Source organism: Staphylococcus caledonicus, from assembly GCF_016238465.1.
Taxonomy (GTDB): Bacteria; Bacillota; Bacilli; order Staphylococcales; family Staphylococcaceae; genus Staphylococcus; species Staphylococcus caledonicus.
Map to the genome: position 1 here is coordinate 1 of NZ_JABTXV010000004.1, position 57,671 is coordinate 57,671.

59 protein-coding genes and 1 tRNA gene (1 of these 60 running past the window's edge) are annotated in these 57,671 nt (G+C 36.4%); 16 read left to right on the forward strand and 44 right to left on the reverse strand.

All coding sequences use genetic code 11. The features are described from left to right. Positions 1 to 89: 89 nt before the first annotated feature. Together HS848_RS10295 and HS848_RS10300 are read right to left on the reverse strand one after the other, a co-directional pair. On the reverse strand, positions 90 to 575 hold the full coding sequence (locus HS848_RS10295) for a hypothetical protein (protein WP_198612250.1): 486 nt from the start codon (positions 573 to 575) through the stop codon (positions 90 to 92). A gap of 248 nt (positions 576 to 823) precedes the next feature. Beyond that, on the reverse strand, positions 824 to 1,039 hold the full coding sequence (locus HS848_RS10300; protein ID WP_198612251.1) for a zinc ribbon domain-containing protein: 216 nt from the start codon (positions 1,037 to 1,039) through the stop codon (positions 824 to 826). 642 nt (positions 1,040 to 1,681) lie between these two features. Between HS848_RS10300 and HS848_RS10305 the strand changes: the two genes are divergently transcribed. From HS848_RS10305 to HS848_RS10320, 4 genes are all read left to right on the forward strand, one after another. After that, on the forward strand, positions 1,682 to 3,241 hold the full coding sequence (locus tag HS848_RS10305) for a PTS mannitol transporter subunit IICB (protein WP_198612252.1): 1,560 nt from the start codon (positions 1,682 to 1,684) through the stop codon (positions 3,239 to 3,241). Between the two features lie 104 nt (positions 3,242 to 3,345). Continuing rightward, the gene (locus tag HS848_RS10310; RefSeq protein WP_198612253.1) at positions 3,346 to 5,385 is read left to right on the forward strand and encodes a BglG family transcription antiterminator; all 2,040 of its coding nucleotides are present in this window, start codon (positions 3,346 to 3,348) and stop codon (positions 5,383 to 5,385) included. Positions 5,386 to 5,396: 11 nt separating this feature from the next. Next, positions 5,397 to 5,831, forward strand: coding sequence for a PTS sugar transporter subunit IIA (locus tag HS848_RS10315; protein ID WP_103166426.1), 435 nt, complete (start codon positions 5,397 to 5,399; stop codon positions 5,829 to 5,831). Beyond that, positions 5,831 to 6,934, forward strand: a complete 1,104-nt coding sequence (locus HS848_RS10320) for a mannitol-1-phosphate 5-dehydrogenase (RefSeq protein WP_198612254.1) — start codon at positions 5,831 to 5,833, stop codon at positions 6,932 to 6,934. Before HS848_RS10315 ends, HS848_RS10320 begins: the two co-directional genes overlap by 1 nt. 108 nt (positions 6,935 to 7,042) lie before the next feature. On the opposite strand, the gene HS848_RS10325 is transcribed toward HS848_RS10320, so the two are convergent. The 11 genes from HS848_RS10325 to HS848_RS10370 all read right to left on the reverse strand — a co-directional run bounded on the left by HS848_RS10325 (position 7,043) and on the right by HS848_RS10370 (position 17,080). After that, a complete protein-coding gene (locus HS848_RS10325) occupies positions 7,043 to 8,353 on the reverse strand; it encodes a dihydrolipoamide acetyltransferase family protein (protein WP_198612255.1) in 1,311 nt (436 codons plus the stop codon). 18 nt (positions 8,354 to 8,371) lie between these two features. After that, positions 8,372 to 9,412: an alpha-ketoacid dehydrogenase subunit beta gene (locus tag HS848_RS10330; RefSeq protein WP_198612256.1), complete on the reverse strand. Its 1,041-nt coding sequence runs from the start codon at positions 9,410 to 9,412 to the stop codon at positions 8,372 to 8,374. A 15-nt stretch (positions 9,413 to 9,427) separates the two neighbouring features. Further along, complete coding sequence (locus HS848_RS10335; protein ID WP_198612257.1) at positions 9,428 to 10,375, reverse strand: thiamine pyrophosphate-dependent dehydrogenase E1 component subunit alpha; 948 nt, start codon at positions 10,373 to 10,375, stop codon at positions 9,428 to 9,430. A gap of 36 nt (positions 10,376 to 10,411) precedes the next feature. Next, the gene (gene lpdA / locus HS848_RS10340) at positions 10,412 to 11,764 is read right to left on the reverse strand and encodes a dihydrolipoyl dehydrogenase (protein ID WP_198612258.1); all 1,353 of its coding nucleotides are present in this window, start codon (positions 11,762 to 11,764) and stop codon (positions 10,412 to 10,414) included. 223 nt (positions 11,765 to 11,987) lie between these two features. After that, complete coding sequence (gene arsB, locus HS848_RS10345; RefSeq protein WP_198612342.1) at positions 11,988 to 13,280, reverse strand: arsenite efflux transporter membrane subunit ArsB; 1,293 nt, start codon at positions 13,278 to 13,280, stop codon at positions 11,988 to 11,990. Further along, complete coding sequence (locus tag HS848_RS10350) at positions 13,280 to 13,594, reverse strand: ArsR/SmtB family transcription factor (protein ID WP_198612259.1); 315 nt, start codon at positions 13,592 to 13,594, stop codon at positions 13,280 to 13,282. Before HS848_RS10350 ends, arsB begins: the two co-directional genes overlap by 1 nt. Positions 13,595 to 13,719: 125 nt before the next feature. Beyond that, a complete protein-coding gene (locus tag HS848_RS10355; protein WP_198612260.1) occupies positions 13,720 to 14,109 on the reverse strand; it encodes a carboxymuconolactone decarboxylase family protein in 390 nt (129 codons plus the stop codon). A gap of 74 nt (positions 14,110 to 14,183) precedes the next feature. Further along, positions 14,184 to 15,380, reverse strand: coding sequence for a 3M3SH-releasing C-S lyase (locus HS848_RS10360; RefSeq protein WP_198612261.1), 1,197 nt, complete (start codon positions 15,378 to 15,380; stop codon positions 14,184 to 14,186). Between the two features lie 129 nt (positions 15,381 to 15,509). Continuing rightward, positions 15,510 to 16,043 (reverse strand): trypsin-like serine protease, encoded by a 534-nt coding sequence (locus HS848_RS12760; protein WP_232806169.1) that lies wholly within the window; start codon positions 16,041 to 16,043, stop codon positions 15,510 to 15,512. Next, on the reverse strand, positions 16,012 to 16,344 hold the full coding sequence (locus tag HS848_RS12765) for a hypothetical protein (protein WP_232806170.1): 333 nt from the start codon (positions 16,342 to 16,344) through the stop codon (positions 16,012 to 16,014). The genes HS848_RS12760 and HS848_RS12765 overlap by 32 nt, the downstream gene beginning before the upstream one ends. Positions 16,345 to 16,567: 223 nt before the next feature. Continuing rightward, positions 16,568 to 17,080, reverse strand: coding sequence for a DUF308 domain-containing protein (locus HS848_RS10370; RefSeq protein ID WP_198612262.1), 513 nt, complete (start codon positions 17,078 to 17,080; stop codon positions 16,568 to 16,570). 170 nt (positions 17,081 to 17,250) lie between these two features. On the opposite strand from HS848_RS10370, the gene HS848_RS10375 reads away from it, so the two are divergent. Together HS848_RS10375 and HS848_RS10380 are read left to right on the forward strand one after the other, a co-directional pair. Then, a complete protein-coding gene (locus HS848_RS10375; RefSeq protein ID WP_198612263.1) occupies positions 17,251 to 17,931 on the forward strand; it encodes a type 1 glutamine amidotransferase domain-containing protein in 681 nt (226 codons plus the stop codon). A gap of 591 nt (positions 17,932 to 18,522) precedes the next feature. Then, positions 18,523 to 19,545 carry a hypothetical protein gene (locus HS848_RS10380; RefSeq protein WP_232806171.1) on the forward strand — a complete coding sequence of 341 codons (1,023 nt, stop codon included), beginning with the start codon at positions 18,523 to 18,525 and terminating at the stop codon, positions 19,543 to 19,545. A gap of 113 nt (positions 19,546 to 19,658) precedes the next feature. Here the strand turns inward: HS848_RS10380 and HS848_RS10385 are convergent, their stop codons facing one another. Then, positions 19,659 to 20,597, reverse strand: a complete 939-nt coding sequence (locus HS848_RS10385) for an ABC transporter substrate-binding protein (protein ID WP_198612264.1) — start codon at positions 20,595 to 20,597, stop codon at positions 19,659 to 19,661. Between the two features lie 100 nt (positions 20,598 to 20,697). Between HS848_RS10385 and HS848_RS10390 the strand changes: the two genes are divergently transcribed. Continuing rightward, positions 20,698 to 21,402: an alpha/beta hydrolase gene (locus HS848_RS10390; RefSeq protein WP_198612265.1), complete on the forward strand. Its 705-nt coding sequence runs from the start codon at positions 20,698 to 20,700 to the stop codon at positions 21,400 to 21,402. A gap of 66 nt (positions 21,403 to 21,468) precedes the next feature. Here HS848_RS10390 and HS848_RS10395 read toward each other — a convergent pair whose 3' ends face one another. Next, positions 21,469 to 22,326: an ABC transporter substrate-binding protein gene (locus HS848_RS10395; RefSeq protein ID WP_198612266.1), complete on the reverse strand. Its 858-nt coding sequence runs from the start codon at positions 22,324 to 22,326 to the stop codon at positions 21,469 to 21,471. Between the two features lie 168 nt (positions 22,327 to 22,494). Further along, entirely contained in the window at positions 22,495 to 22,743 is a 249-nt protein-coding gene (locus tag HS848_RS10400) for a DUF3923 family protein (RefSeq protein ID WP_198612267.1), read from the reverse strand. A 195-nt stretch (positions 22,744 to 22,938) separates the two neighbouring features. Between HS848_RS10400 and HS848_RS10405 the strand changes: the two genes are divergently transcribed. After that, entirely contained in the window at positions 22,939 to 23,649 is a 711-nt protein-coding gene (locus HS848_RS10405; protein WP_198612268.1) for an SDR family NAD(P)-dependent oxidoreductase, read from the forward strand. 104 nt (positions 23,650 to 23,753) lie between these two features. On the opposite strand, the gene HS848_RS10410 is transcribed toward HS848_RS10405, so the two are convergent. Together HS848_RS10410 and HS848_RS10415 are read right to left on the reverse strand one after the other, a co-directional pair. Then, on the reverse strand, positions 23,754 to 24,827 hold the full coding sequence (locus HS848_RS10410; RefSeq protein ID WP_103167366.1) for an NAD(P)-dependent alcohol dehydrogenase: 1,074 nt from the start codon (positions 24,825 to 24,827) through the stop codon (positions 23,754 to 23,756). Positions 24,828 to 25,268: 441 nt separating this feature from the next. Then, entirely contained in the window at positions 25,269 to 26,681 is a 1,413-nt protein-coding gene (locus tag HS848_RS10415; protein ID WP_198612269.1) for an NAD-dependent succinate-semialdehyde dehydrogenase, read from the reverse strand. Positions 26,682 to 26,899: 218 nt separating this feature from the next. Here HS848_RS10415 and HS848_RS10420 point away from each other — a divergent pair, with 218 nt between their 5' ends. After that, the gene (locus HS848_RS10420; protein ID WP_198612270.1) at positions 26,900 to 27,322 is read left to right on the forward strand and encodes a hypothetical protein; all 423 of its coding nucleotides are present in this window, start codon (positions 26,900 to 26,902) and stop codon (positions 27,320 to 27,322) included. A gap of 236 nt (positions 27,323 to 27,558) precedes the next feature. Here the strand turns inward: HS848_RS10420 and HS848_RS10425 are convergent, their stop codons facing one another. The 6 genes from HS848_RS10425 to HS848_RS10450 all read right to left on the reverse strand — a co-directional run bounded on the left by HS848_RS10425 (position 27,559) and on the right by HS848_RS10450 (position 34,985). Continuing rightward, a complete protein-coding gene (locus HS848_RS10425; RefSeq protein ID WP_198612271.1) occupies positions 27,559 to 29,262 on the reverse strand; it encodes an ABC-ATPase domain-containing protein in 1,704 nt (567 codons plus the stop codon). A 172-nt stretch (positions 29,263 to 29,434) separates the two neighbouring features. Continuing rightward, on the reverse strand, positions 29,435 to 30,217 hold the full coding sequence (locus HS848_RS10430) for a glucose 1-dehydrogenase (protein WP_198612272.1): 783 nt from the start codon (positions 30,215 to 30,217) through the stop codon (positions 29,435 to 29,437). Positions 30,218 to 30,232: 15 nt separating this feature from the next. Next, positions 30,233 to 31,495: an MFS transporter gene (locus tag HS848_RS10435; protein WP_332871298.1), complete on the reverse strand. Its 1,263-nt coding sequence runs from the start codon at positions 31,493 to 31,495 to the stop codon at positions 30,233 to 30,235. A gap of 39 nt (positions 31,496 to 31,534) precedes the next feature. Beyond that, positions 31,535 to 33,142 (reverse strand): xylulokinase, encoded by a 1,608-nt coding sequence (locus HS848_RS10440; RefSeq protein WP_198612273.1) that lies wholly within the window; start codon positions 33,140 to 33,142, stop codon positions 31,535 to 31,537. A 176-nt stretch (positions 33,143 to 33,318) separates the two neighbouring features. Continuing rightward, on the reverse strand, positions 33,319 to 34,353 hold the full coding sequence (locus HS848_RS10445) for an SDR family NAD(P)-dependent oxidoreductase (protein ID WP_198612274.1): 1,035 nt from the start codon (positions 34,351 to 34,353) through the stop codon (positions 33,319 to 33,321). A 122-nt stretch (positions 34,354 to 34,475) separates the two neighbouring features. Continuing rightward, positions 34,476 to 34,985 carry a YfiT family bacillithiol transferase gene (locus tag HS848_RS10450; protein WP_198612275.1) on the reverse strand — a complete coding sequence of 170 codons (510 nt, stop codon included), beginning with the start codon at positions 34,983 to 34,985 and terminating at the stop codon, positions 34,476 to 34,478. A 301-nt stretch (positions 34,986 to 35,286) separates the two neighbouring features. Between HS848_RS10450 and HS848_RS10455 the strand changes: the two genes are divergently transcribed. Then, complete coding sequence (locus tag HS848_RS10455; protein ID WP_198612276.1) at positions 35,287 to 35,616, forward strand: alpha/beta fold hydrolase; 330 nt, start codon at positions 35,287 to 35,289, stop codon at positions 35,614 to 35,616. Beyond that, a complete protein-coding gene (locus HS848_RS10460; RefSeq protein WP_198612277.1) occupies positions 35,576 to 36,106 on the forward strand; it encodes an alpha/beta fold hydrolase in 531 nt (176 codons plus the stop codon). The genes HS848_RS10455 and HS848_RS10460 overlap by 41 nt, the downstream gene beginning before the upstream one ends. 463 nt (positions 36,107 to 36,569) lie before the next feature. Here HS848_RS10460 and HS848_RS10465 read toward each other — a convergent pair whose 3' ends face one another. Together HS848_RS10465 and HS848_RS10470 are read right to left on the reverse strand one after the other, a co-directional pair. Beyond that, positions 36,570 to 37,814 (reverse strand): ArgE/DapE family deacylase, encoded by a 1,245-nt coding sequence (locus HS848_RS10465; protein ID WP_198612278.1) that lies wholly within the window; start codon positions 37,812 to 37,814, stop codon positions 36,570 to 36,572. A gap of 38 nt (positions 37,815 to 37,852) precedes the next feature. After that, a complete protein-coding gene (locus HS848_RS10470; protein WP_198612279.1) occupies positions 37,853 to 39,283 on the reverse strand; it encodes an MDR family MFS transporter in 1,431 nt (476 codons plus the stop codon). Between the two features lie 434 nt (positions 39,284 to 39,717). On the opposite strand from HS848_RS10470, the gene HS848_RS10475 reads away from it, so the two are divergent. Further along, complete coding sequence (locus HS848_RS10475; RefSeq protein ID WP_198612280.1) at positions 39,718 to 41,319, forward strand: MutS-related protein; 1,602 nt, start codon at positions 39,718 to 39,720, stop codon at positions 41,317 to 41,319. A 99-nt stretch (positions 41,320 to 41,418) separates the two neighbouring features. Here the strand turns inward: HS848_RS10475 and HS848_RS10480 are convergent, their stop codons facing one another. The 5 genes from HS848_RS10480 to panB form a co-directional block, all read right to left on the reverse strand. Then, positions 41,419 to 42,000, reverse strand: coding sequence for a DUF805 domain-containing protein (locus tag HS848_RS10480; protein WP_198612281.1), 582 nt, complete (start codon positions 41,998 to 42,000; stop codon positions 41,419 to 41,421). 516 nt (positions 42,001 to 42,516) lie between these two features. Continuing rightward, positions 42,517 to 43,386, reverse strand: a complete 870-nt coding sequence (locus tag HS848_RS10485; RefSeq protein ID WP_198612282.1) for a hypothetical protein — start codon at positions 43,384 to 43,386, stop codon at positions 42,517 to 42,519. A 421-nt stretch (positions 43,387 to 43,807) separates the two neighbouring features. Further along, positions 43,808 to 44,191, reverse strand: coding sequence for an aspartate 1-decarboxylase (panD, locus tag HS848_RS10490; RefSeq protein WP_198612283.1), 384 nt, complete (start codon positions 44,189 to 44,191; stop codon positions 43,808 to 43,810). Beyond that, positions 44,191 to 45,048 carry a pantoate--beta-alanine ligase gene (gene panC, locus HS848_RS10495; protein WP_198612284.1) on the reverse strand — a complete coding sequence of 286 codons (858 nt, stop codon included), beginning with the start codon at positions 45,046 to 45,048 and terminating at the stop codon, positions 44,191 to 44,193. The genes panD and panC overlap by 1 nt, the downstream gene beginning before the upstream one ends. After that, the gene (gene panB / locus HS848_RS10500; protein WP_198612285.1) at positions 45,032 to 45,859 is read right to left on the reverse strand and encodes a 3-methyl-2-oxobutanoate hydroxymethyltransferase; all 828 of its coding nucleotides are present in this window, start codon (positions 45,857 to 45,859) and stop codon (positions 45,032 to 45,034) included. The genes panC and panB overlap by 17 nt, the downstream gene beginning before the upstream one ends. 81 nt (positions 45,860 to 45,940) lie before the next feature. Here panB and HS848_RS10505 point away from each other — a divergent pair, with 81 nt between their 5' ends. Together HS848_RS10505 and HS848_RS10510 are read left to right on the forward strand one after the other, a co-directional pair. Then, the gene (locus HS848_RS10505) at positions 45,941 to 46,792 is read left to right on the forward strand and encodes an oxidoreductase (RefSeq protein ID WP_198612286.1); all 852 of its coding nucleotides are present in this window, start codon (positions 45,941 to 45,943) and stop codon (positions 46,790 to 46,792) included. A gap of 108 nt (positions 46,793 to 46,900) precedes the next feature. Next, positions 46,901 to 46,990: transfer RNA gene (locus tag HS848_RS10510), tRNA-OTHER, on the forward strand. Between the two features lie 183 nt (positions 46,991 to 47,173). On the opposite strand, the gene HS848_RS10515 is transcribed toward HS848_RS10510, so the two are convergent. From HS848_RS10515 to HS848_RS10530, 4 genes are all read right to left on the reverse strand, one after another. After that, positions 47,174 to 47,464: a hypothetical protein gene (locus HS848_RS10515; protein ID WP_107507324.1), complete on the reverse strand. Its 291-nt coding sequence runs from the start codon at positions 47,462 to 47,464 to the stop codon at positions 47,174 to 47,176. 240 nt (positions 47,465 to 47,704) lie between these two features. After that, entirely contained in the window at positions 47,705 to 48,235 is a 531-nt protein-coding gene (locus HS848_RS10520) for a VOC family protein (RefSeq protein ID WP_198612287.1), read from the reverse strand. A 36-nt stretch (positions 48,236 to 48,271) separates the two neighbouring features. Then, entirely contained in the window at positions 48,272 to 48,937 is a 666-nt protein-coding gene (locus HS848_RS10525; RefSeq protein WP_198612288.1) for an MBL fold metallo-hydrolase, read from the reverse strand. Positions 48,938 to 49,031: 94 nt separating this feature from the next. Beyond that, positions 49,032 to 49,652 (reverse strand): nitroreductase family protein, encoded by a 621-nt coding sequence (locus tag HS848_RS10530; protein ID WP_107507323.1) that lies wholly within the window; start codon positions 49,650 to 49,652, stop codon positions 49,032 to 49,034. 106 nt (positions 49,653 to 49,758) lie between these two features. On the opposite strand from HS848_RS10530, the gene HS848_RS10535 reads away from it, so the two are divergent. Together HS848_RS10535 and HS848_RS10540 are read left to right on the forward strand one after the other, a co-directional pair. Next, positions 49,759 to 50,124 carry a MerR family transcriptional regulator gene (locus HS848_RS10535; protein WP_198612289.1) on the forward strand — a complete coding sequence of 122 codons (366 nt, stop codon included), beginning with the start codon at positions 49,759 to 49,761 and terminating at the stop codon, positions 50,122 to 50,124. 186 nt (positions 50,125 to 50,310) lie between these two features. After that, complete coding sequence (locus HS848_RS10540; RefSeq protein WP_198612290.1) at positions 50,311 to 51,690, forward strand: amino acid permease; 1,380 nt, start codon at positions 50,311 to 50,313, stop codon at positions 51,688 to 51,690. Between the two features lie 73 nt (positions 51,691 to 51,763). On the opposite strand, the gene HS848_RS10545 is transcribed toward HS848_RS10540, so the two are convergent. The 9 genes from HS848_RS10545 to HS848_RS10585 all read right to left on the reverse strand — a co-directional run. Further along, entirely contained in the window at positions 51,764 to 52,426 is a 663-nt protein-coding gene (locus HS848_RS10545; protein WP_198612291.1) for an ABC transporter ATP-binding protein, read from the reverse strand. An 11-nt stretch (positions 52,427 to 52,437) separates the two neighbouring features. Beyond that, the gene (locus HS848_RS10550) at positions 52,438 to 53,487 is read right to left on the reverse strand and encodes an ABC transporter permease (RefSeq protein ID WP_198612292.1); all 1,050 of its coding nucleotides are present in this window, start codon (positions 53,485 to 53,487) and stop codon (positions 52,438 to 52,440) included. Between the two features lie 73 nt (positions 53,488 to 53,560). Then, positions 53,561 to 53,992 (reverse strand): 6-pyruvoyl trahydropterin synthase family protein, encoded by a 432-nt coding sequence (locus HS848_RS10555; protein ID WP_198612293.1) that lies wholly within the window; start codon positions 53,990 to 53,992, stop codon positions 53,561 to 53,563. 78 nt (positions 53,993 to 54,070) lie between these two features. Beyond that, positions 54,071 to 54,295, reverse strand: a complete 225-nt coding sequence (locus HS848_RS10560; protein WP_107507318.1) for a hypothetical protein — start codon at positions 54,293 to 54,295, stop codon at positions 54,071 to 54,073. A gap of 151 nt (positions 54,296 to 54,446) precedes the next feature. Further along, positions 54,447 to 55,085, reverse strand: a complete 639-nt coding sequence (locus HS848_RS10565) for an ABC transporter ATP-binding protein (RefSeq protein WP_198612294.1) — start codon at positions 55,083 to 55,085, stop codon at positions 54,447 to 54,449. Beyond that, the gene (locus HS848_RS10570) at positions 55,072 to 55,845 is read right to left on the reverse strand and encodes an ATP-binding cassette domain-containing protein (RefSeq protein WP_198612295.1); all 774 of its coding nucleotides are present in this window, start codon (positions 55,843 to 55,845) and stop codon (positions 55,072 to 55,074) included. The genes HS848_RS10565 and HS848_RS10570 overlap by 14 nt, the downstream gene beginning before the upstream one ends. Next, positions 55,812 to 56,522, reverse strand: a complete 711-nt coding sequence (locus HS848_RS10575; protein ID WP_408642071.1) for an ABC transporter permease — start codon at positions 56,520 to 56,522, stop codon at positions 55,812 to 55,814. Before HS848_RS10575 ends, HS848_RS10570 begins: the two co-directional genes overlap by 34 nt. A 56-nt stretch (positions 56,523 to 56,578) precedes the next feature. Then, complete coding sequence (locus tag HS848_RS10580; protein ID WP_198612297.1) at positions 56,579 to 57,535, reverse strand: ABC transporter permease; 957 nt, start codon at positions 57,533 to 57,535, stop codon at positions 56,579 to 56,581. Positions 57,536 to 57,537: 2 nt separating this feature from the next. Then, positions 57,538 to 57,671, reverse strand: the end of a protein-coding gene (locus HS848_RS10585; protein WP_198612298.1) for an ABC transporter substrate-binding protein. The gene runs 1,426 nt beyond the window's last position; 134 of the gene's 1,560 nt are visible here — the last part of the coding sequence; its start codon lies off the right edge, out of view; its stop codon occupies positions 57,538 to 57,540.

Below are 57,671 nucleotides of genomic sequence, written 5' to 3' on the forward strand. Positions count from 1 at the left end.
TTTTTTTAGGACTTTATTTTTTTCTCTTTTAATTTAACTTTATTTTCTAATTCTTCTATATTATTTAAAATGCTCCTTTTATATTTATTTCATTCATTTATTTTAGTATCTTTGGTCTGAACTTTATTTTGTAAATCTTCAATAATTTTTCTTAATTTACTTATTTCATTTTCTTTTGAATAGTTATTTATATTTAAATTTCCACTTATATCTTTCTCATCTTCATTTAATAAATCTAAAAGTTTTTCGGTTAATTCCCCGTAACCATCTTTATAAAAAACTTTTAATAATTTTTTAAAGTTATGCCCGTATTTATCAATAATTATTTTAGGTTCCAAAATATAATCAAATTCATTTTCATCATTTTTCAACTCATGTTTAATTTTCTTTTCAAGATTATTGATATTTTTGATTGAATTAAATCTATTTTCAATTGCATCTCTATGTTGGGCTATTTTTTTTATATTTATATTACTAAAACCGTCAATAGATAAACCAAATTCATTAATAATCTCTAATTTTTCTCCATCATTCTGTAAAGTAAATAATGACTTTATAGCTTTACTATTATTCATAACTATCAACCCATTCTTTGCTATTTATAACTCTATTCACAATATTTATATAAGCCAATTTTTTGTTTTATTATAATTATTATAACTAAATTATTATGCGTTTTGCATCTAATTTATAAATAATAAAGGATTACTTCAAAAAAATTGTTGCTAGCTTCATGGATTAATAAAAATCTCATATAAAACTAGCAACAATCTTAATAAATTTTATAGCTAAACAATTAAAATGGAATATTTTTCTTCCTATTTTATCCTCCAAAGAATAAATCGATGAAGTCTCTTTTTCTATTTGCACTTTCTTTATAGAACTCAGTATAACCACAATTTTTACATGTAATGGTTTTAAAGTTATTGTGTTGTAGATCTAATAATTTTGAGATTCCTGAACCTGTAGCTGATAACGTGCCTTCTTCAACTTCAGTATGTCCACACTTAATACAACCTGTATCTTGTGCCTCTGACATATACCTCACTCCTTAAATATTTACTTATTTATTATATAACCTATTTATCCTTTGAATAATCGTTCATTTCTTAAATAATAACCTCACGTCACAACGAACGCAGTTGAGCGACTCCTAGTGGAATAGAAAGTGCCGAGTGACTACAGGCACGAGCCTTTCCCACAGGAACGCGTCTCAACGAAAGTGAGTAACTTACCCATCACTTTGCTAAAAACAGCGTCACTCAAACACCACAATAATAATATAGGGAATGACTCGAATAACCTCCCACACCACAACGAACGCAGTTGAGCAACTCCTAGTGGAATAGAAAGTGCCGAGTGACTACAGGCACGGGCCTTTCCCACAGGAACGCGTCTCAACGAAAGTGAGTGACCTACCTGCCACTTGCCGTCTCCGCTACCCTTCTCTCGCCATTCCCACAACCGCCTTCACCGTCGTCATCCCTACACTCCTCTTGCTCCCTACGCCATTCTCATTTTCAATAAAAATAACCAATACAGACATTAATTTAGAATACTTCCAGTTATACATACTCTTGTCACATTTACTGTGACAAAGTCGCATTTTCTTTATGTTGTAGACGCCTTATCACGCCCTTACAATAAAGACACACAATAAAAATAAAAAAGAGGTGTAGTTATGGCTCAGACAGAAACACAAGAGAAAAAAGGTCTCGGCCGTAAAGTCCAAGCGTTTGGTTCATTCCTTAGTAGTATGATTATGCCAAACATCGGTGCGTTCATCGCATGGGGCTTTATCGCTGCGATTTTCATAGATAATGGTTGGTTCCCTAATAAAGAACTTTCTCAATTAGCAGGACCAATGATCACATACTTAATTCCATTACTTATCGCATTCAGTGGTGGTCGTTTAATCCACGACCTACGTGGTGGTATCGTTGCCGCGACAGCAACTATGGGGGTTATCGTTGCATTACCAGATACACCAATGTTACTTGGCGCAATGATTATGGGTCCTTTAGTAGGTTGGTTAATGAAGAAAATCGACCAATTCCTACAACCTAGAACGCCACAAGGCTTTGAAATGTTATTCAACAACTTCTCAGCAGGTATTCTAGCATTCATTATGACAATCCTTGGCTTCAAAATCTTGGCGCCAATTATGCAATTCATTATGCATATCTTATCAGTGGCAGTTGAATTCTTAGTTCACCTTCACTTATTACCATTAGTAAGTATCATCGTAGAACCAGCTAAAATCGTGTTCTTAAACAACGCAATCAACCATGGTGTGTTCACACCACTTGGTACAGACCAAGCAGCACAAGTTGGTCAATCAATCTTATTCACAATCGAATCTAACCCTGGTCCAGGTTTAGGTATCTTATTGGCTTACATGATTTTCGGAAAAGGCACAGCCAAAGCAACTTCATATGGTGCAGGTATCATCCACTTCTTAGGTGGTATTCACGAAATCTACTTCCCATATGTATTAATGCGTCCGTTATTATTCTTAGCAGTTATTTTAGGTGGTATGACTGGCGTTGCTACTTACCAAGCAACAGGCTTCGGATTCAAGAGCCCAGCTTCACCTGGTTCATTCATCGTGTATTGCTTAAACGCACCTAGAGGCGAATTCTTACACATGTTATTAGGTGTTATCTTAGCAACAATCGTTTCATTCGTCGTTGCCGCATTAATCATGAAACTTACAAAAGAACCTCAACAAGATTTAGAAGCAGCAACAGCTAAAATGGAATCTAACAAAGGTAAAAAATCTAGCGTGTCATCTAAATTAACTGGTGCTACTACAGGCACTGGCGCAGCAAAAGAAGCAACTGACGATACAGCTAATAAAGATGATAAAGAAGCATCATCTGAAGAAAATGCAGAAGACTTACTTGATGACTACAACACTGAAGACGTAGACGCTCACGACTATAGCAACGTTGACCATGTTATTTTCGCATGTGATGCGGGTATGGGTTCAAGTGCAATGGGTGCAAGTATGTTACGTAATAAATTCAAAAAAGCAGGTATTTCAGACGTTAACGTTACAAATACTGCAATCAACCAATTACCAAACGATGCACAACTTGTTATTACACAAAAAACATTAACTGACCGTGCAATCAAACAAGTTCCAAACGCTATTCATATCTCAGTGGATAACTTCTTAAATTCTCCACGTTATGAAGAATTATTAAACAACTTAAAAAAAGATCAAGATAAAGAGTAAGAGAGCGAGGAGACGAAACCTTTGAAACAACTTAGGTTTCCCCTTCTCTCCCATCACAAACTATCACTAAAAATAGAACTATAGTTTGCTAGGAGGGTACGACAATGTTGATGAGTACACGTGAAAAAGAAATCATTGAACTGTTAATCAAATATTACGGTCAATATGTCACGATTTACGAAATTGCTCAACAACTTGGCGTATCCTCTCGTACTATTCATCGTGAATTAAAGGACATTGAAACCTATCTTAAAGGATTTAATATCACGCTCGAACGTGCAAATAAGAAAGGCATTAAGCTATCCGGTGAGGATGTTCATTTTCAAGAATTAAAAAAAGAAATGGCGCAACATGAAACGGTTGATTTATCGGTAGAAGAACAGAAAGCCATTATCTTGTACGCCTTGATTCAATCGAAGCATGCAGTGAAACAATATAGTTTATCGCAAGAAATTGGCGTGTCGGTACAAACGTTGACCAAGCTACTCGACGACTTAGAACACGATCTCGCAAGCTATCAATTAACCCTTTACCGCAAACGTGGCGAAGGCGTATATCTCGATGGCCCGGAATCGAAAAAACGTGAATTTCTAAGTCAGCTGATGGTCAATAACTTAAATAGTACGAGTGTCTACTCGGTTATCGAGAACCACTTCGTTTATCAATCGCTTAACCAGTCACAACAAGCACTCGTCGATTTGGACAGTATCTTCAATATTGAACGTATCTTAATGGATTATCTAGGCGAACTGCCCTACACCTTAACCGAATCAAGCTATCTCACGTTAACCGTGCATATCGTGCTAAGTATCGCCCGCATCCAAAACGGCGAATACGTGTCGATTAATGAAGAGATTTACGACTCGGTAAAAGATACATTTGAACACCGAATCGCCACAGAAATTGCGAAACGGCTAGAAGGTTTATACGATATCGACTTTAATCAAGCTGAAGTGACATTCATTACTATTCATTTACGGGGCGCCAACCGACGAACGACCTCGCAAGTATTCGAGAATAATGAGTTCGACGACCGCAAGATTCAATCTTTTGTGAATCGCGTGGAACGTTTATCAGGCCAAACGTTTGAAGATTATGCGACGCTAGTTCAAGGGTTGTCCTTGCATATCAATCCGGCGATTAATCGTTTAGAAGCTAATATCGAGACGTATAATCCACTCACCGAAATGATTAAGTACAAATATCCGCGACTCTTCGATATCGTGCATAAAGCCATCGACCAGACGTGGCCGGAGTTAGCCTTCCCGGATAATGAAATTGCCTTTATTGTCTTGCACTTTGGTGGCTCTTTGAAAAGTCAGTCGAGCCAACTGCTACATGTTTTAGTTGTGTGCAGTAGTGGTATTGGAACCAGTCGCTTGTTAGCCACACGTTTACAACAATCGTTTAGTGAAATTGAGAAGATTACACAGGCATCTGTGAGTGATTTGAAAATGTTGGACTTAGACGACTACGATGGCATTATCTCAACCGTCAAGTTGGATATTACAACGCCATTCATTACCGTCAACCCGTTATTACCAGAATCAGATGTGACGTACGTGGCCTCATTTTTAAAAACGAAAGAGCATCGCGCGACTCAACAAGATACAAGTGATGTGAAACATTCAACCATTCACGACCCTGACAACATCATTAACAACATGGAACAAGGCTTAGAATTATTGAATTCCATGCAAATTGAATATAAAGACGTAACTAATTGGAACAAATATTTAGCTGACTATCTTGAGGAAAACGGCGTCATTGCGCCGGGTAGTCAGACGTCATTCGCTGAGCTGTTGCAAGATAAGTTGAATCAGAATCCTGGTTGGGTCTTACACCCTTACCCTGTGGCTATCCCACATATGAGAGACGATTTGATTCAACGCCCGTTGATCTTAATCACGATATTAAATCAAGAATTGGGCATGCAAAGTACTCAAAATGACCTTTTCAAAATTAAATATATGATTAGCCTATTTATCCCAAATAATGATGAAATGGCGCAACTAGTCGGGGAATTATCAGCAGAACTGGGTCATCATCTCGAGCAAATTGATGACTTTATGCAGAATCCCGACGCAATTAAACACATATTGAGAGATAGCTTTATAAAACGAATACAAAATCAATTAACTTAGGAGTGTATCAAATGACTGAATTATTTAGTAATGACAATATCTTTTTAAACGTATCTGTAGGTAGCCAAGACGAAGCAATCGAGAAAGCTGGTCGCGCGTTAGTAGACAGCGGTTCAGTAAACGAAGCTTATATCCAAGCAATGAAAGAACGTGAGAACGTAGTTTCAACATTCATGGGTAACGGTTTAGCAATTCCTCATGGTACAGACGAAGCTAAAGGTGAAGTCTTAGCATCTGGTTTAACATTACTTCAAATTCCTGAAGGCGTTGATTGGAACGGCGAAACAGTTAAAGTGGTAGTAGGTATTGCTGGTAAAGACGGCGAACATCTAGATTTATTATCTAAAATCGCGATTACTTTCAGTGAAGAAGAAAATGTTGACCGCATCGTTAACGCAAAATCTGCAGAAGAAATTAAACAAGTCTTCGAGGAGGCAGATGCGTAATGAAAGCAGTACATTTCGGAGCTGGGAATATTGGCCGTGGATTTATCGGCTATATTCTGTCAGATAACAATGTCGATGTCACATTTGCAGATGTAAACGCAGAAATCATTGATGCATTAGATAACGAAGGTGCTTATAACGTTATTCTTGCTAACGAAGAAAAAACAACTAGTCGCGTTACTGGCGTCAGTGCTATTAACAGTGGACAACCTTCAGAAGAATTAAAACAAGCGATTCTTGAAGCAGATATTATCACTACTGCAGTAGGTGTGAACATCCTACCTATTATTGCGAAATCATTTGCACCTTATTTAAAAGAGAAAGAGAATCATGTTAATATCGTTGCTTGTGAAAATGCGATTATGGCGACGGATACTCTAAAAGAAGCTATTTTAGATATCACTGGTCCATTAGGCGACAATATTCATTTCGCTAACTCTGCAGTCGATCGTATCGTTCCACTTCAAAAGAATGACAACATCTTAGACGTAATGGTTGAACCTTTCTTTGAATGGGTCGTGGAAAAAGACGCATGGTACGGCGAAGAGTTAGACCATATTAAATATGTAGATGACTTAACACCTTATATCGAACGTAAATTGCTAACTGTGAACACTGGTCACGCTTTATTAGCGTATGCCGGTAAATACTATGGCAAAGACACTGTATTAGACGCAGTTAAAGACGAAGCTATTTTAGCAGATTTACGCCAAGTGTTAGGTGAAACAAGCGAGTACATTACTGATAACTTCAGTTTCAGTAACGATGAACAAGCGGTTTATGTTGATAAAATTATTGGCCGTTTTGAAAATCCTTACCTATCAGATGAAGTGACACGTGTAGGTCGTGGCACACTTCGTAAAATTGGTCCAAAAGACCGTATTATGAAACCTTTAACTTACTTATATGAAAGTAACTTATACCGTAAAGGTTTAGTGAAAGCAGCTGCATTATTATTAAAATATGATGATATGGCAGACAAAGAAACTGTAGAAATGCGTGAGTATATCGACGCACATGGCGTGACAGCTTTCTTAAAAGAACATGCTAAAGCGAGCGATGGCTTAGCTAAAGAAATTGTTGAAGCATACGAAGCACTATAATATGAAATAAAATAAGCGTTTAATCACCTATCTAGTTGTTGAATGAACTAGAAAGTAGTGATTAAACGCTTTTTTGTGTTGTTAATCATAAACGTTAAGTTTTTGAACTTACAAGATTAATAGGTATGGATTTTCAATATATTTAGCTAGAACTTTTAAGAAATCTGCTGCGCTAGCGCCATCTAAGATTTGATGATCGAATGTTAAGCTAAGCGGAATACGAGAGACTTGTTTAACACTGCCCGCTTCTAAGACGACTTCTTTAGACAGTGCACCTACACCTAAGATGCCTGTTTCGCCACGATTTAAAATTGGTGTGAAGTATTCGATGTCACTTGTACCCATATTCGTAATCGTGAAGGTTGCGCCTTGTAATTGAACGTCATTCGTATTACCTTCTCTTACGGCTTCAGCTGCAACTTTAATTTCTTTAGCTAAAGCACCAATACTTTTTGTATCGGCTTGTTGAATCACCGGCACCATAAGACCTTCGTCTAATGACGTCGCCACGCCAAGATGTACATCATCATATTCTGTGAGTTCTCCATCTTCATAACGGGCATTCATCGCGCCATATTCTTTGAGCGCTAAAACAATGGCTTTAGCTAATAATGCAGTAACCGTAAGTTTAACCTCTTGGTTGGCATCGCCTAATTCAGTAGAGAGTCGCGCTTTAAAGTCTAATAAGCGGTCGGCATCGACTTTACGATGTAAGGTTAATTGGGCTGTTTCTGCTAGGCTTTGACGCATGTTTTGGGCAATACGTTTACGCATTGGGTTAAGTCCTTTACCGATATTAGTACTATCAAATCCACTCGCAGTTTGACTGCCAGTTGTTTCAGACGCTACTTCTGAAGTTTCATTACCTTCATAATCATAGCCTTGGTCTGCGACGCGTTGAATATCAAGTTTCGTAATACGTTGATTACCGCCTGTACCTTTGATGCGTGTAATATCTAAGTCTTTCTCTTCGGCCATTTTACGCGCTAATGGTGAGATAAAGATACGTTGCCCATCCGTATGACCTTGATTTGATGTGCTTTCTGATGAACGCTGCTGCTCTGCGTGTGCTACTTCAGCTTCATCTTTATTTGTGCCATCTTCTTGTTTGTCTTCTGCTTGCGTTGGTTTAGAGGTTTGTTCATCTGTCTCAGCATCCTCGTTATCGCCAGTGCTTTCGCCTTCTTCTCCAATCACACCGAGTACGGATTTAACTTTAGCTTCATCGCCAGCTTGCACTTTGATTTCAAGTAGCGTACCACTCGCTGGCGCTTCCACATCTTGTGTTAACTTTTCAGAGCTAATAGTCACAATGCTTTCGCCTTCTTCTACGGTGTCGCCTTCAGCTTTGAACCACTCTTCCACTGTGCCTTCTTTCATCGTCATACCTAGTTTTGGCATAATAATATTTTCACTCATCGTCTCATCCCCCCTTACTTAGGCATTTACTTGTTTTAAATCTTCAATAAGTTCTGAAGCTACATCTAGCACTTTATCTACGCTTGGAATATAAGCTTCTTCTAAGTTAGCCGCAAATGGTACGGGTGTATCTGGTGCAGTGACTTTCTTAATCGGGCCATCTAGATAATCGAAACCGACATCTCCAATAACTGAAGCCACATCGCCGGCAATATTACATTGTGGGTTAGACTCATCAATGACAATAAGACGCCCTGTTTTCTTCACTGATTCTAGAACGGTCTCTTGATCCCATGGTGATACTGAGCGTAAATCGATGACTTCGACTGAGATATTGTCATCCGCTAGTGTATCAGCCGTTTCTTCTGCGACGGCGACCATTTTCCCAATAGCAACAATAGTTAAATCATCGCCTTCACGTGTAACATTGGCTTTCCCAATCTCTACTGTGTAAGGTTCTTCAGGCACATCGCCTTTTTGACCTAACAACGTTTTATCTTCTGAAAATACTACTAAATTATCATCTTGTATGGCAGCCATTAACAATCCTTTGGCATCATATGGGCTAGACGGTACCACCACTTTAACGCCTGGGATGGCAGCGAACATGTTATATAAAGATTGAGAGTGTTGTGCCGCTGCCCCAGCACCTGCGCCATGCACGGTACGAACAACAAGTGGAATCTTCGCTTTACCGCCAAACATATATCTCATTTTTGCGCCTTGGTTTAAGATAGGGTCTAAACCAAAACCAATAAAGTCGTTAAACATCAATTCAGCAATCGGACGCATCCCTGTTGCTGCGGCCCCTACAGCTGCACTCAACGTAATATGTTCTGCAATAGGTGTATCGATAACACGGTCACGGCTATATTTTTTAGCAAGTCCTTTAGTTACTCCGAATACGCCACCAAAGGTATCATCGTCTTTAATATGTTCGACGCCGGCACCACCTGACACATCGGTACCGATTAAAATAACATTGTCATCTCGTTCCATTGACTGGTCGATTGCTTCGTTAATTGCTCCCATAAATGTTAACTTACGTTCTTCACTCATAGTTATAACCCCCTTTTAGGCAAATACGTCTTCGTGTAAGGCGTCAACGTCTGGTAACTCACTATTATCTGCATATTTCACGGCATCTTCGACAGCTTGTTCGGCTGCTTTTTCAATGTCATTGGCTTCATCTTCAGTTAACCAACCTTCTTCAAGCGCTTGTCTTCTGAAGTCTTCTGTCGCGTTTTTATCGGCGTTACGATTGTCTGGTGATTTAACTTTTTGTTCGTCACCTTCGAAGTGACCATATTTACGGTAGGTATCACATTCAATTAACGTTGGGCCGTCACCATTTTTAGCACGTTCTACCGCTTCTTTCGCTGCTTTATACACTTCAACTACGTCCATACCGTCAACACGTACGCCCGGCTTATTATAGGCACTCGCACGTTCGGCAATTGTTTCAGAAGCACTTGCATACTTATGTGTTGTACCTTCGCCGAATTGGTTATTTTCACAAACAAAAATGACAGGAAGGTTCAAGATTGAAGCAAAGTTTAAACCTTCATGGAAGTTCCCTTCATTCGCAGCACCGTCGCCGAAGAAACAAACGGCAACATTTTTCTTGCCTTGGTTACGGATTGAAATTCCTGCACCTGTCGCAAGTCCAAAGCCACCACTGACGATACCATTTGCGCCTAACATCCCTTTATCAATTTCGGCTACGTGCATTGAGCCACCTTTACCGTGACCAAGACCATCACGTTTACCCATGATTTCAGCCATCATACCGTTTAAATCACAGCCTTTAGCAATCGCATGTCCGTGTCCACGGTGCGTACTTGTAATATAATCATCATCTTCTAGTTGGGACATCACACCTGTAGCTACTGCTTCTTCACCAACATATAAATGCACAAAACCTGGAATCTTACCGTCACTAAAGATTTTATGCACTTTCTCTTCAAAGTATCGGATTTCGTTCATCGTTTTATAAATCCAACGTGCTTGTTCTTTTTCCATCGTTAGTTCCCCCTATCGTTCACTGGTTTCATATCGCTACATGTGAATCGCTTGGCCAAAGTAATGTTCGGCACTTTCCCCAATTGCTTCAGACAGAGATGGATGCGGTTGAATAATATGAGCCAGTTCATTGAGTGTTCCCTCGGCCGCTTTAACACCTAAGATTTCACTGATTAAATCTGTGGCATGTGGTCCTACTACAAAGGCACCGAGAATTTCTCCATATTGCTTATCCGCAACGAGCTTAATAAAGCCTTCTGTCTCGCCTTTAATAATTGCTTTAGCATTTCCTTGAAAAGTAGATTGCGTCACGTTAACTTCATAACCTGCTTCTTTTGCTTGTGCCTCAGATAACCCTACTGACGCTGCTTCAAGACGCGTATAAATACAACGTGTAATATCTTCTTGGCGAATCGCTTGTGGTTGTTGACCAGCAAGTGTTTCGGCTACATGAATGCCATGCGCACTCGCTGCATGTGCCAATTGGTAGCCTGGTACTAAATCGCCAATTGCGTAAACATGTTGACGACTTGTTTGGTAATGCTCATCTACTTGCACATATTTTCCGTCCATTTCAAGATGCAGTGTTTCTGCAATTGCAGCGTTAGGTTGACGTCCGGTCGCAAGGAGTAACGTGTCGAATGATACCGGATCATGACCTTCGATATCGATACTATCTTTGTTTACTTTCTTAATATTTGAATTAGTTATAATGTGAATGCCTTGGTTATCTAAATGTTGTCTTATTAAGTCACGTACTTCTTCAATTTCGGTTAATAAGATATTCTCGCTTACTTCGACGATGGTAACCTCGACGCCTAAATCGGCCATAGAAGAGGCTAGTTCAGTTGCGATGACGCCACCTCCAATAACCGCTAGTTTCTTAGGTAGCGCTTTTAAATCAAAGAACGTATCTGTCGTTTCATAATCCACGTTATCTAATCCTTTGATTGGTGGCACGAAAGGTTTACTACCTGTAGCGAGTAGAATATCTTGCGCTTTATACGTCTTATCGTTCACTTTAACTTCTAAGTCATCGGTTACGGTTGCTTCGCCTTCAATATAGTCAATTTTATTTTTCTTAAGTAACTGTTTCACGCCACCTGTTAACGTTTGAACTACTTGTTTCTTACGTTGGACCAATTTTGAAACATCAACATTAACTTCACTAGTTGAAATTCCCCAGTCATTGGCAACTTGAATGTCGTGCACTTTCGTCCCGTGTTCAAGAAACGTTTTAGAAGGTATACAGCCAACATTTAAACACGTTCCGCCTGCGTTCACTTTCTCGATGACAGCCACTTTCTTGCCCAGTTGTGCAGCTCGAATCGCCGCTACATAACCACCTGGGCCTGCTCCGATGACGACTAAATCATATGCTTTACTCATGGATGTTGCCCCCTCCCTTTCTTTCATTCATATCGCTATGCGCTCCCAACGATTTTGAAACACAGAAATAAGAAGGTTTTATTTCAAATGTAAGCGTTTTCTTATTTCTTTAATTACATTTTATACTCTAAATTCAAAATACTCAAATAATTTAAAGTTTTAATTATTTAAAAAATTTAACAGTATTTCAAAAATAAAAGACGAGGCAAGGCCCCGTCTTCTCTTAAAATAGTATAAGTGTAAGGTATAAACCTAATAATGTTACAAATAGCACTGGAATTGTAATGACAATGCCTGTTTTAAAATAAGTGCCCCAAGAAATTTTTACACCTTTTTGTGTAAGCACATGTAACCATAGTAATGTTGCTAGAGAACCAATTGGTGTGATTTTCGGTCCTAAATCAGAACCAATTACGTTCGCATAAACCATACCTTCTTTAATCGCCCCAGTGACACTAGATTGTCCTATAGCTATAGCATCGATTAATACAGTTGGCATATTGTTCATAATTGAAGATAAAAAGGCTGATATAAAGCCCATTCCCATAATACTGCTCAACAATCCGTAACTTGAAATATGAGATAATGCATCAGCTAATATTGTTGTTATTCCTACATTTTTCAAACCAAATACCACTAAATACATTCCAATTGAAAATATAACAATATTCCATGGTGCGCCTTTAAGCACTTTTTTAATACGAACAGCTTTAGATTTACGTGCTAATAGCATAAAAATAATTGCGATAGCACCCGCAACGAATGATACAGGAATATGAATAACTTCACTTACAAGATATCCTATAAATAGCACACCTAATACTACCCAGGAAATTTTAAATAATCGTTGATCTTTAATCGCACTTTTAGGTAGCGAAATATTGTCAGTATTGAACGTGCTTGGTATTGATTTTCTAAAATATAACCATAAAACTACGATGCTTGCGCATAAAGAGAATAGATTAGGAATAATCATTCGACTAAAGTATTCTAGGAAACCAATATCAAAGTAATCGGCAGACACGATATTAACCAAGTTACTCACGATTAAAGGTAGCGATGTCGTATCCGCAATAAATCCACTCGCTATAATAAATGGGAAAATAATTTTCTTATCAAATCCTAAGTTTCTTACCATTGCTAGTACAATAGGTGTCAAAATTAGGGCAGCACCATCATTAGCGAAAAACGCAGCTACAATAGAACCTAACAACATAATAAAGATAAACATTTTTAGGCCGTTGCCTTTTGAAGCCCTAACCATATGTATAGCCGACCATTCAAAGAAACCAATTTCATCTAAAATGAGAGAAATAAGAATAATAGCGACAAATGTCAGCGTCGCATTCCAAACAATTCCTGTAACTTCAGCTACATCAGAGAAACTTACTACACCTGTAATAATAGCTATGATAGCCCCGATTAACGCCGTAATACCAATATCTAACCCTTTAGGTTGCCATATTACAAAAATTAAAGTTATAAGAAAGATTGCAATTGCTAAAATAGTCATTATTAACATTCACCTGATTTCATATTTTTACATATACATCGTTCATTAGAAGTACTTAGCATAGTTAAATCTTGATGAATATTATCTAATAGTTGGTAATTAAGTTGATACATACGTTTATTTCCTTCTTTTCGAGTAGTAACTAACTCATTATCCACTAAGGACTTCATGTGATGACTCAACGTCGGTTGCGAAAATTGAAAATGCTCCAACAAGTCGCATGCACATAACTCTCCACATGACAGTAAATCTATAATTTCCAATCTACTTGGATCCGATAAAACCTTAAGTATGGCCGATAATTCTTTATAAGACATACACTACCTCCTCAACATTTAATAGATTAACATCTATATAGATATAAATCTATATAAGTAAAAAACTCCGATTGAATATTTGGCTCAATCGGAGTTTACTATTTTGATTTTTAATTAAATAAGAACTAACTTTCGTTAACAGGTTCTAATTTCATAATTGCACCGAAATTTTGTTGGGCATTCGTAAAAGTAATAAATGAAACAAGTTCAACAATTTCTTGTTCGTTCAAGTTTTCTTTTAACACATTAATAATATTATCTGGTATTTGGTCTCCCATTTTAATAAAAACTTCCGTAAAGCCTATACAAACTGCTGATTTTTCATCTTTAAGACTGCCGGTAGGTTCACCTTTTGCTTTACAGTACATACATCCATTCTTTTGAGCTAGCATTCTTCGTATTTCTTCTTTTAGTTCTTTACTAAGCGCACCATCATTTTCTAATAAATCGCTTAATCGCGTCCAAGATGTCATTAATTCTTGTTGATGACCTAATAATCTTTGAAAAGGCGTCATTCCATTTGTTGATTAATCTATAATAGTCATAATGCTTCTCCTCTTAAAATCTGTGAATTTCTACATCACAATATTTATACTAATGCGTCTTTAATTTTTTGTAGGCCTTTTTGCATAATTTCACGTGGGACGGCGAGGTTAATTCTTACGTGGCCGTCTGCGTTGTGTACGAATTGTTCTTGCCCTTCTATAATTACGCCGGCATTTTTAATAAAGTATTTGGCCAGTGGTTCGTTAATATCATTCTCTTTAATATAATAGCTTAAATCTACCCAGGCTAAGTAGGTTGCTTCTGGAATTTTAAATTCTGCATGTGGCAGTTCGCGCTCTAGGAAGTCGGCTAGGTATTGGAAATTGCCATCTAAATAATCATTCATGGCTTCCAACCAGTCTTCGCCCTTTTCATAAGCAGCTTGAGTCGCCACAATACTTAATGGATTCTCAGAACTGAAGTGATGACGTTTCCAGATATTTAATAAACGCGTATTAGGAATAATGATATTTGAGAACATTAATCCTGCAATATTAAATGCTTTACTTTGAGACATAGCGGTGATGATCTTGTCATAATCTGGAACGGCTTTAGCGAACGGCGTATGCGTTTGCCCACTGCGTTTAATATCACAATGAATTTCATCAGAGATTAACCACACATCATTATCTTTCATAATTTGGCCAAATTGGCGTAATTCCTCTTCTGACCAAACTCTACCTGTCGGGTTATGAGGATTCGCAAAGATACATAATTTAATATTCTCTGTTTCTACCTTTTTGCGTACATCTTCAAAGTCAATTTCATAATATCCATTATGATTAATCATTGGTGAATATACGGTAGAAATATGATTTTTGTCGCATGCCATTTTGAAAGGTCCATAGCTCGGTGTAAGAATAAGTGCTTTGTCCTCTTTATCACAAATATAGCCTACCAATTCTATTAATCCAGCTACGATACCATGTGAGAATACGAGTTGTTCTTGGGGAAAAGTATAACCAAAACGACGTTCCGTCCATGATACAAAGGCATCATAGTATTCTGAACCAAAGATGTTGGTATAACCCAGTATTTTCTTATCGAGACGGTCACGTATAGCGTCCAGTACTACTTCTGGTGTGGCAAAATCCATATCTGCAACCCACATACGAATTAATTCATCGTTATCTTCTATATCTGAAACATCGGCGTCACCAAATAAATAGCCTTTATAGCCTTCTACGTTCATCGCATTGGTATACCGACGATCAATAATTTCATCAAAATTATAGCTCACGTTTCATCCTCCTATTGTCCATATCTTACGTTCTATTTTAATACTTACCTTCATTTAATTCACTTAATGTAATTTATAAAAAAAGGTTCAGAATGAAAATTGAACATTTCCAACCTGAACCCTTGATTATTATTTAATATTTTTAACAATGAATGAACGGATACTGCCTGTAAATTTAAAACCTCCAGCAAGTTCATTGCCTGTTGTGCCGTTTAAGTTCCAACCATACGCAGAGATACCAATTACTTGGTTGCTGCTTGTTAACATAGGTGAACCAGAACCACCAGATCTAAAGATTTGTTTGTTCATAATTTCTCGGCCGTTCGTTGTTGTTTTTAAGAATCTAGCATGTGATTCCCACATTCTTGTATTATCTTCTGTTGGACCATATTTATAATATTTATCATAACCTGGTGCTTTAATTTTAGAACCAGTTTTCAATTTATTAATTGTTGAAGTGCTAGCAAGTTTTAATGGTTTAAGATAACGACTCATATCTTCTTTTGTGTGGACAATAACCGCGTCGGCATTTGGAACACGTTTGATTTGTGTAGATTTAAATGTGTATTTCTTAGTTGAACCATTACGACCAGTAACGATTTTTACATCCTTCGCACTAGCTACCTTACCATTACCATCTTGAACTACGTGCAGATTTGTCATATATATGTGGTCCAATGATAAAGCCTGTACCCATACTATCTTTATTTTTACCTTTCCAACCATCTAAATTAGTAACACGTCCAACCGCATCATAACCTGATTTAGAAGGGTTAGTAATTCTATTGATTGAGACACTACCCGCTTTAGATTTTAAATTAACCGCTTGATAGTAATTGGTATTGCTTAAACCATTGTATGGATAAGATGCTACAGCAGCATCGGCATCACTTGTTGGTAACAGGAATGTCGCACTAAGCGCAACTGCCCCTATAACGCCAGATAGTTTAGTTAACTTTTTCATTTCACTTTGACCTTCATTTCGTTTATTTATTTTTTGCTACTGAAAATTAATTAAGACATCTAAATAGTACCATGAAACCATTTACCATAGTACCACTATATGATATTTTTTTTATATTATCGTTATATATTTGTGTAGTTTAAATTAATTTTTAATATAAAAAATAAGGCTAAGCCATAATATAAAAAAATAGCTTAGCCTTTAGCTTTAACAATATATTAAATTACGCTAATCCATCAATAATATAAGTAATACCTAGAATCGCAAATGTAATAGCAATCATAGTAGATACTAAAACCATACCCATCATTGGGTTAAATAATAAGATAATACCTAAAATTAGTCCTAAAATATTTACAATTATTGATAATCCTCTTAAAGTACCTTGCTTAGAAATTGTGAATAATCCGATTAGGGAACTTACAATGAACCAAGCCGCAAACATAAAGACGAAGAATTCAGAGCTTGCGCCGACATTAAACATTATAAGTAAACCAAAGATGATATCAATAACGCCTATTACAATGATTAGTCCTGTGCCTCCACCGGCGAATGCTTTTGTAGTACGACGGAACATCAATTGAATAATACCGTTAATGAGAATGAATAGTCCGATTAGCCATGTGAGCGTGTAGAAATTTTTCACTGGATAGCTAAATATAATAACCGCGACGATAAGTAATAGCGTCCCCATAATTAAACTTGCCCATTTCAATTTATTATTATCTTGCGCCAAAGTAACCTCTCCTCTCTCTATATAGATAGTAATGTATTAAGTATAGAGAAGTTAGACATGTGGCACAATAAATTAACTTTGTGAAAAGGTGTAGCCACTTGTGTCAGTTCAGTTTTTTAATTTTCGAAAAAGGGTAAACAGTGAACTAGCAAATTACTAGGAGGCTAATTATGGCTAAAGCATTGGTCGTTGTTACAAGTGTTTCAAAATATCCTGATATGAACCGTCCTACAGGTTTATGGTTTGGCGAAGCAGTTCATTTCGCAGACGTACTGTATAACAATGGATATGATGTAGATTATGTCAGCCCACAAGGTGGCTATACGGCAATTGATCCACAAAGTTTACAAGAAGATATGATGACGGACTTAGACTGGAAATACTATCAAGACAAAGACTTCATGACACGTCTTGGTCATACGCTCACACCAGACGCAGTTAAAGCTGAAAATTATGACATTATTTATTTCGCAGGTGGTCACGGTACAATCTGGGACTTCAAAGATAACGAACAATTACAAACATTAGCCCGTGCTATCTATGAACAAAACGGTACAGTATCATCTGTCTGCCATGGTGCAATTGGCTTATTAAACGTAACAGATAGTGAAGGCCGTAATATTATCGATGGCAAAACAGTTACAGGTTTCTCAAATAGCGAAGAACAAGCCGTTGGATTAGCAGATGTTGTGCCATATTTAACAGAAGATGAACTAAAAAATCGTGGCGCAAACTATCAACAAGGTGATAATTGGAGCGAATTCGCAGTAGCTGATGGACAAATTATCACAGGACAAAACCCACAATCTGGTAAAGCCGTAGCAGAGAAATTCTTAGAAAGTAAAAAATAACTTTTAAGACTCCCGGCACACTAATAAAATGAAATAAAGGCTCGAAAAAGTTACCCTACATGTCCAGTGAACAATTAAATAATTAAAAAAATGGTTGGTTTTGCATTAAGCAGAATCAACCATTTTCTATGTAATCTAATCCGTGCTCTTCAAAATGAGCGTTGAAAAAAACTTTTAGAGATGAATATAAGACTTTATAAAATATATCGTTCAAAAATAGCATCCAATTTATATTACCGCCCCTTTTAAATAAAAAATATATATTAGATGTTTACAATTTTAAATAAATTATATAATACTTTATTAATATGTGATATTTTAGTTATAGGTAAATAAAATAATACAGTTTCATTAATATCAATTGTCTTTAAATTTAAACGAGGTGTTTTTGTGGAAAAGGTTAAGAATTTTTAAAAAAATTACAAATGGTATGTTATTGGTGGCGTCGTACTTTTAATTGCTCTTTTAATAGCAATTACTTTATTTGTTAAAAATAGTAAAGTTAACGTAGAAGACGATATCGAGGTTGAATTTAGTGGTTATGAAAAATCAGGCACTGCGGAAATTACAGATAAATCTTATAAGAAAGCAATGAACAAGTTGTACGTCCGTGCATTAAAACAAGCTAATTTTAAAAACAAAGAAATCTTAAATATGATAAAAAATGATAATACACATGATATAGACAAATCAAATTTAAATTATACTGATTTAGAGGGGATGAGTAAGGCAGAAAAGATGATGGAGAATGTTAGTTTAGATATAAAAAATAAAGAAAACTTATCGAATGGCGATAAAGTCCAAGTACAATTGAAAATTAATAAAGCTTCTTCTAAAGAATATAGATTAAAAGCTAAAGAATTTACTAAAGAATTTAAAGTTCATGGTTTAAAAAAACCTCAAAGTCTTACAGCTAAAGATATCATTGAAGATTTAAATCCTAAATTCGTTGGTGTTAATGGTTCTGGTTCACTTACTTTGACAACTAAAGATGGAGATAAAAAACTATCAAATATTGCAATTTCTGATTATGAGTTTACTGTGCCTAATAATGGCAATTTGAAAAATGGAGATAAAATAAAGTTAGAAATTCCTGAAAAATTAGTGAAAGACATAAATAGTAGTGGGTCAAATACATTTGAAGGCAAAAAAGATTATACACTTGAAGTAAAAGATCTTACTGACTTGAATAAAGTAGAAAATTTAGATCAAATTCTTGATAAAAACAATACTTTAATTAAAGACGAATATAATAGTAGTGACATAATAAAATATAGCACTGAAAACATAGCTAATTACTATAAAGTAAATATCGGTACTGAAAGTAGCAGTTCATTCTCAAAAGATGATAAAGAAATTAGTGAAAAAGTATCACCAACAACTTCAACTGAACCAATAAGTATTACTTTAGTTACGGCAGCCAAAGTAACTGAAGCAAGCGAGTATGTTGATACTGAGGTAAATTATATTTATAAAGGTTATAAAAACTATAAACTAGAAAATAATAGACTTGTTAAAGATGATACAACTGTAAAAGAAGATTCATCTCCGAAGAAAGATAAAATGGATGAATTAGATACTGAACTTAAAGGTGACGGTTTCAAAAAGTTATAGTTCTATAAAATTTTTTAGATAATAATACAATAAGAGGCTCGAAGGTCATGTCAATTAGACATTAACGATCTTCGAGCCTCTTATTTTAAAATTCAAGATTTTTATTCTTTAACTTATTTGCTATTGTCTTTCATTTTTTTCAATTCTTTGAAGAAGATATCACGTTGTTTTTCTAATGAAATTGGATCATTATATTGTGTATCGTTTACATCATAACGAATCACATGGTCTTTTTGGACAGCAGATAAGTTGTTCCAGAAATTCGTATTTTCAAAGTCAGCTTTTTGGTTACCATTTTCAGCAACAACTACAATGTCACCTAAATAATCATTAAACTGTTCTGGATTAATTGGCATCGCATATTGCTTACCAATATCTTGTTTCAATTTATCTGGTTGTTTCATACCATAACCACCATAAATGATTTCAGTTCCTCGACCAAGATGATCACTGAACGCCATTGTACCTTTAGGTGTTTGTTGAACAACTGTCGCTGTTTTACCATCAATAAATGGAGATAAAGCTTTCTTATCTTTCGCTAATTGTTTCTCCCAATCTTTAACCCATTTATCAGCTTGTTTTTTCTCTCCTACTAATTCACCAATTTGTTTTGTCGCATCTTTATAATCAATTTCTGTCATATTAAACGCTACAGTTGGTGCAATTTTTTGTAATTTCTTGATGTTTTTATCTTCAGCAGTAGTGATAATTAAATCAGGTTTCTGCTTCGTTACTTGTTCTACATTCGTATTATCAAGACGGTCGATCCCTTTCGTCGCGTCTTTTAATGTTTTATTTTGATCCACAAAATCAGGCACCGCTACTGGTTTATGTCCAAATTTCACTAACGCACCAACAAACGTTGGATGTAATACAACAATACGCTTAGGATCTTTAGGTACTTTAACTTTCTTACCATCCGTAGTAAATGATTTTGTTGAACTTTGTTGATCATCAGATTTATTACTGTCACTCTTACTATTGTCGTTACCGTTACTACATGCAACTAATAATAACGCTAAACATAATAATATAGGTAAAAGTTTCTTCATAAATACAACCCCTTTATGTATAATTGATAACGATTATCAAAATTAATTATAGCAAATTCTCCACCAATTACTATATAATTTTTAAAAAAGGAGTAATTTTATGAAAAATACCTATACCTTCACCTTTCAAGACCATGCCATTATCATTCAACTACCACGTTCCTACTCAAAAAATCCTACTCGCCACTACCCAGCAGTCCTCACTCAAGACGGCGACAGCTTATTCAAATCAATTCAACGCCACGACGTCATCTTCATCGGCATTGAACCTATTGACCGTGCTCACGACTACACACCTTGGCCGACGGTACGCAATCCAAACGGCGGTGGCGCAGATAACTATCTGACTTGGCTCACAACCGAGCTCATCCCACACCTTAGACACCACTACCGCATCTCACCAAACAACGCCGACCTTACCATCGCCGGCGCATCATACGGAGGCTTACTCACACTCTACGCCCTCCTCACCATGCCCGACCAATTCGGCAACTACATTATCCTATCACCATCCATGTGGTACCCTGACATTTTCTCTCTTTTTGGAAAAGGCAGTCCCGCCCTATCTAATAAGAAGATCTATTGGTACGTTGGCGGCCGCGAAGGCATGAAACACACTAAAGTTATCAAACCTATGGTTCGCAACAATAAACTGGCCGTACAAAAAATACAGCCATTGCTTACAAAATCTCACACAACCTTCATATTTGAGACTAATAAACATGGCATCCATCGTCAGTCATTCTTCACATATTATTTCAAACGCGGGTTACGGAAACTAAAAATCAACAAAAAAGGTAGCTAAAGCTTCACTATTGCGAAGCTCCGCTACCTTTACATTAATGTTCAATTTGGGGAATGAACAATATTATTATTCTTCAACTTTTGTTAAATCTTCTAAGATTAATTCTGATGCGATAAGGCCACGATATTTAGCCCAACGTTCACGATTAACTTCGTGTACACGATTATGTTTAACCGCTTCAACTTGTTTCCAAGCATCAGATTCTTTTAAGTTGTCATAGTCTTTTTGATTATCGTCGTCAACCATTACTACAATACGTTCAGGGTTAAAGTCGGCAAGTTTGTCTGCTTCTACTTTTAAGTAGTCAGCGCCCATATAGCCTGGTAACTTGCTTTCATCATCTTTAGAAAGTGAACTATTAAAGCCAACTTTACTTAAGAATTGGCCTACATAAGAATCAGAAGCATGCACGTATAAGCCTTCGCTTGTAGGAACAGCTGCGATAGTTGTTTTATCTTTATCAAGCGTTACATCTTTACTTAAATCTTCTACTTTTTGATTGTGCTCTTTTACAAGTTCATTACCTTTATCTTCTTCAGATACGATTTCAGCAACTTGTTTGAATGTTTCAACACTTTGTTCATAGTTTGCATCAAAGCTATCTAATAAGACAGTTGGTGCAATTTGGTTTAATTCATCAAAGATTTTTTCGTGTCTACTTTTATCCGCTAAGATTAATTGTGGTTCTGCTTTTTTAATTGCTTCAGTATCTGGTTCTAAACGTGTACCTACTGATACGTAGTTACTAATACGGTCTCTAATTGAAGCATCGATATTATGTTTATCGTTATCGTCTGCAATACCTGTAATATTAATGTTAAGTTTTCCCAATGCTTCGCCAAATGAATATTCTAACGCTACGGCTGATTCTACTGTTTCAGGTACGTTTACTGTTACACCATTTGTTTTGATTTCTATAGTCATAATTAAAAATCCCTCCGAATGAGAATTCTTATCATTTTTCCTTACAGTAATAGTATTTACGTTTAAAAACTTTTTAAACATAAATATGTAGGAAGAAATATTTTTAGAGAACAAGAACAGTCGCATGACAAGGATTAAGAACACATGAGAATTTTCAAATCAATCTATTCATTTAAGTGCATCGGTAGGCGCTTTCCTTTGTGCTACTACTATATTAATAATCATCCAAATAAGTTGTATAACTAACGGTATAATATAAAAAATGGCTAGAACTATAAATGCTGCTAGTTTAGCTTCAAACGTTTGAGTTATTCCCGAAGCATCTACATCTCTTATCCATATAAACACAGACATTGCTATAAATGTAATTATCCAAAATAAGCTAACAATCCACCAAGCTATCCAAGATAGTTTCATAAAAAAGCACTCCTTTTATAACAATCGTATCACTAAGTATCATTTTATTCTAACGGGCAATAATTATTTATCTAAATCATTTTAATTAAGATAGACTACTTGTCTACTTTTCAAAGCGCTAATCTTTCAATCTATAACTATTTATATGCTAATGTAGGTGTATATAATTTCCATAATTAAAAGGGAGAGATGGCTATGGGACAGAAAGTTTTGATTACTGGGGCAAATAAAGGGATTGGCTTTGAAACTGCTAAGCAATTAGGTGGTAAGGGTTGGACAATCTTATTAGGCGCTAGAAATGAACAAAGAGGCACGGCAGCGGTTGAAGCACTCCAACAACAAGGTATTACTGCGGAATGGATTAAAATTGATTTAACTGATACTAATACCATCCATGCAGTTGCTGATGACATTAAAGCTAATCATCCAGATGTAAAATTATTAATTAATAATGCAGGTATTTCTGGTAATATGGATGCGTCAGCATTAGATGTTGACGTGGAAGAATTAAAAGCGCTCGCTGATGTGAATTTCTTTGATAATTTTGAAATGATTAAGACCTTTACGCCAATTTTAGCGCGTAACAAAGGTAGAATCGTGAATTTAACTATTCCGCTTAAACCTAGTGTCTTCTTCCATCCATTTAGTTATATTGCTACGAAAGCACCGTTAAATGCGATGATTAAGTTATTTGCTAGAGACTTCAAGAAAAATAATATACCTGTCGAGATCTTCGGTGTTATGCCAGGTGGCGTGACAACTGACTTAAATAAAAATATGAAAGGTTTCTACATGCGTAGTGTGAATGAAGCTGCTCAATCTATCGCAAAGGTAGCTACTGACAAGCATAACCACAATGGAAAAATCTTATTAAGAGTATTGCCGTTTAAATTATTTAAAAAATAAAGTTTAGTAGGATAATGCGTTATTATTTAGTATAAAAAATGATATTCAAATACACATTAAAACCCCTCACTACAACAATAGTGAGGGGTCGTTTATATCCATATCTATTTATCTAAGAAACCGTTTGGATAAACCATAACTTTCAAGGCATCGCCTTTACTTGTACGTGTCAGTTCCATAGCTTGTTTTGTATCTTCAAGTTCAAATTGGTGTGTGAACATTGAGTCTAAGTCTGCGTCAGTTGTGCTTAAGATTTGTACACCTTGTGGGTACGTATTCGCATATCTGAACACGCCGACGATATTAATTTCATGGTTAGCGATAAATGGTACGTTAATTTCGTTCATGTCTTCTTGTGGTAAGCCGACAATTGCTAATGTACCACCATCTTTTAATGAGTTTAACGCACTTCTTAAGGCAATTGGGTTACCTGCTGTTTCAATCGCATAGTTTACGCCTTGGCCATCTGTAATTTCATTAATGCGTTCGACTACATCGTCATTTTTAATATTAATTGTTGTTGTAGCGCCTAAACGTTTCGCTTCTTCTAGACGATTTTCTTCTAAGTCAGAAACGATGATGTTTGTAGCACCGTAAGCTTTAGCAGCAACAACAGCCATTAAGCCTACAGGGCCCATTCCCATAATAACTACAGTTGATCCTGGTTTAATATCAGCACGTTTACATGCTTGTAACCCTACTGAGAATGGTTCGATTAATGTTGCTTGTTCATACGTTACTGTATCAGGAATATGATATAGGAAGTCTGCCGGATGGCTAACATACTGACAGAATGCGCCATCATATGGAGGTGTTGCCATAAATTCCATATGTGGACATAGGTTATATTTTCCTGATTTACAATATTCGCATTCACGACATGGTTCACCTGGTTCGATAGCTACACGATCTCCAACTTTGAAATCTGTTACTTCTTCCCCAATTTTAGCTACCATACCTGCACATTCGTGACCTAAGACGATTGGTTTTTCAACTACGAATTCGCCTACACGTCCGTGTGCATAATAGTGTACGTCTGAGCCACATACGCCTACTGCCATCACTTTAACTAAGACATCTTTAGGTCCGATTGAAGGTACGTCTCTTTCTTTAATTTCAATATCATATGGTTCATTCATTAACGCAATATTCATTTTCTCTGGAATCGTTTCACTCATTGTTAACATCCTCCTAAGTTTATGTATCTACTCTATATTTTTCCATTTAAAAGTATTTATGTAAACGATTTCATATAAATTTGAGTAGTAATTTTAAACAGAAAGAATGTTTTAACAATAATTTTTAGTGTAAAAATAATCTTACTTTTTAAAATATAAACAAACCGTAACGATTCCTATCATTGCGGTAGTTACAAGCCTTTTTACTATCTAAAATAACTAATGAACAATAAAGAAAATGGCACTCTATTTTTAATAAATAGAAATGCCATTCTCTTATATAAAACCTTATATTGAACGAAGTATTTTGAAGGGATAAGTTTTGGCAGTAGTTGTCTGAAATGAAGATGCGTTCGAGCCTCACTTTCTTCATTCTTAGTCAACTTTGCCGGGGTGGGACGACGAAATCTTTGAAATTACATTAGATTTCTGTCCCACTCCCTAGATTTCTGTCTTGCTCCCTGTCTTGCTCCCGCTCCCACCAATAGAAAGATATTTAGTTTCTAAGTAAGGCTCGATACCTTCTGTACCACCTTCACGTCCATAACCACTTTCTTTCATACCACCGAATGGCGCATGTGCAGCTGATGGTCCACCGTCGTTCCAACCAATCACACCATAATCAAGTGCATTGTATAAATGGAAGCCAGTACGGTAATCATTTGTGAAGAAGTACGCAGCTAAGCCAAATTGTGTATCATTAGCCATTTGAATCGCATCGTCTAAATCTGAATATGTCGCTACCGGTACGATTGGGCCGAAAGTTTCTTCTTGCATAGCTAACATATCTTGAGTCGCTCCTGATACCACGACAGGTTTTAAGAAATTGCCACCTATTTCTTGGGCTTCATCTAATGAACGTGACAATTTAGCCCCTTTGTTTACGGCATCTTTAAGTTGATTGACTACTTTTTTCACACCGTCTTCATTAATTAATGGTCCAATAGTGACATTATCGTCCATGCCATTTCCTACTTTTAAGTCGTGCACTTTTTGCGTAAGTTGGTTCACAAACTCTTGTTCAACGTCTTTATGAACATAAACACGGTTAGCGCAAATACACGTTTGGCCTGCATTACGGAATTTAGACGCAATCGTTTGATCGACCGCATACTCAATATCTGCGTCATTATGAACGATAAGTGGTGCTAATCCACCAAGTTCCATTGTGACATTTTTAACGGAATCTGCAGCTTGGGCAATTAATTGTTTACCTACGTTTGTTGAACCAGTAAATGTAACTTTCTGTATTTGAGGATGTGTCGTAAATAATTCGCCAGCGTCTTTACCTGACATAACTACATATTGAACAGCATCTTTAGGAATACCCGCTTCATGAGCTAATTCGATTAAGCGAATCGTTGTTAATGGTGTTTGCGTCGCTGGTTTACAAACAATCGTACAACCTGCTGCGAGTGCGGGCGCAATTTTACGTGTAATCATTGCTGCTGGGAAGTTCCATGGCGTAATTGCACCTACTACACCTACTGGGAATTTCTTCACGATGATATTTTTATCAGGTGTATTTGCCGGAATCGTACGTCCGTAAATACGTTTAGCCTCTTCCGCATACCATGACACATAAGAATTAGCATAATCCACTTCTCCTTGTGCCTCTGCTAACGGTTTGCCACCTTCTTTAGTAATCAATTCTGCAAGCTCGTCTTTATGTTCATTGATTAAGTCGAACCATTGTGATAACTTTTGCGCACGTTCATGAGCATCTACTTCTCTCCAAGATTTAAATGCTTCATGCGCCTTTTCAATTTGTTGTTTGGCCGTCGCTTCATCTGTATAGTCTAATGTTTTGATAACTTCATTTGTTGCTGGATTGAATACGTCTAATGTTGTCACATTCATCCACCCCTTTTTAGAATTAATATCATAAGTATATACCCGCCTTATGCGATAATCTATCAATCCGTTTCTCCTAGCTTTAACTTAATTCTTTGGAAAATGTGGGCGTCACAAGGCCAACTTTTCAAGTAAAGATGTAAAATATATCGAAAATTTAAAAATTTCTCATAATTATGATACACTTTTTATAATAATTGTTTAAAGAAGGTGAAGCTATGTCGCGTATGGACTTACAGCCTTTTCGAAATAAAACAGTAAACGTAGTCGGACGAGTAGAGAACATTGCGATTAAACGCCGACTTAAATATACTAACGCCCCAAATCCGGCCACGATGCTACTTAAAGAAGTGGTTATCGCTGGATACCATTTTGACCATATATGGATTAAACTACCTAAAAAATATTATCTTGATCGTGAGCGATTATTGAATCGTGAAGTGCAATTTAAAGGGAAGGTTAAATTGTATGTTAAAGAAGGCCAATATGGTTTTGTGGAAGATTATGGAATAGATGATATTCAAGGATTAAGTACGTTAATTAGAGAAGATGTACCTACATATAATGGGAAGGCTCAAGAACAGGAGTTTTCTATGGAATTTTTCTTGCGTCTCTTTGAAGAGCGTCCTTCAGAAACATAAAGCTCCGTATTGTTTGGCTCGCTTTCTTAAGGGGTCTGGCTAAGCCATGGTCTTAGCCTAGCCCTGATTCTTCAAGAGTCTCGCCACAATACTCCGTATGTATATTTAAATTTTGAAATAAGTAAGAAAAACAATGAGAGAAATCTAATGTGATTTCAAAGATTTCGTAGTCCCCCTACAATAATTTAAAAAAGGTAATTCTTATCGAGTATTCGATAGGAATTACCTTTTACTTTCTACTTCACTTTTAATCCTCGATAGCGATTTAATGTGCCGATAAATTCTTGTTTACGTGGTAGGGCTAAATTGCCTGGGTGTCCGTTAAAGTTTGATATCGCACCAAGTCCATCTTTTTCAATCAATTCATACATTTGGTTCGTCGCTTCAATCAAGCTAGTGTGGCCATCTATCGCATGATGTCTAAAGTAATCTATCATGACCGTTAAGGCATTCGTTTGGCTAGCATCAACTAATTGTTCCAAACCAGAAATATCGATACCTTCTTTACCATACGTAATCGTATGCAGACCTTTCGCTTTCAAACGATCATCTTTCCCCTTTTTGGAAAATGAATTACCTAAAGGCACACGAGATGGAATAGCACCAAAATGGTCGTTTGACTCGGTCGTGCGCTTATAATCATCCGTATTGGCAATAGCTTTAGCATCGTCTGTCACATCTTTCAAGTGATATTCATCCATCATTAATACTTGATCAGCGACATCGAAATAGTCACCAGAACCACCTACGATTAAGATTGTTGAAACCTTATAATCATCATACAGTGGCTTCACTTTACTAGAGAATGGCGTAATTGGTTCTTTATCAGGAGCGATAAGCTTTTGCATACGTCCGTCACGAATCATAAAGTTTGTCGCAGACGTATCTTCGTCGATAAGTAATAACGATGTTTGAGCTTCCAACGCTTCCATGACATTTGTAGCTTGAGATGTACTACCACTCGCATTTTCAGTTAAAAAGCGTGTCGTATCTTTTTTACCAGGCAGATTATCAATAAACGGTTGGATGTTCACGTTTTGAATACTACGGCCATCTTCGGCACGTATCTTCATTGCATCTTCGCGTGTTAATACAAACTCACGTCCGTCATTAAGTACATGGTTATAGACGCCACGTTCTAACGCTTCTAGTAACGTTGATTTACCGTGATATCCGCCACCTACGATGAGCGTAATACCTTCTGGAATAGACATCCCTGTGACTGCCTGACCACTTGGTAAGTTAAATGTCATTTCGAATTTCTTAGGACTTGTAAATTTAATAGCGCCTTTCATAGGTTCATCTGAGACACCACTTTTACGTGGTAAAACTGAATCATTGGCTACAAAGGCAACTAAGTTTTGTTGTTGAAGTTGTTCTCTAATATACGTTTGATCTAGTTTTAACTCAACTTGTTTGCGTAATGCCTCTTGGTTAATATGTTGATACATTAGCGCTTGGTCAACGATTTGTGGTAAACCTTGAATCAACGTATGGGCAGCTGCTTTTCCAAGAATCTTACGCCCTGCAGCTGGCATACCCACTTCAATGTTAACTTCAATCTCTTTATCATGAATTACTACAGCCGTACGTTCTAATATCTCTTGGCCACAGTGGTCGATAAAGATTTTACCGTTTTTGCCTGAACCTTTAACACTATGATTAAAACGTTGCGCTTGTTGATTAAATGTACGCGTTAAAAAGTCAGCTACGGCTAGACGTTTGTCTTTCGTATCTAATAAGTCGTTCGGAAGTTGTGTAGTAGAACGCTCAATGAAGAGTTGCATTTTGGAAGGTGGTGCGAAAGGATCGACTTGGACATGGTCTATCGCAAGACGAAATTGATCAAAGGCATAGGTACCTTTAGTTTTTTTATAAGCACCATATTTCTGTCCATCTAAGGACTTTAGCGTCTTTTCGAGTTCTTTAGCGCGTTTCATAATGATTCCTCCGTTCAAAGTGTCTAACTACAGTCTACCCAACCTACACCCATCCCATAACTTCATATAGAAAATTAGTTATTAAAAAGCCATCTCCAACGTTAATCGGTAGAGATGGCTTTGTTATTTATATATTCAAATAATAGTATTTATCGTAATAGTGTACGAGGCATTATAATGCAGTGTAACCACCGTCGATAGTGAAGACACTACCTTGTGCGAATGATGAAGCATCAGAAGCTAGGTAAACTACGATACCGCCTAATTCTTCAGGCATACCTGGACGACCCATTGGAGTTGCACCCATCCAGTAATCAATCATTTCGCCGCCTGTATCAAACATTGGTTTAGTTAACGCTGTTTTCATATATCCTGGCGCAATAGTATTTACTTTAATACCATATTTAGACCATTCCATTGCTAAACTTTTCGTTAACATAATTACGCCTGCTTTAGAAGCATTGTAAGACGCTTGTTCTTGAGGTTTATTGGCAATTAAACCTGACATTGAAGAAGTATTGATAATTGAACCATAACCTTGTTTAATCATTTGACGACCTACTGATTGTGCTACTAAGAACACACCGTTTAAGTTCAAGTTGATAACTTTTAACCAATTTTCATAAGAAACGTCTTCAGCTTTTTCGTTAATTGTCATACCAGCATTGTTAACTAAAATATCAACTTTGCCATATTCATTAACAACGTCTTGAACCATTTTGTTAACGTCATCAGGATTTGTAACGTCTACTTTTAATGCTGTTGTTTTTACGCCTTCTTTTCCCGCAATTTCAGATGCAGTTTCTTGCGCTAAGTCTAATTTAATATCTGCAATAACGATATCTGAACCAGCTTGTGCTAATGCTTCAGCCATTGCTTTACCAAGACCCATTGCGCCTCCTGTTACGATTGCTACTTTTCCATTTACTCTAAATTGATCAATAATGTTTGTCATTTTTCTCTCACCCTTTTAATTTGTATGTACTTGTTTTGTTGGTTGTTGCACTTTCATAAAGAACGTTAAGATAAAGCCAATAACGTAGATGATTGCGTATACCCAGATTGTTACTTCTGCTGTGGCAAATACCAATGTGATTGACGCAATTGATGGCCCAATAAAGTTACTTAAGCCAGCTGCTAAGTTATGAATTGATACTGCCGCACCTTTATGTTCTGGTACTAATGTTGGGAAGATCGCTGACATTGGTACGAATGCTGCTACCGCGAAACCTAACATTAAGGCGATTAATGTTGTAACGAAGAAGTTTGGACCACTCCACGCTGGTAGGTAATAGAAGGCCAATGTTGAAATGGCCATACCAATACAACCGAACCAACGGACTTGGCGTACCCAACCAATCTTGTCACCAACGATACCCCAGAATAAGTTTGTAAAGATTGTTACAGCGTACATAAGACCCCATACACGTAACCATTCAGATGTTGTGAAACCGAAATCTTCGGTAAACACACGTGGTAAGAAGGCTACTAAACCAAATAGAGATAATTGGTTGATAATACGTACTACGAAAGCCACTGCAACTTGTTTGTTGCCTAGAATTGTAATACCACGACCAAATTCGCTAAAGATTTCTTTTTTAGACATACGTTTTGCTTCAACGTCTTCGCCTTTTTTATCTTTCACTAGGAACATCGCCATAAGTCCACCAATTACGATAAAGACAAGTGAGAACCATAATGTTCCCATTTCGCCGATAACTGGAATTGAGAAACTTGGTAAATATGAACCTAATACACCAATACCAATTGAATACATCGCCCAGAACCAACCCATTGCAGAGGCAAGTTTGTAACTAGGTGATGAATATGTAATCCATACTACGAAACTGTAAATAAACATTGGATATGCAAAGCCACGAATACCATACATGATTAACATCATGGCATAGTTTTGTTGCGCTAAGCCTAACGTTAAGAAACCTACATGGAAGATAATCCAGATAATAAATGCGAATGTCATTACGCGACGTGGACTAAATATCTCTGCCAACACACCTGACATCCATGATGCAACGGCTACAACTAAGCCATAAACTGCTAATACTCTACCAGCCTCTGACTGAGTGAAGCCAAGACTGCCAATATATTTAGATAAAAATGCTTGTTCAAATCCATCGCCCGTCATAAAGATTGCTACAGCGATATAACCCCAAATTAACACCATAGGTAATCCTAAAAACTGACGATCTTGTTTTTGTATATCATTAGACACCGTAATCCCACTTTCTACCTTTGTTTAGTGTAATGCTTATTATTCTTCTGTCTTAAACTGCTCATGTGCAAGGCGTTCAAGTGGAATGCCTTGTTTGAAACGTTCTGTATAAGCTTCGAAACTTTCAATTTCTTCCTCAGTTGGCTCAATTGTTGTCGATTCTGTACCTTTGAAGGCGAAATCATTAAGATATGTCGCTAAGTTTGTTGAATCTTCTTCAATCATATATCGAGCTAACACTGCGATACCCCAAGCGCCACCTTCACTTGCCGTTTGCATGACACGCACTGGACTGTGAAGTGAAGCTGCTAGGAACGATTGAGCAACTTTTTCTGTTTTGAAAATGCCTCCATGACCGAACATGGAATCAATTTGAATATTTTCTTTTTCTTTCAATAAGTCGATACCAATTTTTAATGTACTGAACGCACTATAAATATGTGTTTTCATTAAGTTAGCTAAGTTAAAGTTACTATCTACTGAACGCACTAACATTGGATAACCATGTTGAACATCTGTAATAAATTCACCTGAAATATAGCCAAATGATAATAATTTACCTAAATCTTTGTCACCTTTTAAAGCGCTTTCAAATAATTTTGTAAAAAGTTCACCTTTGTCGTATTTCACGCCCATCGTATCTAATACTTCGCCGAATAAATCGACCCAAGCATTAATATCTGACGTACAATTGTTAGCGTGAATCATGGCTACTTCATAACCATCTGGTGTAGTTACAATGTCTACTTCTGGATACACATATTTAATCGGTTGTTCAAGAACAATCATTGAAAAGATACTTGTACCTGCTGAGACATTACCTGTTCTTGGTGCCACACTATTTGTCGCAACCATACCAGTTGCTGCATCGGCTTCTGGCGCACAAAGTGGACAACCTGCTTGTAGTTCACCATTTGGATCGACTAACTTAGCACCTGTTTCTGTTAGACGTCCCGCATACTCACCTGCTACGACGACTTTAGGTAAGATATCTCGAATATCTTGGGTGTGCCCCTTTTCAGAGAAGAGCTTGTTAAAACGTTGAATAATATCTTGGCGATAATCTTGTGTTTCGATATCGATTGGGAACATGCCTGAAGCGTCACCTACACCAAGAACTTTCTCGTCAGTTAAGTACCAATGGATGTATCCCGCAAGCGTTGTCATGTAACTTACTTTATCGACATGTGCTTCTTGATCTATCGCTGATTGGTAAAGTTGCGCGATACTCCAACGTTCAGGAATATTGACTTGAAAGTCTTCACGCAAGATTTCGGCCGCTTGGTTGGCATTGTTATTACGCCACGTTCTGAATGGTACAAGTAAATCATCTTTCTCATCGAACGGTAAATAACCATGCATCATACCACTAATACCTAATGATGCCAGTTGCGTTACTGTTACATCGTATTTATCTTTTAACGCTTGAGTCATAGCACCATAACTTTTTTGAATGCCTACCCACGCGTCATTCATAGAATATGTCCAATAGCCATTTTCGTAGCTATTCTCCCATTCGAAAGAGCCTGTAGCGAGCGTCTGACATTGGTCATCAATCGCGATGGCTTTAATACGCGTAGAGCCAAACTCGATTCCTACAGTTAAATGCCCTTCTTCTATGTAGCGTTTAATGTCTGTATTATTCATCGTCTCACCTCACTTTATTTTTATGAAAACGTTATCATAGATATATCCTAGCACATGAAAATTTCATGAAACAAGAGAAACTTTTGCATTCTTTAAATTTTTAAAGTAAAAAAACACCTTTATCCACGAATTACATCAATGAGATAAAGGTGTTTGATATTATATTGGGAATGATTCTATTTTAAGATGTCGTAAGCTTTCATACTATCAACGGAAGCTAGGATGGCTTCTTCTTGAGTGAACATAGGTTTCCAACCTAACACATTACGTGCTTGTTGGTTACTCACGTTTCTATTCATTTCAAGTAAGAGCTTACCTTCACGCGCTTCACTATTAAATTTCGCACCTAGTTTAATTGCAAAATCAGGTACTTTTTTAGTTGAGACTTTATCCGCAACTTCTGGACGTTCTTTTTTAATTAATTGCGCAATTTCTGGCATTGAAATTTGTCCGTCAGCCGTCGCGATGAAACGTTTACCTGCTGCCTCAGGTGTTTGCATAGCTAACACATGTAATGTAGCCACGTCACGTACATCCACGATATTCATTGGAATATTTGGAATACGTTTCATTTTACCGTTCGCAATATTTTCCACAAATTGGAAACTTAGTGACATGTGTTGATTTAATGATGGCCCTAGAATGGCTACTGGGTTAATAGTGGCTAATTCTAAATCATGTTCTGTCGCATCGACAAAGTTCCACGCTGCTTGTTCAGCAATGAGTTTAGATTTTTCATAAACTGAGAGACCTGGTTCATTTGGGTTTGTCCAATCTTTTTCAGTAGTAACACTTGATTTATCTTTATTACTGAAGCCGACTGCACCAAAGTTTGCCGTCATGACCACACGTTTAACGTCAGATTTTTCCGCAATTCTTAAAATACGTTGAATGCCTTCGACTGCTTGTTTATTGATGGAAGCTTCGTCTTCTGTGCTTACGCTACCCATCACTACAGGTGACGCAACACTCATCACGTACGTACAATCTTTCATTGCTTCTGCCCAATTGTCATCTCTCGATAAATCAGCTTCTACAAAGGATAAATTCTCTGTAGCGATACCATTCTTAGTTAACGTTTCTAATACCGTTTCTTGTTTTGCCACCGAACGTAAGGTAGCGCGTACTTTATAATCTTGTTTTAATAGCTCCGAAATAATACGTAATCCCAGGAAGCCTGTGCCTCCTGTAACTAAAACTTGCTCTTTCATAAAATGTCATCCCCTATCTTTCTTCTTAATAATGGTTGATTATAACAGGGTTGAGCGATTTATCTTATTATAAAGTCTCGCCATCTGAGAATTTCATTCTTAAGTTGTAGAAATAGGTAGAATTAGTTTGATAATGCGATTTTAATATGTTCTAAATGATGACGTTCATGCCATGATAGTTTCTTCAATAATTCAGCAACTGTCACATCAGATCCATCTGATAATGTAATCTTGCGTGATAAATCTTCATTAGTTACGTGATTACCCATTTCTACGATACGTTTATTTAAACCTTCTAAAATATTGACTGAAATATCGACAGGTAAGAATGAATCCGGCAATTCGACCCAACGTGTTTGATCGAACATGAATGCCGTTACGCCGTCTGATGTTAATGCCATTTTCAAACGTTCATATAAGTTAATTTGAGAATCTGCAATATGGTGGACTAGTTGATTGACCGTCCAACTACCTTCTCGATATTGTTTTTTAAGTTGTGCCTCATTTAAATCAGTTACCGTTTCTTTTAAATGATTGATATATACTTCAATTTCACTCATCCATTGTTTTACATCTACTAATGTTGGATTCTCTGGTGGTTGAAATTCGCCAATTGGAAATCTTACGTCCATGGTTAGTCCTCCTCATAATTATCTTTTGTTTACGTATGTTTCTACCCTTTATTTAGGAAAATTAAAAGCCATAGCTAAATAATTAACATGCTGTTGAGGCTTCTTGAGTGTAATGGGACTCAAAATCAAAACTAAATTTTCGAGACACTCTAACATTGATATATCAACGTTTATTAGACATCCCTCGTACTCACTTCAGACAAACGTCAGTCTTCCCTGACGCAAATTTCCTTTTTTAGTATTCAATTGATTATACTTAGATAGGGTATAACTAATATTAGATGATTAAAGGAGGTAGCGTATGCTTACGACACAATATATTAATATAGATGGTATCAACTATGCTTATGTGGATGAAGGTAATAAAGATAAGCCAGTCGTTTTATTATTACATGGCATTCCAGATTCAAAAGAATTATGGTTTAACTTTATACCTAAATTAGTTGAACAAGGTTATAGAGTTATCGCCCCAGATTTAAAAGGTTATGGCGATACAGATATTCCTGACAACTTCGATATACACTCATCTTCGAAAGACTTATTTAACTTGTTAACACAATTAGGTGTCAAACAAGCACATGTTATAGGTCATGATTGGGGGTGCATTTTTAGGTTGGCTCTTTACACATGACTATCCAACTATTATAAAAAGTTATGTGGCTATGAGTGTAGGCCATCCTAATGGTTATCTTCGCTACGGTGGCGTATCACAAATGTTAAAAGGTATGTATGTCCCACTTTTCCTAATTAAAAATGTAGCGGAAAAAGTACTCTCTGCCTTCGACTACAAAATGTTAGAATTTATGGATGAAAGTGGCACACTGCATGATAATTGGAAGCGTCGTTTGTCACGTCCAAACCGCTTAACAGCAGCGTTAAATTGGTATCGTCGTAATTATATGATGTTAATGCGAGGCTTTGGCGTTGTTAATGTTCCAACGCTAGGTTTAATTGGTGAGAAAGATCCGGCGTTAACAGTCGATCAAATGGCCGCTTCTTGGCACTATGTCTCAAATCACTTTGACTACCACGTTGTTCAAGACGCCGGACATTGGCTACAAATCACACACGAAGACGAAGTATTAAATCACATCATCCAGTTTTATAAAGATAGAACATAACTTCATACCTGAATGCTTTATTAAATATGAGAAAACATCTTATTTTTAAGTGTTTTATTATAAAATTACATGTAACTAACGTAGTATTGTTGGCGAGACTCCTAGGGGAACCAACAATACGAAGTATTAATAAAAAGGCTTAAAGATGATGTAATTTCACCTTTAAGCCTATAATTATTGATTTATCCTACATATACTATTTTAAAAAACACTAGTGAGTATTCTATACTTTCAAGTATAAGAATTAATTATTATACGAAGTATTGTCGGCGAGACTCCTTAAAAAATGGACTCAGTAGCTAAGTTTGGCAGTAGTTGACTGAGATGAAGATGCGTCCAATCTGGACTTTCTTCATCTCTAGTCAACCTTGCCGGGGCGGGACTACGAAATCTTAGAAATTACATTAGATTTCTGTTCCGCTCCCCTCTTAAGAAAGCGAGCCAAACAATACGCAGTAAAACACTACTCAGCCTTATTTAAATATGTTGTGATTAATTCTGTATAATAATCGATAAATTTAAGATATTTATCTTTATCCACATGCTCATCAACTTGGTGAGGTACAGTACCAGGACCAAACATTAAGAATGAGAAATGCTCATCTTTATCACGTAATAAGTTAGAAGCATCCGTTACACCTACAGTTGGTGATGCAAGAACATCTTGTCCAAATACATTTTTAGCCACTTGTTGACCTACTCTAATTAAGTCATTATCACCAGTTGTAAGTACTGGATCTAAATCTAAATAGATATCTTCTTCTAAGTTACCGCCCTGTTTATTAATCTCTTCTAGATATTTTGTAAATAATTCTTTAACCATCTCGTTATCGTATTCTGGTACAGTTCTAATATTGAATTCAGCCGTCGCTACATCAGGTACTGAATTGACTTGATTACCACCATGTAAGATTGTATTACTAATCACTAGACCAGAAACTACACGTCTAACTTCTTCCTCATCTAAACCGCTATCTTTAAGTAATGTTGTACTAAAACGTTCAATCACGTCTGAGAAATCAAGTTTTTCACATTTTAGTTCTTGAGAAATACGCTCATATTCCTCATCGATATTTTGAATAAAATCGATTAATGGCTTAATCGCATTTTTACCAATAACAGGCACAGAACTATGTGCTGCTTGACCTTTAGATGTAATTTTATAATCCATTGAGCCTTTATGCGCAAACACAATATTTTGTTCAGAAGGTTCAGCAATAATTAAGGCATCTACGTCATCCATATAACCTTTTTTATATAATTGAGCTGATCCTAATTGTTCTTTTTCTTCACCAGCCGTAGCCATAAATTTAATTGTTCCTTTAGGTAAAGCATCATTTTCTTTAAGCTCAATCATTGTAATCGCTAAGCCCATTAATCCAGCTTTCATATCTGATGTTCCACGTCCGTATAACATGCCATCTTTTTCAGTAAGTTCAAATGGAGGGTATGTCCAATCATTTGGATCCCCTTCAGATACAACGTCCATATGACCTGAAATACCTACAACGGGATGACCCTCTCCAATTGAAGCAACTAAATTTACACGTTGTCCTTCAATTTCATCAATTTTCGCATTGATTCCATGTTTTTCAAATAAATCTTTGAGATAGTTCGCAACTTCTATTTCGTTATCATTGACGGTGTTCATTTCAACAATATCTGCTAACAATTGGACTTTTTCTTGTTCTGAATATACATTGTTCATAATTTGTACTTCCTTTCAAAATTAAGATTACATACCATTTAAGCCTTGTCGTGGTTCGTATTGTCTTTGATGAATAAAGTAAGAATAAATGCGATAACAATTAAAATCGTCGTGAAGATAAAGGCTGCATCTACCCCATGTACCGTTGATTCTCTCATAATGGCCTCTTTTGAAAGACCACTATGTGCAGAAGTTGTGTATTGTTTCGCTACAATAGCTAGGATTGTCATACTAATAGCAGTACCCATTGCGCCGGCAATTATGCGTGCTGAATTCATAATTGCTGTGCCGTGTGAAATGTCTTTATTGTCTAACGCATTCAAACCTACCGTATTCAGTGGCATCATAAGTAAACCAACTGAGAACATACGAATAGCGTAAATCGTTACCACATACCAAAACGGTGTATCTGCCGTTAAGAAGATGTGTAGGACTGTCATTATAATTAGTAAGATAAAACCTGGAATAGCTAATACACGTATACCATATTTATCAAAAATCTTACCAGTATAAACCGAAATAAAGGCGTTAAATACGGCGCCAGGTAAAATGACTAAACCAGATAACACAGCCGATAAACCTAAACCAGTTTGAACATACATAGGTATTAATAAGGCAGGTCCTACAATACCGATGAACACTAACATAGATGCCACCGCAGATAATGTGAATGTACGGTTACTAAACACTCGGATATTTAATAACGGGTGATTCACCTTCAGTTGACGCATTGAAAAGATAACTACAATTAACATGCCGACAATAAAGCTTAAAATAACGACAGGCGATGTAATGCCAAACGTACTCACACTACTAAACGCAAAGAGGATTAAGCCAAACCCGAAAGTAGAATAAACCACAGAGCGTTTATCTAAGACGGCAGGTTTCGTTTGATTACTATTTTCCACGAAGAAATAACCTATGACAAAGACGATGATGGCGATGGTTGCCACGATGTAAAATGGCATTCTCCAACTATAGAAGTCGATTAATAACCCTGTTAATGTAGGTCCAATAGCTGGAGCCGATTGTGCGACGATACCGGTAAGTCCCATCGCAAAGCCTCTTTTTTCAACTGGAAATAGTGTAAAGACTGTAAATTGCATAAGCGGTAATAGGATACCTGCACCGACCGCTTGAACGACACGCGCGACCATTAAGATGCCAAATCCTGGAGATACGGCCGCTAGAATAGAGCCGATAAGGAAGGCAGCCATTGAGAAGATGTAAAGCTTACGCGTCGGATATTTATCCATTAAGAAGGCGGTTAATGGAATCATGATCCCGTTCACAAGCATAAAGCCTGTGATCAACCATTGCGCTGTTGATTCTGATATACCTAAGCCACTAATAATAGCCGGTAATGCTGTATTAAGTATTGTTTGATTTAACATAGCTACGAAGGCACTAATGAGCATAATTAGCACAATCGTATTCCGTTTCGCTATACTCATTTGACTATTCTCCATACATAATACTCCTTTAAAACTAATTACATTATAAAATGTTAGCATTTTTAGTTAGCCAGGCAAACTAAAATGACTCAAAAAAAGAGAACGGACCAGAAATAAATTTCTGTAGCCGCTCTCTAAAGAGGAAGTAAGACTGCGCGATGTGTTCAATTAACAATTTTATTGGGTGTAAGTTATTTAAATACATATTTAGGGATAGGTATGCGTCAACTTCCTCTATAAATACCTTTCCTATAATACCAAATGTCGTTCAAAAAAAGATTTTTTATTCTCAAATGGTTAATGTGAATGCTCAACTGTTCACAATCTACCCTAATTGCACTCCAACGCTTAATTTTAAGAAGCTATATCGTCGCCTTTAAGCACTTTTGTATATTCTTTCTGAGTATGAAATAATTATAGAAAATATTAAATTTTCCAAGGAGTTCAATATGACTATCTATCAGACTTATGCACTTCTCGTAATTGGAATTATCATCCTAGGACTGATTGTGAATTTTGCGATTTCATTTTCAAATAAAAGAAAATTAATCAACCAAATTCATACATTATGGCAGAATAAACGGCCTTTAGAAAGCTTTATTCGCCCGAATTCACGCTTTAACTATCAATTCGAGCTCTATCGCGACCGATATTCTAAAGTGGTTGACGATAAAACGTGGTCCGACCTTAATCTTGAAGAAGTCTTTCATCGTAGCAACTTCAACTTCACTGCAATCGGAGAAATGCGTTGGTACGCGACTTTACGCCAAATGTTTAAAGCCGATCAACATGAACTGATTGACCGTTTCAATAACGACCAAGATTTTCGCGTGAACGTCTCTTATCGTCTCGCATCGATAGGCAAAGTAGTTTATCCTATCTTCCCTGATCAACTCAAACCAATTAAACGCCAAAATCTATTTATGCTGTGTCCATTCTTACCATTTATTGGACTGATTGTGCTATTATTTTCACCTTCAGTAGGAACACTTATCACAGTATTTGCCGTACTCCTTAACATCATCTTATCAGGCACATTAAAACGTACCTATGACCAAGATTTAAAGTCACTCTTCTATACCGCCAACGTACTTAAAGAAGGGTATCATCTCGACCAAATTGACGGCACACCCGATGTCGCTACTAACTTCAATCACTTTAAAGGTGCACGCTTCTTTAGTGGCTTACTCGGTACAGCAGGCGATCAAGACATTGGGGGCGCATTCGTCATGTTACTCAAGATGGCCTTTATGGTAGACTACTTCCTCTTCCATACCATCCAACATACATATTATCAGTATCAAGACGAAGTCCTAGCCTGCTACGATTACGTTAGCACCCTAGACAATCACTATTCACTCGCCATGTACCGTCGCACCCTAGACACTTACTGTGAGCCGACTGCCTTTTCCAAGAACCAAAGCGTCTCATTCACTAACCTAGTTCACCCTTTATTGGAAAATGCAGTGCCAAACGACCTGGACATTAACCACAATATTCTATTAACCGGTTCAAATGCATCAGGAAAGTCCACATTTATGAAGGCGGTAGCAATTAACCTAATACTTGCACAAACTATCAATACAGTTACAGCCGACGAGTTTAGTTATCAACCCGGTTTAGTCTATACGTCTATGGCAAATGCCGATGACGTGCTATCAGGCGATAGCTACTTTATGGCCGAACTTAAATTAATACGTCGCCTATTTGATATTGGAACGGGAACGCCGGTATATTGTTTTATCGATGAAATCTTTAAAGGAACGAACACGACTGAACGTATTGCAGCGTCAGAATCGGTATTAACGTACTTACATGAGTTACCGCAATATAGTGTCATCGCTGCTACCCATGATATTGAGTTATCTGAACTATTGAAACCAAATTATCTCAATTATCATTTTAATGAAACAATCGAACATCATGAAATCCACTTTGATTATAAGATTAAAGAAGGCAAAGCCAATACACGTAACGCGATTGAATTATTGCGTATTACCCGCTTCCCAGACAAGATTTACAACCGTGCAAAGCAACAAGTTAAAGATTAATAACACAATGTTTTACATGAAACATTTACTTTGAATAACAAATAAGCTCCGATTGACACGTGTAAGGTCAAACGGAGCTTGATTTTTAGAATAATAAATTTAGTTTGAATGTCTCTCTTCTTGAACGCTATGTTCAGGGAGATTTTTGAATTTTGGACTTATGCCATATTTATTTTTCTCAACTTTACTATTGAGACAAGTAATGACGATTTGATAAATAGAGATAATGCATACAATAATATTAAATATAGTAAGAGCTAGTAACAGCCATCCATTTTCTAAATCTGGGTCATTAATTTCCCATACGAATTGGAAAACATTCGTAAAAATAGCTAAGGCCACGAGTAATACCGGCACAAACATTGTTCTACCCGTATCATGGAAACGTCTTACACTTAACGCAAGTTGTGGGATAATGATCACTAACGCATATAGTAGAAGATATAAACCAGCGCACATGATTCCTAAAATACCCACTACTCCACCGTTTTCTACATGGACTGAAACTGCTAAAATCACTACTATTAATGAAATAAGGTATATAAATATTGCTGGCAAGAAAAAGATAAGATGCCAAAGTTGTATCCACCAATACTCACTACGTCTCGAACGTCCACGGAAATTAAAATAATTCTTCCAAAATAATTTAAAGGCTTCTCCAAACGTTACTTTAGGGTTCATATATAATAACTCCTTTATCCGACTTTCTTTCATCGTATCATACTGAAATCACATTGAAACCCTTTTCACATACAAAATTTATTAAAAATAAAAACTATATGAAATTGAAACATTAATATAAAAAGGAAACTCACTAATTAAATTTGGTTTAATAATAATTATCTAATTATGCGAAGTATCTTAATTCTTTAATGTAAAAATTACATGTAACTAACGAAGTATTGTTGGCGAGACTCTTGAGGGAATAGGATGAATTAATTTTGGCAGTAGTTGTCTGAAATGAAGATGCGTTCAAGCCTCACTTTCTTCATTTCTAGTCAACCTTGCCGGGGCGGGACTACGAAATCTTAGAAATTACATTAGATTTCTGTCTCGCTCCCCCCCTAAGAACGCGAGCCAAACAATACACAGTATTGGATACCAAAGAAAATATAAAAAAGACGTAAAGGTGATTTTTAATTGAAGACATCACTTTTACGTCTATATTTTGATATAGCTGTTTTATTTATAGCCAAACTATTTTTCTGTTTTAATGACTTTACCTTTATCATCTAACTTAGACATCTTACCATCTTCCATAACATACGTACCTAAGATTTCACCATCATTATTACGATAGTTTACTTTCCAATCCCCTTTATGATTCGTATTTTTAACATTGTCCCATAAATAACCTGTTTTACCTACTTGAACATCATCAAAGTTAGAGATTAACTTGTAAACTTGATTACGATATTGTGTACCAACACTAACCGATTTTTCTAAATTTTTATCAGAAATAGGATTTTCTCTTTCTTCCTTAGTGCCTGGCAATTTATCTGAGATATTGATTTTGCTAACTAACTCAGACATCGCTTTATTGTCTTTGTTACGTTTATATACTTCTTTTAAATCGATTTCTTTCCCTTTTTCTAAAAATGCTTTATACGTCGCTTCAGTCGCTTGATCACGGCCAACAAAGATTTTATCTTTATTTACTCCAACGATAGTTGTGAAATTCCCTTTATTAGGATAAACAGTATAGAAGTGCATATTTTTAGGCGCATTTTCAACCTTGTCTGTATATTTCACTAACGTAAAATCAACTAAATTGTAATTACGTTTTCCAGTAGGCATTTTATATTCATATATCCCTGTTAGAATTTCATTTTTAGTTAATGTATATTGGTCGACATCCTCCACACAAAAAACAAGCGCTAGTCTTTCTTTTTCAGAGAGTTTAGCTATCTCTTTTTCTAGCTTTTTATCTTTATTATTAGACCGTTGAGTGCTAGTTTGTTTATTTTCTGTGTTAGATTTAGAATTCTTATCTTTTGAAGCATCGTTTGTACCACAAGCTGCTAACAATAGTAAAAGCACACTACTTAACCATAAAAGTTTCTTCATCATTACTCCTTATATAGAATGGATTTTTAAAATAAATTTATTATCTTTTATTCTATTTATAAAAAGATACTTTGTAAATACTATATCTAGAGTAATACACAATAAAATGTAATACGGAGTATTGTTGGCGAGACTCCTGAGGGAATAGGATGAGTGTCGAGACCGAGGCTCGACCTGGCAGTAGTTGTCTGAAATGAAGATGCGTTCAAGCCTCACTTTCTTCAATTCTAGTCAACCTTGCCGGGGTGGGACTACGAAATCTTAGAAATTACATTAGATTTCTGTCCCACTCCCCCCCTAGGAAATGCGAGCCATACAATACGAAGTATTGATATAAAAGAAGCATAGAGATGATTCAATCATGAATATCTCTACGCTATTATTTTAAAATTTATATTCTAGAATCCAAATGATTATCCAATTATCGGATAATCGTATTTTCTTTTTCATGAATCATTTGAATGATTTCATTCTTTTCATTCATCACTGCTACTTTTGGCGCATGGTCAATCAATTCACGTTCATCTACTTGTACATATGTCATAATAATCACAACATCATCGACTTCTACTAAACGTGACGCTGCACCATTAAGACATATTTTGCCGCTACCTCTTTCGCCTGCAATAACATATGTTTCAAAACGTGCGCCATTGTTATTGTTAACGATGGCTACCTTTTCATTCGGTAAAATATCAACCGCATCTAAAATATCAGCATCGATTGTGATACTACCTACATAATTTAAGTTAGATTCAGTCACATGAGCTCTATGAATCTTACCGTTCATCATTGTTCTAATCATTACTTACTTCCACTTCCTAAAATAATATTATCTATTAAACGCGCTTTCGAGAATTTCACTGCTAACGAAATAAAAATTTGACCCTCAATCTCCGAAACAGCTTCTAAATCAGGATAACTATAGACAGCGACTTCATCGATATGACCACTTGTATGTTCTGTTAAATACGTTTTAATCGCACCGACTATGATATTACTACGTCTTTCACCATCTGCATAGAGCGACTTCGCGATATTTAAACTTTTGCTTAAATGAACTGCTTCTTGACGTTCTTCTGCCGTTAAATAGACGTTACGTGAACTACGTGCTAAGCCGTCTGCTTCACGTACAATATCGATGCCTACAATGTCGATAGGGTGGTTGAAATCTTCGACCATTTTTTCAATAATCGCGAGCTGTTGGGCATCCTTTTTCCCAAAATAAGCTTTATCAGGACGTACAATATTAAATAATTTATTTACTACTGTGACCACGCCATCGAAGTGTCCTGGACGTTGCGCGCCTTCTAAGACGGTAGCTAGACGTCCCACCTTCAATGTCACGCTTAATTCGTTCGGATACATCTCGTCAACGTCTGGATGAAAGACGTAATCTACGTTGATGTCTTCCACTAAGGCTACATCTTGGTCGATCTGACGTGGGTAAGCATCAAAATCTTCGTTAGGTCCAAATTGTAATGGGTTAACGAAGACACTGATTACCGTTACATCGTTCTCTTCAACTGAACGACGCATCATGCTTAAATGTCCTTCATGTAATGCGCCCATCGTTGGTACGAAACCGATTGTTTGCCCAGAACGTTTTAAATCATGTGTGATACGTTGCATCTCTGCCACAGTTTTAATGATTTGTGTCATTGCCATTTACCTCGTCTAAAATCTTTTTCTTATATGTGTGTGCTTCAGATGGAAAAGTCCCAGCCTTCACTTCTTCGTCATATTGTTTAATTCCATCGACACCAATTGAAAAATCAGCAAATTGTTTTACAAATTTAGCCTGACGATCTACGCCATAATTTAACATATCGTGATAAACCAACACTTGGCCATCAGTGTCTTTACCTGCGCCAATACCAATGACAGGAATATCTAATTGACTACTAATTAAGCCAGCTAAGTCGCTAGGAATAGCTTCTAACACTAACGCCACTGCGCCAGCTTCTTGAACCGCGTGTGCATCTTGAATTAATTGTTGTGCAGCATCTTTTGTGCCTGCTTGTAAACGATAGCCCATTACACCAACGCTTTGTGGCATTAGTCCTAAATGAGCCACGATAGGAATACCGATTTGTGTTGATTTTTTAATGAAATCAACTAAATGAGCACCTTCTGCTTTCAACGCATTGGCATTTGTTTGTTGGTATAATGTCAGCGCATTGCGTAAATCATGTTCAATACTGACACCTACAGCGCCAATCGGTAAATCCACAACGACGAAAGTATCATTTGCGCCACGTCTCACGGCTTGACCATGATGAATCATATCATCTAACGTTACTTGTGTTGTCGTTTCATAGCCTAATACCGTCATGCCAAGAGAGTCACCAACTAAAATCATATCAATATTTGCTTCTTGTGCTTGTTTTGCACTCGGAAAGTCATAAGCTGTAATCATCGAAATCTTCGTTTGGCTTTGCTTCATTTCCACTAATTTTGCTAAATTTTTCATTTTTAATTTAACTCCTATATCAAAAGTTTGATAATAATACGTATAATTATATTTAAGAATGCTTAGAAAGGAAAGTTTTAAATGCGAATTGCTATTATCGGTCCAGGGGCAGTTGGTACGACCATTGCCTATGAACTTCAACAAACATTAACCGATGTAACCTTACTCGGTCGCTCTACCAAAGAGATGCATATTGCGCCCGCCAATCAAACAGTTCAAGCGTACAACATCGATGAGATGGACACGCCATTTGACACTATCATTATCGCCGTAAAAACCCATCAACTTAAAGATTTAATTCCAAAACTTCATCGCCTTAGTCATCATGAAACGATATTTATTTTAGCGCAAAATGGTTATGGCTTACTATCTCACTTACCATTCAAACATATTTATCAAGCCGTCGTTTATATTAGTGCTCAGAAATCAGACAATAAAGTAGTACATTTTCGTGACTATCGTTTACACCTTCAACAAGATGCACGCACTGCGAAGTTGAAACAACTATTTGATCATACAAAAATCGAAATAGTCCTAGAGAACAATATCGAAGAAAAAATATGGTATAAACTACTAGTCAACTTAGGCATTAACTCAATTACTGCACTCGGTAAAAATACGGCTCAAATTCTAAAAATTAAAGAAGTCGAAACGTTATGTAGAGCGTTATTAAATGAAGGTCGTGAAGTTGCTCAAGCGGAAGACATCGACTTCCCTGACACAATCATCGACGAAATAATGACGATTTACGCAGGCTACCCAGATCATATGGGCACAAGTATGTATTATGATGTAATTAACCAACAACCTTTAGAAGTCGAAGCTATTCAAGGCTTTATCTACCGTAAAGCGAAAGAACATGATATTCAGACACCACATTTAGATACCGTATACGCTTTATTAATGTCCCATCACACTCTAGCTTATGATTAAATTAATATCGTTTATGCAAAAAATTTATATGCAATAAAATTATAGTTTACATTGAAAAGGTTTTGTAGTAATATATATTTTGTTGTTAAAAATAATAACTAAATATATGGAGGGGTACTCAAGCCTGGCTTAAGAGGCCAACCATTTATGGTTGGTAGGAGCTTCGTGCTCGCGTTGGTTCAAATCCTTCTCCCTCCGCTACTAAAATGTCCTTACGTGATTCTCATCTACAATCATGTAAGGATATTTTTTATTTCTTGTGAAACTTAAGCACCTCCTATTGAAAGAATATTCAAACTTCTTCCAATAGGAGGTGCTTATTTCCAACCCTTGATTGTTTATTAAATTGATCGTTAACAAGTGATTAGGCCACTCCTCTCACTAATTACTAATCATATCTTTATTTGCTTCTTTGTTGTTACGCGAGTCTTCATTCGCAGTTAAAATTAATTTTTTAGCGATACTTGGATTATTCACTTCATGACGCAATTCGCTATTAAGTCCAAGTAGGTTGTTGGCTTGAGTTTCTTCACTGTTTAACTCTTCTAACCCGTTGACAATTTCTGTAGCTAATACTTCGCATGCATCGCTATTTTTAACTTTCACTTTATCCTGAATGATGTCTTCAATAACTTCGATTAATTGTGTTTTTTGTACTTGTATATCAATCATGAGCATGACTCCCTTATATTTCATTTGACATATTATGTAAAATATGCCCTTAACTAATTACCCCATTTTCACAAAGATATTCCCATTAATTAATATGAAGTATCGCTGTCCCTTAATTTACTGCGTACTCATTGGAAGATCTTATTAATGGAAGTATACCGTATTTTGAGATAATAAAATATAAACTTTATTAATATAACAAATGTGTAATATTGTTGTTAATTTGTAGTTATTTAGCATTTAAATATCCGTCTGTTTTGGCACAAACACTTGGGCTTCACTGTCTTCCGGATAGTAATAACCGTTTGGAATGGTTTGTAGTTCTATCAAGCTACCCCATGGACTTTTCACATAGACAGTTTGATTACCTTCTGTATCCTCATACTTAGTGTTCGCATGAGGTTCAGAGATAGGCTGACCACCCGCTTCGGTTACTTGTTGTAATACGCGTTCAAAGTCTTCGGCTTCTATGTAGAACGAGATATGCGTAAAGCCAATGTCTTGTAATGATTGAGAGGAACCTTGATGCGCATTTTCAAACTCGAACATTTCAATATTTGATCCATTGCCAAAGACCATCATACGTTTATGAATAATAGCTGCGCCCTTTTCCAAACCAAGTACGTGCTCGCCATAGTCACCGCCACGTGGCTCATCAGACTTCTTCTGACTATCGTAAGCAATCTTGCCATTAAGACCTTGTTTGAAAAAGTCTGTCGCTTCTTCCATGTCTGGTACTGTTAGACCAATATGATTAATTCCACGATTCATTTGTACTAACCCCCCCTCAATATTGTGCTGTCCGTTTTAAGTATTAGCACCATCTCGTACACGATCAATAATCGCTTGAATGCGTTGGCGTTTGTCGGCCTCATTTTCAGCAAAAAAGACGGAAGGTTCATCTTTAATAGCGACCCACGGCACAATTGCGTCAAAATCTAAATCGCGAATCAGTTCTAAACTTTGAAGAGACGCTTCTCTATCGCTTGAACCTAAAATTACGGTGCGCCATTCACCCTCCTCAACGCATAGGAAGTCGCCTGTAAATAAATAGCGATGTTCACCATTATCCCACAAGAACATTGTCGTTCCAGGTGTATGACCAGGCGTCGGAATCACTTCGAGATCATCAGCTAGCTTTTCACGTTGTTTAAAATAACCGTCTACTTTAACTGTGTTGCTAATGGCTTTCGCATCATCTTGGTGAATCCAGAATGGTAAGTCTATGGCTGGCTTACCACCTAGTGATTCATGGTCATGGTTCATTAATACGCGCGTCGCACCGCCTAATGCATTGATATCGTCTTTAGCTTGGTTAAGACCTGGAGAATGGTAAATCACTACATTCCCTTCTGGACGTTCTAAAATGAAAGATTTCATTAGATATCTACGATCGAACGGAAGTACAGAAGTAGAAGTTTCATATATTCCTTTTCCTACTAATGTAAGTGTTTCTAATTGATTATTTGTCATACCATTTCACCCTTTTCCAAAAATTGGTCTATTATTTATACCCTATTTAATATATCGCATTAGTTGTTAAGCAAAATTAAAGCGTAGCGCGTGTTTATTGATAATCTACGACGCGTTCAACTGGCATTCTAAATGACGTATGTGCTTCTTTAGCTTGCTTACCAATTGCAATAATCATGACAGGGACGTAGCGATCTAAGTCATAACCAAACGCTTTACCAATCTCTTCTTGTTCAAAGCCACCAATTGGATTAGTATCATAACCGTGTTGTTTAGCAACTAGCATCAACTGCATTGCGGCAAGACTGCTATCTATTTTGACAATGTCGCTCATCGATTGACGTGTGCGTTGTTTATAATTCTCTAATACGATTGGCAACATTTGGTCTTTCACTTCTTGAGGCATATGGCCATGTTTCACGGCTTGTTCATAGATATATTCGCCTTCTTCGTAACATTGTAAGTCTCCGAAGATGACAATCATTGCTGAAGAGGTATCATTTTGATTCGTATTAAATTGGATTAATGGACGTAATTTTGCTTTCGCTTCATCACTTTCAACAACTACAAAGCGCCATGGTTGCATGTTAACTGAAGACGGTGCTTTCGTCGCTTTCGCAATCATTTCATTCATTTCTTCATGTGGAATTTTATAATCTGGGTCAAACCCTTTTACAGATTTACGACCTTCTAATATTTCATTAAAATCATTCATCTTTAAGCCTACTTTCTCATTTTAATATTTTCGTTTATCTCTAGCTTTATTTTATGTAGAATAGATTACCAGTTAAACCATAGTTTAAGAGAAAGGATTTGCTTACATGACTACCTATTATATCCAAGATGTTTCCGAGCGTTGCAAGATTTCTAAAAGCAAACTACGTTACTATGAAAAGCACGACATATTAACTAATATCCAACGTGATGCCAATAATAAACGTATTTATACCGAGAAAGATATTGAACTTATTAGCCTCATCCAATGCTTCACATTGCTCAATATGCCGCTTAAAGAAATTAAGCAATACATGCATCAACTTTCTTCTAATCAGACAACCGTGCCCGACATTCTAGAAACTCATTTAGAAGTTTTAAAGTCTGAACAAGCGCTTATTACTAAACGTATTGAAGCGATAGAACATCGTTTAAAAGATAAAGATTGGTCTTATACTTATGAAAATAATTAAATTTATTCTCGATTAATGTCATCGGATTAATTAATTCATGATTAAAAACAATTAAATGGGGTATTATAAATTTTGTCAAAATAAATAATTCAAAACTTAGAATAATTATTTATGATATAACGAAGAGTATACGTATTTCAGTCATAATTTTCAGTCAGATATATACTCACGAAGGGGAAGAAAATTATGGCAGACAAACTGCAAAGAGAATTAAGCAATAGGCATATACAACTTATTGCGATTGGCGGCGCAATCGGTACTGGACTTTTCCTAGGCGCCGGCGCTTCAGTTCATTTAGCAGGGCCTTCGATATTACTTACATATATCATCGTTGGTTTCGTATTATTTATGTTTATGCGCGCAATGGGCGAAATTTTACTATCAAACTTAGGGTTTAAATCATTTGGTGATATTGCCCACCATCATATAGGACCCATGGCAGGGTTTATGGTCGGTTGGACCTATTGGTTAACCTGGATTATTTCAGGCATGGCTGAAGTTACAGCCGTCGCTAAATATGTCGAATATTGGTATCCAGCAATGCCAAACTGGATTACAGCTGCTTTTACAATTATTGTATTAGTGACAATGAACCTGTTCAGTGCCAAATTATTTGGAGAACTTGAATTCTGGTTATCTATTATTAAAGTAACGACGATCTTAGCTTTAATCGTAGTTGGTATCGTGATGATTGTCTTTGCGATGAAGACACCTTACGGACCAGCAAGCGTCGATAATATTTGGGGAAATGGAGGCTTCTTCCCTAACGGAGCATCAGGTTTCTTCATGTCATTCCAAATGGCTATTTTCTCATTTATAGGTATCGAGCTTATTGGTATTACTGCTGGGGAAACGAAGAACCCACATAAAACGATTCCTCAAGCGATTAATAACGTGCCATTCCGAATTTTAATTTTCTATATCGGTTCTTTAGCCGTGATTATGTCAGTGGTACCATGGGATAAATTAAATCCTGAAGAAAGTCCATACGTTAAGTTATTCGGGTTAGTCGGTATTCCGTTCGCAGCAGGTATCATTAACTTTGTAGTGTTAACTGCGGCAGCATCATCATGTAATAGTGGAATCTTTGCGAATAGCCGTACACTATTCGGTTTAGCAGGTCGTAAACAAGGACCGCCATTCTTCCATAAAACAAATAAACATGGTGTGCCTTACTACGCCATCTTAGTAACATGCGGATTACTTAGTATCTCAGTTATACTTAACGCAATTTTCAAAGATGCGACAAAAGTATTCGTTCAAATAACTACTTTCTCAACGGTATTAAATATTATGATTTGGACATGTATTATCTTTGCATATTTAGGTTTTGTGAAAAGAAATCCTAAATTACATAAAGAAAGCAAGTTCAAAATGCCAGGTGGTAAATATATGGCATATGCTATACTTGTCTTCTTTGCATTTATCTTTATCATTTTATTAATTAGTAGTAGTACACGTTATGCGGTACTATTCGCACCCGTTTGGGGAGCCGTATTATTACTTATGTATCAACGATATAAAAAAGAATCTGAAAAAGCAGAAGTACAAATGGAAAGTGAATAAATTCATTATAAATAGACGAATCCCCTGTACAATCACTAAGAGTGTGATGTGGTACAGGGGATTTATTTAGTCTCTATTTTTCAGTTAAATGACCGTCTTCCATATGAAAGACTTTGTCGCAAAACTGTGTTAATCGCTCATCGTGAGTCACAATAATACATGTTTTATCACGTTGTTTAGATTGTTCTTTTAAAATTTCCATAACTGCCATCGCATTTTCAGTATCTAATGAAGCAGTAGGCTCATCGGCTAAAATAATAGAAGGTTGTGTATAAATCGCTTTCGCAATCGCGACACGTTGTTTTTGTCCTCCAGACACTTCTGAAGGTAATTTATTTTCTAAGTCTTTTAAGCCTAAATCTTCAAGCAGTTTAGTATATTCTTCGCTACTTAACACGTCTTTTTTATAGCTTTTCAATAAATGAAATTGTTGTTTGATTGTTAAGAACGGCACTAAATTAGTTGCTTGTAATATAAATCCAATTTCTTTCATTCTCATGTTGGCCAACTGTTTTTGGCTAAGTTTAGAAATATTCTTCTCGTTGATAAATATCTCTCCAGATGTCGGCGTTTGTAATGCCCCGGCCATCGTAAGGAACGTACTTTTCCCGGAACCTGAAGGGCCGACAATGGCTATTAGTTCACCTTTTTCAAAACTTAAAGAAGTCGATTTAACCGCTTCAATAATACGATTTCCGTCTTGGAATTCTTTGGTTACATTCTCAAATTTTAACATTGTGGCACCTCCTATCCTATTGCCTTAAGTGGATCTATCTTGCGAATTGATAATACTGAGAATAAACTACCGACAAGTGATGTCAGAATGAGTACAAGCCCAAAGATTAGCAATGTACCGATGTTAAATTGAACGGGTACAGCTTCTGGTAATACAAGACTAGTAAGTAGCGTCAGAATCAACCCTATAAGTGTACCAATGAATGCGAGAATAAAGGTCTGTGCTAACACCATCTTCATAAGAAAGCCATTAGTAAATCCTTGCGCTTTTAACACACCGAATAAATTCTTTTTCTGCAAGGTAATGACATATAAGAAGACACCGATAACTGTCGCTGAAATGACAAATAAGAATGTAATCATAAAGTTCATTGTTAGATTTTGTGGTTTATAGCCAGGTAAGTTTTCTACAAAGGCATCCATACCAACAACCTCTAAGTCACTATCAACTTTTTTATCTTTCCACTCTTTATCTCGAACAACGATTGCGTTAGTTTTATCTTTTCCTAATACCGGATTAACCTTGGCAATTGTCTTATTATTAGTAAAAATAACAGGTGAAGCATTATATTTAGCACTTTCTGAGACACCTACAATATGTAACTTTTCATCAGACTGTGATAATTTTAATGTATCGCCTACTTTAAATCCTTTATCTTTTAAAGTTTGATCGATAACGACGTCGTTATCTTTACTAAATGTCTTGCCGTCTACTATTTTAGGTATTAAAAATGACTTCGCATCTACGCCAAAGAGTAAGGCATTTTCTTCACTATCTTGATTTGAGGCAATGACTCCCATTTGTTTCAATGGTGCCGTCTCTTTAAAAGTATCTTGTGCTTTAGAAGTCTTAAATACAGATTGTTGTACCGTTTGGTTCGCATCTTTATTTAAAACAATCGCATCAGCTTTCCACTTTTTAATGCCTTCTGTATTCATATTAATTAAACCGTTAGCTAGGCCAGATAATAAAAACAGTAAATAACTGATTAAGACTAGAATTCCAATAATCAAACCAAATTTCAATTTGTTACGTTTAATCTCATTCCATGCTAAGAACATTTAATCCCTCCTTTTCTCTAAGTATATCAATATTTTAATTACTATATTATATCGTTTTACTTATAATTTACGCTTACTTATTCATAAGCGTACGATTTAGACTTACCCCATGTCGTTCCGTCTCAAATAACTCTAAGTTATACATCGAAGTATCTTTAGGTAGATGTTGCTCAAAAGTATCCCAAATCCACATGGCGATATTTTCTGCCGTTGTATTCATATTAGGCAAAGTGTCGTTGAGCAATTGGTGATGTAATTTAGGTTCAATGTGTTGCTTATAAATGGCATCTACATCATTAAAATCTAATCCCAAACCATATTGTCCGATAGGCGACAACACATCCACGTATAAACGATAAGAATGTTGCGTTAAATCACGATACACTGTTTCATTAAAATAAATACGATTATCACAGATAAAATCATAACTTTGTTTTAGAATAGTATGGCCACTTTTATATTGAAAGTGCTTAGGCACCTCTACATGGCTAAAATCTCGTGCCATCATTCTTCTCCCCCTTTTATTCTTATTTAAAATAGCGCCTCACTTTACAGTAAGGCGCTAGATTTCAAGAATATTGACTTAGTCTAAGTATTTATCAGCGTGTTCAAGGCCAAAACTATTGTCATTTTTTCTTTCTTCTTCATATTCTTCTTGGCTAACTTCTTCAATTTTTTCAATCGCATAAGCTGCTTTTTTCGCAAATTGTTTTACTTCATCTTCATTGTTAGCTAAAACAAATACTTTTAATACATTGTCATCAACGATATCTTTGTAATGTTGGTAATATAATTTGTAGATTTTCATACAATTATTCCCCTTTCAAATTTACAACCTTATACTTTATAAATTCCCATTAAAGGTTCAAGTAGTACGATATCCCCTAATTTTTAATTTATTAAACCTTAAAATTAATTTAAATAGTCTACAATTAAAAATATACATTGAGATTTACATCCTACTCATGTGAATAATTATTTAAATTCAACATTTGCCCATCAAAGTAATTTAAAACGTATGAATCGTGCGAAATAATAATTAACTGCGTATCTTTCAGCGATTTTAACATTTCAATAATAAGCTCTTCATTAATCACGTCTAAGTTGGTCGTCGCCTCATCTAATATTAAAACTTTCGGTTCAACAAGCAGGGCTTTGGCAATCCAAAGACGTTGGAACTGCCCACCACTCAGTGTTTCTACCCGCTGCTTTAAAATGTCCTTAGGTAACAAACAACGTTCAAGTACACTATCAATTCTTGTTTGGTAACTACTTTTCTCAAAGTTATAATTCTTTAAGGGTTCCATTAAGGTGTATTGAACTGTTTTACGTCCATCTAACGTGTCTTTTTGATATTGAGGGACATATTGGATATGTTGCATCCATGTTTTTAAAGGCGTTTGTTCTTTTAACTTATCTTCAAAATAAATCTGACCTGTGTATTCATCGTCTAACCCTGTAATAATTCGGGCGAGCGTCGATTTACCACAACCACTTTCTCCACAAATTAATAAACATTGTTGCGTCATGTCGAATGAAATATCGTTTAAAATGTGTCGTTGGTCGATATATTTATTTACATGTTTAACTTGAAGCATGGCGAATTCTCCTAGAAGCGATTGAAATTAATTTCTCAGTATAGGCGTGACGAGGGTGTTCTAAAATTCTAGTCGCCTCCCCAGTTTCAATAATATTGCCATCTTTCATAATACTTATATGTGTGGCGTAAGCTTTCACTAAATTTAAATCATGCGTTACAAAAATAATCGTCATTTGATTTTTACGCATGACTTCATTTAAATAATCCATAAATTTATGATTATTATCAGCATCTAAAGCGCTTGTCGGTTCATCTAAAATTAAGTAGTCCGGGCGTCTTATTAATGACATAATGAAGGCGATTCTTTGTGCCATGCCACCACTCAATTCAAATGGATATCGCTTTAGCAATTGCTTGCCTTGCGCTAAGCCGAGACGTTCCATCATGGCGATAATTTCATCTCTTTGTTCTGTCCATGTTAAATCAGAATTAGACACTTCATGGAGATATTGAAAATGCTTTTCCAAGGTCACATTTTGAAACATATTACTTTGAACATCTTGGAATACGGCATCAGTTTTAGTTAAATCAAAATTAACCGTTCCTTGATAGGTTAAATTGGAACGTCGCATTCCTAATATAGTTCTAGTAAATAATGACTTACCGCTCCCACTTTCACCTATAATGCAATGAAATGCGCCAGGTACAACTTGTAGTGAGAGATTATGTAGGAGTTGGCGTTGATGTTCAAAGACACTTAGCTGTTGGACATCTAATATTGGATTTAACGTGTTAGCTTTCTGTTTATCATCTGACATAATAACGCACAACCTCCTAACAATAGACCTGGGAAGAAAAAGAGCCACGGCGCGCCGTTAAAATAACTTTTCCCATCAAATAAGATGGTTCCTAACTCAGGTGTTGGTGGTTTAATACCTAAACCTAAAAACGCTAGACCTGAAATACTAAGCATAATCTTGCCAAAATCAGCGGTGATAAGCGCTAAAATATCACTCGTTAAGTGTGGAATCGTATGCGTAAGTGTCGTCTTCACTTTAGAATTACCACTCAATACCGCAAACGTAATAAAAGGGCGTTTCTGAATATCTCTCGTTAAATTTCTAAAATATCTTAAGTAACGTCCTATCCACGCGAGTGCCAGTGAATAGATTAAGCCAAGCATTGAATTACTAACCAAGCTCAATGCGACTAAAGCGATAATAAATGACGGAATCGCTAGTAACATATCAGCGATAAACATTAACAATTGGTCGAACCACTTTCGTTCAATACCAGCGATAAGACCGAGTGTTAACCCAATTGCGACACTAATTATAATTACAGTAAACGTTAAACCGAGTGTTACGCCTGTCCCCAGAAACAATCGAGTAAAGAAGTCCCTTCCTAGCTGGTCAGTCCCTAATAAATGTTTTAAACTAGGTGCTTGTAAAGGAGAGGACAGGTCTGAACCTTGTATTTTTGTGTAACCATACATCAATAATAAGATACAGACCGCTAGACTACCCACAATATAATATTTTAATTGCTGTCTCATAACGATTTCCTCTTTCCATACTTAGAACGTAGCGTTGCTTGTTGGCGTAGTCTTGGTTCATTTTTCAAAATAATTAAATCGCCAATATAATTAATCAACATAATCGACACTATAATCATGACGACGATGCCTTGAATTAAAGGATAATCACGTTGATTAATCGCTGTAATCAATAATTTGCCTATACCGGACATACTGAAGATCACTTCTAAAATGACTGCTTTACCAAACAAGTGAATGATACTATTAAACGAAATGGTCATTAATGGCGCAAAAATTTCTTTAATTTGAACGTGAATGCGCGCAACCAAATTTAAGCGTCTTAATACCGCAAGTTGGTAGGCATCATTATCCAATGTGCGTTCGATCAAATGTGCCGTCATAAGTAACACATGGCATCCTTCAATCATCACAATGGTGATAATCGGTAGTAAAAAGTGTTGCCACGAGTCGCTTCCCACAAAAGGTACCAGTTGCCATTTAACACCAAAATAATAAATTAATAGAATCGCCAACCAATATTCAGGCATAGAGGTCATCACTTGAGCCACGCCACGAATCGTCTTCGCATAATGTCGATGTGGATGATTACCAATCAGATAGCCGATGACATAGCCAAATGGCAACATAATACACGCAGAAACAAGGATTAAGACGAGCGTTGGAACGACCGATTCTATAATCATTGAAACGACTGGTTCATTTGTACTAAAGCTATAACCTAGATTGCCTGTAAATGCATGACCCACCCAATCAACATATCTTAGAAACATATTACGCCCTAGTCCTAGTTTATGTTGTGCCAACTCCATATGCTCTTGTGTAATCGTCGTATAACCATGTCGTTGTAGATAGAGTATTGCGGGATTACCCGACGTCTTTTCTACTAGCACGAAGATGATAAACGAACTGATTATGAGATATAAAAGTAGTTTGAGCGTTCGCTTGATCATGGCTACTCGTTAACTTTCAATGTTTTATAATCAATTGGTGCGTCAGTAAGTCCTGAGAATTTAAATGATTTCACTTTATCACTCAAGACAAATGTTTCGTTTGGATAAGCGATCGGCACGCCATAATATTGTTTAT

Coding starts and splice junctions, on each gene's coding strand:
- HS848_RS10425 (WP_198612271.1), bottom strand. CDS start 29,262: ATGAAACGCGCTAAAGAACTCGAAAAGACGCTAAAGTCCTTAGATGGA.
- HS848_RS10480 (WP_198612281.1), bottom strand. CDS start 42,000: ATGAACCCTAAAGTAACGTTTGGAGAAGCCTTTAAATTATTTTGGAAG.
- HS848_RS10475 (WP_198612280.1), top strand. CDS start 39,718: ATGACTATCTATCAGACTTATGCACTTCTCGTAATTGGAATTATCATC.
- HS848_RS10565 (WP_198612294.1), bottom strand. CDS start 55,085: ATGCTTCAAGTTAAACATGTAAATAAATATATCGACCAACGACACATT.
- HS848_RS10535 (WP_198612289.1), top strand. CDS start 49,759: ATGACTACCTATTATATCCAAGATGTTTCCGAGCGTTGCAAGATTTCT.
- HS848_RS10505 (WP_198612286.1), top strand. CDS start 45,941: ATGCGAATTGCTATTATCGGTCCAGGGGCAGTTGGTACGACCATTGCC.
- HS848_RS10315 (WP_103166426.1), top strand. CDS start 5,397: ATGACTGAATTATTTAGTAATGACAATATCTTTTTAAACGTATCTGTA.
- HS848_RS10445 (WP_198612274.1), bottom strand. CDS start 34,353: ATGAAAGAGCAAGTTTTAGTTACAGGAGGCACAGGCTTCCTGGGATTA.
- panB (WP_198612285.1), bottom strand. CDS start 45,859: ATGAAAAATTTAGCAAAATTAGTGGAAATGAAGCAAAGCCAAACGAAG.
- HS848_RS10450 (WP_198612275.1), bottom strand. CDS start 34,985: ATGGACGTAAGATTTCCAATTGGCGAATTTCAACCACCAGAGAATCCA.
- HS848_RS10465 (WP_198612278.1), bottom strand. CDS start 37,814: ATGAACAATGTATATTCAGAACAAGAAAAAGTCCAATTGTTAGCAGAT.
- HS848_RS10440 (WP_198612273.1), bottom strand. CDS start 33,142: ATGAATAATACAGACATTAAACGCTACATAGAAGAAGGGCATTTAACT.
- HS848_RS10390 (WP_198612265.1), top strand. CDS start 20,698: ATGAAAAATACCTATACCTTCACCTTTCAAGACCATGCCATTATCATT.
- HS848_RS10385 (WP_198612264.1), bottom strand. CDS start 20,597: ATGAAGAAACTTTTACCTATATTATTATGTTTAGCGTTATTATTAGTT.
- HS848_RS10330 (WP_198612256.1), bottom strand. CDS start 9,412: ATGAGTGAAGAACGTAAGTTAACATTTATGGGAGCAATTAACGAAGCA.
- HS848_RS10540 (WP_198612290.1), top strand. CDS start 50,311: ATGGCAGACAAACTGCAAAGAGAATTAAGCAATAGGCATATACAACTT.
- HS848_RS10430 (WP_198612272.1), bottom strand. CDS start 30,217: ATGACAAACATTATTGATCAATTTAGAGTAAATGGAAAAGTAGCAATC.
- HS848_RS10575 (WP_408642071.1), bottom strand. CDS start 56,522: ATGTATGGTTACACAAAAATACAAGGTTCAGACCTGTCCTCTCCTTTA.
- HS848_RS10320 (WP_198612254.1), top strand. CDS start 5,831: ATGAAAGCAGTACATTTCGGAGCTGGGAATATTGGCCGTGGATTTATC.
- HS848_RS10405 (WP_198612268.1), top strand. CDS start 22,939: ATGGGACAGAAAGTTTTGATTACTGGGGCAAATAAAGGGATTGGCTTT.
- HS848_RS10310 (WP_198612253.1), top strand. CDS start 3,346: ATGTTGATGAGTACACGTGAAAAAGAAATCATTGAACTGTTAATCAAA.
- HS848_RS10520 (WP_198612287.1), bottom strand. CDS start 48,235: ATGAATCGTGGAATTAATCATATTGGTCTAACAGTACCAGACATGGAA.
- HS848_RS10560 (WP_107507318.1), bottom strand. CDS start 54,295: ATGAAAATCTACAAATTATATTACCAACATTACAAAGATATCGTTGAT.
- HS848_RS10580 (WP_198612297.1), bottom strand. CDS start 57,535: ATGATCAAGCGAACGCTCAAACTACTTTTATATCTCATAATCAGTTCG.
- HS848_RS10355 (WP_198612260.1), bottom strand. CDS start 14,109: ATGACGCCTTTTCAAAGATTATTAGGTCATCAACAAGAATTAATGACA.
- HS848_RS10410 (WP_103167366.1), bottom strand. CDS start 24,827: ATGAGTGAAACGATTCCAGAGAAAATGAATATTGCGTTAATGAATGAA.
- HS848_RS10545 (WP_198612291.1), bottom strand. CDS start 52,426: ATGTTAAAATTTGAGAATGTAACCAAAGAATTCCAAGACGGAAATCGT.
- lpdA (WP_198612258.1), bottom strand. CDS start 11,764: ATGAGTAAAGCATATGATTTAGTCGTCATCGGAGCAGGCCCAGGTGGT.
- HS848_RS10525 (WP_198612288.1), bottom strand. CDS start 48,937: ATGACAAATAATCAATTAGAAACACTTACATTAGTAGGAAAAGGAATA.
- HS848_RS10485 (WP_198612282.1), bottom strand. CDS start 43,386: ATGAAGAAACTTTTATGGTTAAGTAGTGTGCTTTTACTATTGTTAGCA.
- HS848_RS10300 (WP_198612251.1), bottom strand. CDS start 1,039: ATGTCAGAGGCACAAGATACAGGTTGTATTAAGTGTGGACATACTGAA.
- HS848_RS10455 (WP_198612276.1), top strand. CDS start 35,287: ATGCTTACGACACAATATATTAATATAGATGGTATCAACTATGCTTAT.
- HS848_RS10395 (WP_198612266.1), bottom strand. CDS start 22,326: ATGACTATAGAAATCAAAACAAATGGTGTAACAGTAAACGTACCTGAA.
- HS848_RS10570 (WP_198612295.1), bottom strand. CDS start 55,845: ATGTCAGATGATAAACAGAAAGCTAACACGTTAAATCCAATATTAGAT.
- HS848_RS10515 (WP_107507324.1), bottom strand. CDS start 47,464: ATGATTGATATACAAGTACAAAAAACACAATTAATCGAAGTTATTGAA.
- HS848_RS10420 (WP_198612270.1), top strand. CDS start 26,900: ATGTCGCGTATGGACTTACAGCCTTTTCGAAATAAAACAGTAAACGTA.
- panD (WP_198612283.1), bottom strand. CDS start 44,191: ATGATTAGAACAATGATGAACGGTAAGATTCATAGAGCTCATGTGACT.
- HS848_RS10530 (WP_107507323.1), bottom strand. CDS start 49,652: ATGAATGATTTTAATGAAATATTAGAAGGTCGTAAATCTGTAAAAGGG.
- HS848_RS10470 (WP_198612279.1), bottom strand. CDS start 39,283: ATGGAGAATAGTCAAATGAGTATAGCGAAACGGAATACGATTGTGCTA.
- HS848_RS10400 (WP_198612267.1), bottom strand. CDS start 22,743: ATGAAACTATCTTGGATAGCTTGGTGGATTGTTAGCTTATTTTGGATA.
- HS848_RS10335 (WP_198612257.1), bottom strand. CDS start 10,375: ATGGAAAAAGAACAAGCACGTTGGATTTATAAAACGATGAACGAAATC.
- panC (WP_198612284.1), bottom strand. CDS start 45,048: ATGACACAAATCATTAAAACTGTGGCAGAGATGCAACGTATCACACAT.
- HS848_RS12765 (WP_232806170.1), bottom strand. CDS start 16,344: ATGAAAAAGTTAACTAAACTATCTGGCGTTATAGGGGCAGTTGCGCTT.
- HS848_RS12760 (WP_232806169.1), bottom strand. CDS start 16,043: ATGACAAATCTGCACGTAGTTCAAGATGGTAATGGTAAGGTAGCTAGT.
- HS848_RS10375 (WP_198612263.1), top strand. CDS start 17,251: ATGGCTAAAGCATTGGTCGTTGTTACAAGTGTTTCAAAATATCCTGAT.
- HS848_RS10295 (WP_198612250.1), bottom strand. CDS start 575: ATGAATAATAGTAAAGCTATAAAGTCATTATTTACTTTACAGAATGAT.
- HS848_RS10350 (WP_198612259.1), bottom strand. CDS start 13,594: ATGTCTTATAAAGAATTATCGGCCATACTTAAGGTTTTATCGGATCCA.
- HS848_RS10325 (WP_198612255.1), bottom strand. CDS start 8,353: ATGAGTGAAAATATTATTATGCCAAAACTAGGTATGACGATGAAAGAA.
- HS848_RS10380 (WP_232806171.1), top strand. CDS start 18,523: ATGAACAAGTTGTACGTCCGTGCATTAAAACAAGCTAATTTTAAAAAC.
- HS848_RS10460 (WP_198612277.1), top strand. CDS start 35,576: ATGATTGGGGGTGCATTTTTAGGTTGGCTCTTTACACATGACTATCCA.
- HS848_RS10555 (WP_198612293.1), bottom strand. CDS start 53,992: ATGGCACGAGATTTTAGCCATGTAGAGGTGCCTAAGCACTTTCAATAT.
- HS848_RS10550 (WP_198612292.1), bottom strand. CDS start 53,487: ATGTTCTTAGCATGGAATGAGATTAAACGTAACAAATTGAAATTTGGT.
- HS848_RS10305 (WP_198612252.1), top strand. CDS start 1,682: ATGGCTCAGACAGAAACACAAGAGAAAAAAGGTCTCGGCCGTAAAGTC.